General features: G+C 67.5%; 56 protein-coding genes, 4 tRNA genes, 1 pseudogene and 1 riboswitch (2 of these 62 cut by a window edge). Of the genes and pseudogenes, 31 read left to right on the forward strand and 30 right to left on the reverse strand.

Annotated features, from left to right (window positions below; genetic code table 11):
- Together purF and purM are read left to right on the forward strand one after the other, a co-directional pair.
- Positions 1-1,533: the 3' portion of an amidophosphoribosyltransferase gene (purF, locus tag FND50_RS06990; protein ID WP_144285252.1), read on the forward strand. Its footprint begins 51 nt before the window's first position; the window shows 1,533 of its 1,584 coding nt (coding positions 52-1,584); the start codon falls outside the window, past its left edge; the stop codon is at positions 1,531-1,533.
- A 120-nt stretch (positions 1,534-1,653) separates the two neighbouring features.
- Positions 1,654-2,733, forward strand: coding sequence for a phosphoribosylformylglycinamidine cyclo-ligase (purM, locus tag FND50_RS06995; protein WP_005244377.1), 1,080 nt, complete (start codon positions 1,654-1,656; stop codon positions 2,731-2,733).
- Positions 2,734-2,844: 111 nt separating this feature from the next.
- Here purM and FND50_RS07000 read toward each other — a convergent pair whose 3' ends face one another.
- The 4 genes from FND50_RS07000 to FND50_RS07015 form a co-directional block, all read right to left on the reverse strand.
- On the reverse strand, positions 2,845-3,045 hold the full coding sequence (locus FND50_RS07000; protein ID WP_005244376.1) for a DUF3073 domain-containing protein: 201 nt from the start codon (positions 3,043-3,045) through the stop codon (positions 2,845-2,847).
- Between the two features lie 181 nt (positions 3,046-3,226).
- The gene (locus tag FND50_RS07005; RefSeq protein WP_005561133.1) at positions 3,227-4,180 is read right to left on the reverse strand and encodes an asparaginase; all 954 of its coding nucleotides are present in this window, start codon (positions 4,178-4,180) and stop codon (positions 3,227-3,229) included.
- Entirely contained in the window at positions 4,177-4,845 is a 669-nt protein-coding gene (locus FND50_RS07010) for an MOSC domain-containing protein (RefSeq protein ID WP_144285253.1), read from the reverse strand. Before FND50_RS07010 ends, FND50_RS07005 begins: the two co-directional genes overlap by 4 nt.
- Positions 4,842-5,963: a folate-binding protein YgfZ gene (locus FND50_RS07015; protein WP_144285254.1), complete on the reverse strand. Its 1,122-nt coding sequence runs from the start codon at positions 5,961-5,963 to the stop codon at positions 4,842-4,844. The genes FND50_RS07010 and FND50_RS07015 overlap by 4 nt, the downstream gene beginning before the upstream one ends.
- A 62-nt stretch (positions 5,964-6,025) precedes the next feature.
- Here FND50_RS07015 and FND50_RS07020 point away from each other — a divergent pair, with 62 nt between their 5' ends.
- The 5 genes from FND50_RS07020 to cydC all read left to right on the forward strand — a co-directional run bounded on the left by FND50_RS07020 (position 6,026) and on the right by cydC (position 12,952).
- Positions 6,026-6,898 (forward strand): aminodeoxychorismate lyase, encoded by an 873-nt coding sequence (locus FND50_RS07020; RefSeq protein ID WP_144285255.1) that lies wholly within the window; start codon positions 6,026-6,028, stop codon positions 6,896-6,898.
- A gap of 133 nt (positions 6,899-7,031) precedes the next feature.
- Positions 7,032-8,528 (forward strand): cytochrome ubiquinol oxidase subunit I, encoded by a 1,497-nt coding sequence (locus FND50_RS07025; protein ID WP_144285256.1) that lies wholly within the window; start codon positions 7,032-7,034, stop codon positions 8,526-8,528.
- A gap of 11 nt (positions 8,529-8,539) precedes the next feature.
- Positions 8,540-9,577, forward strand: coding sequence for a cytochrome d ubiquinol oxidase subunit II (gene cydB, locus FND50_RS07030; protein WP_144285257.1), 1,038 nt, complete (start codon positions 8,540-8,542; stop codon positions 9,575-9,577).
- The gene (gene cydD, locus FND50_RS07035; protein WP_144285258.1) at positions 9,574-11,283 is read left to right on the forward strand and encodes a thiol reductant ABC exporter subunit CydD; all 1,710 of its coding nucleotides are present in this window, start codon (positions 9,574-9,576) and stop codon (positions 11,281-11,283) included. Before cydB ends, cydD begins: the two co-directional genes overlap by 4 nt.
- On the forward strand, positions 11,273-12,952 hold the full coding sequence (gene cydC, locus FND50_RS07040) for a thiol reductant ABC exporter subunit CydC (protein ID WP_144285259.1): 1,680 nt from the start codon (positions 11,273-11,275) through the stop codon (positions 12,950-12,952). Before cydD ends, cydC begins: the two co-directional genes overlap by 11 nt.
- A 242-nt stretch (positions 12,953-13,194) precedes the next feature.
- Here the strand turns inward: cydC and FND50_RS07045 are convergent, their stop codons facing one another.
- Both FND50_RS07045 and FND50_RS07050 read right to left on the reverse strand, forming a co-directional pair.
- Positions 13,195-14,304: a type IV toxin-antitoxin system AbiEi family antitoxin domain-containing protein gene (locus FND50_RS07045; protein WP_144285260.1), complete on the reverse strand. Its 1,110-nt coding sequence runs from the start codon at positions 14,302-14,304 to the stop codon at positions 13,195-13,197.
- Positions 14,305-14,390: 86 nt separating this feature from the next.
- Positions 14,391-15,032, reverse strand: a complete 642-nt coding sequence (locus tag FND50_RS07050) for an FABP family protein (RefSeq protein ID WP_005254810.1) — start codon at positions 15,030-15,032, stop codon at positions 14,391-14,393.
- Positions 15,033-15,355: 323 nt separating this feature from the next.
- On the opposite strand from FND50_RS07050, the gene FND50_RS07055 reads away from it, so the two are divergent.
- Entirely contained in the window at positions 15,356-16,663 is a 1,308-nt protein-coding gene (locus FND50_RS07055; protein WP_144285261.1) for a cutinase family protein, read from the forward strand.
- Between the two features lie 67 nt (positions 16,664-16,730).
- On the opposite strand, the gene FND50_RS07060 is transcribed toward FND50_RS07055, so the two are convergent.
- The 5 genes from FND50_RS07060 to FND50_RS07080 all read right to left on the reverse strand — a co-directional run bounded on the left by FND50_RS07060 (position 16,731) and on the right by FND50_RS07080 (position 19,886).
- Positions 16,731-17,036, reverse strand: a complete 306-nt coding sequence (locus tag FND50_RS07060) for a DUF1416 domain-containing protein (RefSeq protein WP_005244353.1) — start codon at positions 17,034-17,036, stop codon at positions 16,731-16,733.
- Positions 17,037-17,039: 3 nt separating this feature from the next.
- Positions 17,040-17,876, reverse strand: coding sequence for a sulfurtransferase (locus tag FND50_RS07065; RefSeq protein ID WP_005254807.1), 837 nt, complete (start codon positions 17,874-17,876; stop codon positions 17,040-17,042).
- A 67-nt stretch (positions 17,877-17,943) separates the two neighbouring features.
- Positions 17,944-18,396, reverse strand: coding sequence for a DUF4395 domain-containing protein (locus FND50_RS07070; RefSeq protein ID WP_144285262.1), 453 nt, complete (start codon positions 18,394-18,396; stop codon positions 17,944-17,946).
- Positions 18,397-18,633: 237 nt separating this feature from the next.
- On the reverse strand, positions 18,634-19,110 hold the full coding sequence (locus tag FND50_RS07075; protein WP_005254805.1) for a thioredoxin family protein: 477 nt from the start codon (positions 19,108-19,110) through the stop codon (positions 18,634-18,636).
- A complete protein-coding gene (locus FND50_RS07080; protein WP_144285263.1) occupies positions 19,107-19,886 on the reverse strand; it encodes an LmeA family phospholipid-binding protein in 780 nt (259 codons plus the stop codon). Before FND50_RS07080 ends, FND50_RS07075 begins: the two co-directional genes overlap by 4 nt.
- Positions 19,887-20,093: 207 nt before the next feature.
- Here FND50_RS07080 and FND50_RS07085 point away from each other — a divergent pair, with 207 nt between their 5' ends.
- From FND50_RS07085 to pstB, 6 genes are all read left to right on the forward strand, one after another.
- Entirely contained in the window at positions 20,094-20,852 is a 759-nt protein-coding gene (locus FND50_RS07085; RefSeq protein ID WP_005254803.1) for a response regulator transcription factor, read from the forward strand.
- Positions 20,849-21,766, forward strand: a complete 918-nt coding sequence (gene mshD / locus FND50_RS07090; protein WP_144285264.1) for a mycothiol synthase — start codon at positions 20,849-20,851, stop codon at positions 21,764-21,766. Before FND50_RS07085 ends, mshD begins: the two co-directional genes overlap by 4 nt.
- A 214-nt stretch (positions 21,767-21,980) precedes the next feature.
- On the forward strand, positions 21,981-23,099 hold the full coding sequence (gene pstS, locus FND50_RS07095) for a phosphate ABC transporter substrate-binding protein PstS (protein ID WP_007301057.1): 1,119 nt from the start codon (positions 21,981-21,983) through the stop codon (positions 23,097-23,099).
- Between the two features lie 67 nt (positions 23,100-23,166).
- Positions 23,167-24,240 carry a phosphate ABC transporter permease subunit PstC gene (pstC, locus tag FND50_RS07100; RefSeq protein WP_144285265.1) on the forward strand — a complete coding sequence of 358 codons (1,074 nt, stop codon included), beginning with the start codon at positions 23,167-23,169 and terminating at the stop codon, positions 24,238-24,240.
- Between the two features lie 3 nt (positions 24,241-24,243).
- Positions 24,244-25,152 carry a phosphate ABC transporter permease PstA gene (gene pstA / locus FND50_RS07105; RefSeq protein WP_144285266.1) on the forward strand — a complete coding sequence of 303 codons (909 nt, stop codon included), beginning with the start codon at positions 24,244-24,246 and terminating at the stop codon, positions 25,150-25,152.
- A 43-nt stretch (positions 25,153-25,195) separates the two neighbouring features.
- Entirely contained in the window at positions 25,196-25,972 is a 777-nt protein-coding gene (pstB, locus tag FND50_RS07110; RefSeq protein ID WP_005244341.1) for a phosphate ABC transporter ATP-binding protein PstB, read from the forward strand.
- A gap of 144 nt (positions 25,973-26,116) precedes the next feature.
- On the opposite strand, the gene phoU is transcribed toward pstB, so the two are convergent.
- From phoU to FND50_RS07130, 4 genes are all read right to left on the reverse strand, one after another.
- Positions 26,117-26,815 (reverse strand): phosphate signaling complex protein PhoU, encoded by a 699-nt coding sequence (gene phoU / locus FND50_RS07115; RefSeq protein ID WP_005254798.1) that lies wholly within the window; start codon positions 26,813-26,815, stop codon positions 26,117-26,119.
- A gap of 82 nt (positions 26,816-26,897) precedes the next feature.
- Positions 26,898-28,931 carry an LCP family protein gene (locus FND50_RS07120; protein WP_144285267.1) on the reverse strand — a complete coding sequence of 678 codons (2,034 nt, stop codon included), beginning with the start codon at positions 28,929-28,931 and terminating at the stop codon, positions 26,898-26,900.
- A 119-nt stretch (positions 28,932-29,050) separates the two neighbouring features.
- Positions 29,051-30,193: a tRNA dihydrouridine synthase DusB gene (gene dusB / locus FND50_RS07125; RefSeq protein WP_144285268.1), complete on the reverse strand. Its 1,143-nt coding sequence runs from the start codon at positions 30,191-30,193 to the stop codon at positions 29,051-29,053.
- Positions 30,194-30,273: 80 nt separating this feature from the next.
- Positions 30,274-31,230, reverse strand: a complete 957-nt coding sequence (locus FND50_RS07130) for an acyl-ACP desaturase (protein WP_007301063.1) — start codon at positions 31,228-31,230, stop codon at positions 30,274-30,276.
- Positions 31,231-31,724: 494 nt separating this feature from the next.
- Here FND50_RS07130 and FND50_RS07135 point away from each other — a divergent pair, with 494 nt between their 5' ends.
- Positions 31,725-32,165, forward strand: coding sequence for an MmcQ/YjbR family DNA-binding protein (locus tag FND50_RS07135; protein ID WP_144285269.1), 441 nt, complete (start codon positions 31,725-31,727; stop codon positions 32,163-32,165).
- Positions 32,162-32,764, forward strand: a complete 603-nt coding sequence (locus tag FND50_RS07140; protein ID WP_144285270.1) for a hypothetical protein — start codon at positions 32,162-32,164, stop codon at positions 32,762-32,764. Before FND50_RS07135 ends, FND50_RS07140 begins: the two co-directional genes overlap by 4 nt.
- A 6-nt stretch (positions 32,765-32,770) precedes the next feature.
- Here the strand turns inward: FND50_RS07140 and FND50_RS07145 are convergent.
- Both FND50_RS07145 and FND50_RS07150 read right to left on the reverse strand, forming a co-directional pair.
- A pseudogene (locus FND50_RS07145) lies at positions 32,771-33,858 on the reverse strand (NAD(P)-dependent alcohol dehydrogenase).
- A gap of 6 nt (positions 33,859-33,864) precedes the next feature.
- Positions 33,865-34,338, reverse strand: a complete 474-nt coding sequence (locus FND50_RS07150) for a DUF4334 domain-containing protein (protein ID WP_144285271.1) — start codon at positions 34,336-34,338, stop codon at positions 33,865-33,867.
- 111 nt (positions 34,339-34,449) lie between these two features.
- Between FND50_RS07150 and FND50_RS07155 the strand changes: the two genes are divergently transcribed.
- Positions 34,450-35,052 (forward strand): TetR/AcrR family transcriptional regulator, encoded by a 603-nt coding sequence (locus FND50_RS07155; protein WP_144285272.1) that lies wholly within the window; start codon positions 34,450-34,452, stop codon positions 35,050-35,052.
- A 44-nt stretch (positions 35,053-35,096) separates the two neighbouring features.
- On the opposite strand, the gene FND50_RS07160 is transcribed toward FND50_RS07155, so the two are convergent.
- Positions 35,097-35,169: transfer RNA gene (locus tag FND50_RS07160), tRNA-Lys, on the reverse strand.
- Positions 35,170-35,497: 328 nt separating this feature from the next.
- Here FND50_RS07160 and FND50_RS07165 point away from each other — a divergent pair.
- The 4 genes from FND50_RS07165 (at position 35,498) to FND50_RS07180 (ending at position 36,638) form a co-directional block, all read left to right on the forward strand.
- The gene (locus FND50_RS07165) at positions 35,498-36,154 is read left to right on the forward strand and encodes a TetR/AcrR family transcriptional regulator (protein WP_005254790.1); all 657 of its coding nucleotides are present in this window, start codon (positions 35,498-35,500) and stop codon (positions 36,152-36,154) included.
- A gap of 98 nt (positions 36,155-36,252) precedes the next feature.
- Positions 36,253-36,325 (forward strand) — tRNA-Glu (locus tag FND50_RS07170).
- Between the two features lie 96 nt (positions 36,326-36,421).
- Positions 36,422-36,495 (forward strand) — tRNA-Asp (locus tag FND50_RS07175).
- Between the two features lie 66 nt (positions 36,496-36,561).
- Positions 36,562-36,638 (forward strand) — tRNA-Phe (locus tag FND50_RS07180).
- Positions 36,639-36,700: 62 nt separating this feature from the next.
- On the opposite strand, the gene FND50_RS07185 is transcribed toward FND50_RS07180, so the two are convergent.
- Positions 36,701-37,036 carry a nuclear transport factor 2 family protein gene (locus tag FND50_RS07185; RefSeq protein ID WP_144285273.1) on the reverse strand — a complete coding sequence of 112 codons (336 nt, stop codon included), beginning with the start codon at positions 37,034-37,036 and terminating at the stop codon, positions 36,701-36,703.
- 83 nt (positions 37,037-37,119) lie between these two features.
- Here FND50_RS07185 and FND50_RS07190 point away from each other — a divergent pair, with 83 nt between their 5' ends.
- Complete coding sequence (locus tag FND50_RS07190) at positions 37,120-37,833, forward strand: TetR/AcrR family transcriptional regulator (RefSeq protein WP_260850930.1); 714 nt, start codon at positions 37,120-37,122, stop codon at positions 37,831-37,833.
- On the opposite strand, the gene FND50_RS07195 is transcribed toward FND50_RS07190, so the two are convergent.
- The gene (locus FND50_RS07195) at positions 37,830-38,681 is read right to left on the reverse strand and encodes an alpha/beta fold hydrolase (protein WP_144288994.1); all 852 of its coding nucleotides are present in this window, start codon (positions 38,679-38,681) and stop codon (positions 37,830-37,832) included. The genes FND50_RS07190 and FND50_RS07195 overlap by 4 nt on opposite strands.
- 156 nt (positions 38,682-38,837) lie before the next feature.
- On the opposite strand from FND50_RS07195, the gene FND50_RS07200 reads away from it, so the two are divergent.
- Positions 38,838-39,491 carry a TetR family transcriptional regulator gene (locus tag FND50_RS07200; RefSeq protein ID WP_005244320.1) on the forward strand — a complete coding sequence of 218 codons (654 nt, stop codon included), beginning with the start codon at positions 38,838-38,840 and terminating at the stop codon, positions 39,489-39,491.
- Between the two features lie 9 nt (positions 39,492-39,500).
- Here the strand turns inward: FND50_RS07200 and FND50_RS07205 are convergent, their stop codons facing one another.
- The 3 genes from FND50_RS07205 to FND50_RS07215 form a co-directional block, all read right to left on the reverse strand.
- Complete coding sequence (locus tag FND50_RS07205; protein WP_144285274.1) at positions 39,501-40,325, reverse strand: SDR family oxidoreductase; 825 nt, start codon at positions 40,323-40,325, stop codon at positions 39,501-39,503.
- 62 nt (positions 40,326-40,387) lie between these two features.
- The gene (locus tag FND50_RS07210) at positions 40,388-41,449 is read right to left on the reverse strand and encodes a YbhN family protein (RefSeq protein WP_144285275.1); all 1,062 of its coding nucleotides are present in this window, start codon (positions 41,447-41,449) and stop codon (positions 40,388-40,390) included.
- A 26-nt stretch (positions 41,450-41,475) separates the two neighbouring features.
- Positions 41,476-42,258, reverse strand: a complete 783-nt coding sequence (locus FND50_RS07215) for an SDR family NAD(P)-dependent oxidoreductase (protein WP_144285276.1) — start codon at positions 42,256-42,258, stop codon at positions 41,476-41,478.
- A 140-nt stretch (positions 42,259-42,398) separates the two neighbouring features.
- On the opposite strand from FND50_RS07215, the gene FND50_RS07220 reads away from it, so the two are divergent.
- Positions 42,399-43,136: a VIT family protein gene (locus FND50_RS07220; protein ID WP_005255143.1), complete on the forward strand. Its 738-nt coding sequence runs from the start codon at positions 42,399-42,401 to the stop codon at positions 43,134-43,136.
- A gap of 13 nt (positions 43,137-43,149) precedes the next feature.
- On the opposite strand, the gene FND50_RS07225 is transcribed toward FND50_RS07220, so the two are convergent.
- The 3 genes from FND50_RS07225 to FND50_RS07235 are packed head-to-tail and all read right to left on the reverse strand — an operon-like array spanning position 43,150 to position 46,619.
- Positions 43,150-44,034, reverse strand: a complete 885-nt coding sequence (locus FND50_RS07225) for a universal stress protein (protein WP_007301076.1) — start codon at positions 44,032-44,034, stop codon at positions 43,150-43,152.
- A 47-nt stretch (positions 44,035-44,081) separates the two neighbouring features.
- Positions 44,082-45,617, reverse strand: coding sequence for a CYTH and CHAD domain-containing protein (locus FND50_RS07230; protein ID WP_144285277.1), 1,536 nt, complete (start codon positions 45,615-45,617; stop codon positions 44,082-44,084).
- A 45-nt stretch (positions 45,618-45,662) separates the two neighbouring features.
- A complete protein-coding gene (locus FND50_RS07235) occupies positions 45,663-46,619 on the reverse strand; it encodes a pseudouridine synthase (RefSeq protein WP_144285278.1) in 957 nt (318 codons plus the stop codon).
- Positions 46,620-46,703: 84 nt separating this feature from the next.
- Here FND50_RS07235 and FND50_RS07240 point away from each other — a divergent pair, with 84 nt between their 5' ends.
- Together FND50_RS07240 and FND50_RS07245 are read left to right on the forward strand one after the other, a co-directional pair.
- Complete coding sequence (locus FND50_RS07240; RefSeq protein ID WP_186301320.1) at positions 46,704-48,746, forward strand: CocE/NonD family hydrolase; 2,043 nt, start codon at positions 46,704-46,706, stop codon at positions 48,744-48,746.
- A 40-nt stretch (positions 48,747-48,786) separates the two neighbouring features.
- Positions 48,787-49,665: an oxidoreductase gene (locus FND50_RS07245; protein ID WP_144285280.1), complete on the forward strand. Its 879-nt coding sequence runs from the start codon at positions 48,787-48,789 to the stop codon at positions 49,663-49,665.
- A gap of 21 nt (positions 49,666-49,686) precedes the next feature.
- Here FND50_RS07245 and FND50_RS07250 read toward each other — a convergent pair whose 3' ends face one another.
- A complete protein-coding gene (locus tag FND50_RS07250) occupies positions 49,687-50,109 on the reverse strand; it encodes an organic hydroperoxide resistance protein (RefSeq protein ID WP_144285281.1) in 423 nt (140 codons plus the stop codon).
- A 2-nt stretch (positions 50,110-50,111) separates the two neighbouring features.
- Positions 50,112-50,564 (reverse strand): MarR family winged helix-turn-helix transcriptional regulator, encoded by a 453-nt coding sequence (locus FND50_RS07255; protein WP_144285282.1) that lies wholly within the window; start codon positions 50,562-50,564, stop codon positions 50,112-50,114.
- A 72-nt stretch (positions 50,565-50,636) separates the two neighbouring features.
- Positions 50,637-50,741, forward strand: a riboswitch (TPP riboswitch).
- A 48-nt stretch (positions 50,742-50,789) separates the two neighbouring features.
- On the opposite strand from FND50_RS07255, the gene FND50_RS07260 reads away from it, so the two are divergent.
- From FND50_RS07260 to FND50_RS07270, 3 genes are all read left to right on the forward strand, one after another.
- Positions 50,790-51,554 (forward strand): 3-oxoacyl-ACP reductase, encoded by a 765-nt coding sequence (locus tag FND50_RS07260; protein WP_144285283.1) that lies wholly within the window; start codon positions 50,790-50,792, stop codon positions 51,552-51,554.
- Position 51,555: 1 nt separating this feature from the next.
- The gene (locus FND50_RS07265; RefSeq protein WP_144285284.1) at positions 51,556-52,851 is read left to right on the forward strand and encodes an LLM class flavin-dependent oxidoreductase; all 1,296 of its coding nucleotides are present in this window, start codon (positions 51,556-51,558) and stop codon (positions 52,849-52,851) included.
- 120 nt (positions 52,852-52,971) lie between these two features.
- Positions 52,972-54,387 (forward strand): CitMHS family transporter, encoded by a 1,416-nt coding sequence (locus FND50_RS07270; RefSeq protein ID WP_065489320.1) that lies wholly within the window; start codon positions 52,972-52,974, stop codon positions 54,385-54,387.
- 1 nt (position 54,388) lies between these two features.
- Here FND50_RS07270 and FND50_RS07275 read toward each other — a convergent pair whose 3' ends face one another.
- Positions 54,389-54,586 (reverse strand): hypothetical protein, encoded by a 198-nt coding sequence (locus FND50_RS07275; RefSeq protein ID WP_144285285.1) that lies wholly within the window; start codon positions 54,584-54,586, stop codon positions 54,389-54,391.
- Positions 54,587-54,726: 140 nt separating this feature from the next.
- On the opposite strand from FND50_RS07275, the gene FND50_RS07280 reads away from it, so the two are divergent.
- Positions 54,727-55,068 carry an Lsr2 family protein gene (locus FND50_RS07280; RefSeq protein ID WP_005255167.1) on the forward strand — a complete coding sequence of 114 codons (342 nt, stop codon included), beginning with the start codon at positions 54,727-54,729 and terminating at the stop codon, positions 55,066-55,068.
- A 70-nt stretch (positions 55,069-55,138) separates the two neighbouring features.
- Here the strand turns inward: FND50_RS07280 and FND50_RS07285 are convergent, their stop codons facing one another.
- A complete protein-coding gene (locus tag FND50_RS07285; protein ID WP_144285286.1) occupies positions 55,139-55,543 on the reverse strand; it encodes a C40 family peptidase in 405 nt (134 codons plus the stop codon).
- Between the two features lie 281 nt (positions 55,544-55,824).
- Between FND50_RS07285 and FND50_RS07290 the strand changes: the two genes are divergently transcribed.
- Positions 55,825-55,826, forward strand: partial view of a hypothetical protein gene (locus tag FND50_RS07290; RefSeq protein WP_144285287.1) — a 2-nt sliver only. Its footprint extends 220 nt past the window's final position; just 2 of its 222 coding nucleotides fall inside the window; the start codon is cut by the window's right edge — 2 of its three bases fall inside, at positions 55,825-55,826; its stop codon lies off the right edge, out of view.

The following is a 55,826-nucleotide window of genomic DNA, read 5'->3' on the forward strand; positions in this document are numbered from 1 at the left end:
CCGTCCGACGAGGACGAGAACGAGCCCCGCGAGGAATGCGGAGTCTTCGGCGTCTGGGCGCCGGGAGAGGATGTGGCGAAACTCACCTACTACGGACTTTATGCTCTGCAACACCGTGGGCAGGAAGCGGCGGGCATCGCCGTCGCCGACGGTTCGCAGGTGCTGGTCTTCAAGGATCTCGGGTTGGTCAGCCAGGTGTTCGACGAGCAGACCCTGGCAGCGATGCCGGGCCACGTCGCCGTCGGCCACTGTCGCTACTCCACCACGGGATCGACCACGTGGGAGAACGCGCAGCCGATCTTCCGGACCACCGCCGCGGGCAGCGGCATCGCCCTCGGGCACAACGGCAACCTCGTCAACACGGCGGAGCTGGCGCAGCGCGCCCGTGAAGCCGGACTGGTCAACGACAAGCGCCCCGGCGGCGCCACGTCCGACTCGGACGTCGTCGGCGCCCTCCTCGCGCACGCCGCCGCCGACAGCACCATCGAGCAGGCGGCCATGAAGCTCCTGCCGACATTGCGCGGCGCGTTCTGCCTCACCTTCATGGACGAGCACACGCTCTACGCGGCCCGCGACCCGCACGGGATCCGCCCGCTGTGCCTCGGACGCCTGGACCGCGGCTGGGTCGTCGCCAGCGAGACGGCCGCACTCGACATCGTCGGCGCGTCCTTCGTCCGCGACATCGAGCCCGGCGAACTGCTCGCCATCGACGCCGACGGCGTCCGCTCCTCCCGCTTCGCGAACCCCGAGCCCAAGGGCTGCGTGTTCGAGTACGTGTACCTGGCTCGTCCGGACAGTGTCATCGCCGGACGTTCGGTGCACTCCACCCGGGTCGAGATCGGCCGCCGCCTCGCCAGCGAGCACCCCGCCGAGGGCGACCTCGTCATCCCGGTCCCCGAATCGGGCACTCCGGCCGCGGTCGGTTACGCGCAGGGGTCGGGCATTCCGTACGGCCAGGGTCTGATGAAGAACGCCTACGTGGGCCGCACCTTCATCCAGCCGTCGCAGACGATCCGCCAGCTCGGTATCCGCCTCAAGCTCAACCCGCTCAAGGAAGTCATCCGCGGCAAGCGCCTCGTGGTGGTGGACGATTCGATCGTCCGCGGCAACACCCAGCGCGCGCTCATCCGGATGCTCCGCGAGGCCGGCGCACTGGAGATCCATGTCCGCATCGCGTCGCCGCCGGTCAAGTGGCCCTGCTTCTACGGCATCGACTTCGCCTCGCCGGCCGAGCTGATCGCCAACGGCGCGGGCGGCGGTGGTGAGCCCGGCAGCTTCGACGAGATGCTCGAAGGGGTGCGCCGTTCCATCGGCGCCGACACCCTCGGCTACATCTCCACCGAAGGCATGATCGCCGCCACCGAGCAGCCTGCGACGCGACTGTGCGCGGCCTGCTTCGACGGCACGTACCCCATCGCGCTCCCCACGGAGACGTCGATCGGAAAGAACGTTCTCGAGGGAATGCTCGAGAGCGCGGCAGGCGGTCCCGCGACGCGGGAGAACGACAACGCGAACGCCCTCAGTCGGCCGTAGGCCGGTACATCGGGATCCGGCCGGAGAACGTACTCCGGTACCGTAAGGACGCAATCACAGCACTCGATTGCCCGACCGACACGATTTTGACGAGCAACAGAAGGCTGGAGTAACAACCACATGACCGAGGATCCGACAAGTCGCCCTGGCGCGTCCTACGCCGCCGCAGGAGTGGACATCGCCGCAGGCGATCGGGCGGTGGAACTCTTCGCTCCCTTGGCCAAGCGCGCCAGCCGTCCCGAGGTTCTCGGTGGTCTCGGTGGATTCGCGGGTCTGTTCTCGCTCAAGGGTGACTACAAGGAACCGCTGCTCGCGGCGTCCACGGACGGTGTGGGCACCAAGCTCGCCGTCGCTCAGGCACTCGACAAGCACGACACCGTGGGCCTCGACCTGGTCGCGATGGTCGTCGACGACCTCGTCGTCTGCGGTGCCGAGCCACTGTTCCTGCAGGACTACATCGCCGTCGGGCGTGTCGTCCCGGAGCGTGTCGCCGAACTCGTCAGCGGTATCGCCGAAGGTTGCATCCAGGCCGGGTGCGCGCTGCTCGGTGGCGAGACGGCGGAGCATCCCGGTGTGATGGCGGACGGCGACTACGACTTGTCCGCGACCGGCGTCGGTGTGGTCGAAGCCGACCAGGTGCTGGGGCCCGACCGGGTCCGTCCCGGCGACGTCGTGATCGCCATGGGTTCGTCCGGACTGCATTCCAACGGTTACTCGCTGGCCCGCAAGGTTCTGCTCGAGATCGACCACATGAGCCTGACAGCGCACGTCGACGAGTTCGGCCGCACCCTGGGCGAGGAGATGCTCGAGCCCACGAAGATCTACGCGAAGGACTGCCTGGCCCTCGCCGCCGAGACGGACGTGCGCACGTTCTGCCACGTCACCGGCGGTGGACTGGCCAACAACCTCGCCCGGGTCATGCCGAAGGGCCTGGTCGCCGAACTCGACCGCGGCACCTGGAGCCCGGCTCCGATCTTCGCGATGATCGCGCAGCGCGGACGCGTGGAGCGGGCCGAGATGGAGCAGACGTTCAACATGGGCGTCGGCATGGTCGCGATCGTGGCGCCCGAGGACGTCGATCGTGCCCTGGCCGTCCTGACGGCGCGCCACATCGACTGCTGGACGCTGGGCAGTATCAAGAAGTCGCACGACGTGTCGGCCGAGCGCGCAATTCTCGCCGGCGATCACCCGAGGTTCTAGGGTCGGTCGCCGTCTGTCGGAACGGGGCGAGCTAGTGGCCCCGACCGGCTGAAGATGTGGAAATGAGGGGGAGCCGGTGTCGGCTCCCCCTCATTTCGTTGTCTTCAGATCTCAGCGCCGCCAGTCGTCGTCGTCCTCCCGGGAGTGACCCTCCCTGTCGGCACGCTGGTCAGCGAAGACCTCGTCCCGATGCGAGTTGGACGACCCACCTGAGAGCTCTCGTTGCAGGCTGTCAAAATCCGTGGTCGGTACGCTGTACTTCAGCTCGCGTGCAACCTTGGTCTGCTTTGCCTTAGCCCGGCCGCGGCCCATGGCTGACCCCCTCGCGCTTTCGCGGGGCGGCCTGGGGAATTTGGCGGCCCCGTTTGAGTGTGTAAGTTCCTGCCCCACACTCTAGCGTGGAAAAGTCCCTCGCGCTTCCATCCACACCCCGAAGCGGTGTCGGTTTAGTCTCACCGGGCTCGCGAGCTGCCCCGATGCCGGTATTTCGCCTTCAGAAGACTCCCGGAATTGCCCGGACCGTCCCCACTCGGACGCCACCGCCGAGCACGGGCTGCGATGCGAGGGCCGCCAGATCCTCGGTCCACTCGGCGCCCATCCTGTGGAGAAGTGCTGCGGCGAGGGGTAACCGGGCCCGTTCGTGGCCGTCGTCGATCTTCAGTGCGAACGCCGAGCCGTCGGGAAGCGCGCCGGCGTAGACACCGTCGGCTCCGGCCTTCGTCATCAGCCCGGGCACGACCGGCATCAGGCGCGCGTCGTCCTTGCCGGTGCCCGAGACGAGGTAGGGGTGCTCGCGGACGGCGTCGGCGACGGCGAGCTCGGGGGAGTCGGGCTCGGCGGTGACGAGCCGGGCGAACGCCCGAGCCAGATGCGTCAGCGACAACGGGACGATCGGCAGCCCGCATCCGTCGATGCCGAGCTCGGCGTCGACGTCGCCGCTGATCGACCCGAGCGTCTCGACGACCGCGAGTTGCAGCGGATGCGTCGGCTCGAGGTAACTGTCCAACGGCCAGTCGTTGGCCAGGCACGTGGCGAGCATCGCGGCGTGCTTGCCGGAGCAGTTCATGTACACCGGGCGGGGGAGCTCACCGGCGGCCAGCAGTTCGGCCCGGGCGAGTTCGTTGGAGGGCAGATCGGCGGGACAGCGGAGCTGGTCCTCGTCGAGGCCGTACCGGGCGAGCAGCCGCTCGACGAGTTCGATGTGGTCCGACTCGCCCTCGTGGGAAGCGGTCGCGATCGCGAGCTCTTCGGAACTGGACGGTTCGAAGCCGTTCCGCAGCATCGTCACGGCCTGCCACGGCTTGTTCGACGACCTCGGGTAGATCGGCGTGTGCACCTCACCGAGGGTGAGCGCGATCTCGCCGTCCGCGCGGAGGATCACCGCGGAACCGCGGTGGACGCATTCGCGGAATCCGGAACGTACGACCTCGACCAGTTCGATGCTCAATACGTGACCTGCACTTCCAGTCCGGCGATCCGTCGGCGGGCCTTGTCCGCGACGGTCGGAGAGAGGTTCTCTTGCTGTTCGAGCAGCGCCACGAACCGTTCCGGGTCGCGGCCGGTGAACAGATCGCGCACGGTGACGCCGTGGCCGGGCACGTGGATGCGCCGGACGGTGTCGCCGGCGGTGACCGACCCCTCCGTCACCACCCGCAAGTACGCGCCCGTGTCGGCGCGTTCGGAGAACCGCTTGACCCACCGGGGCTCGGCGGCCCAGACGCCGAACGTGCCGCACGGCGTCCGCGGGCTGGTCACCTCCAGTTCGGTGGTGCCGATCCGCCACCGCTCGCCGATCACGGCGTCGGTCGCGGCGATCCCGTCGAGACGGAGGTTCTCGCCGAACCATCCCGGGGGCAGTTCGCGGCCGAGCTCCGACGCCCAGCGCTGCGCCTCGTCCTCCTGGTAGGCGTAGACGGCCTTGAACGGGCCGCCGTGGTACGCGGTGTCGCAGACGTGGTCGCCGACCAGTCCGGCGGTCGTGACGCGCACGGGGCCGTCGACCGGCCGCTTGTCGATCGCCGTCCGGGTGACCCGCCGGGTGCCGCTGTCCCGCTCGGTGTGCAGCACGCAGACGGCCAGCACCTCGCCTGCCGTCGCGGTCGCCTCGCTCATCGGCCCCGGAGCCGGTCGACGGCGGCGCGGCCCGCCTGGACCGTGTCGTCCGCGGGCACGGAGTCGGGGTCGATCGACGCGGCGCACGAGCCGACCACCAATTCGGTGTCGGTGGGGATGGACCGTTTGACGAGGGCCAGCGCGATGGGTCCGAGCTCATGATGGTCGATCACGGTGCCGATCCGTCCGACCGCACGGCCTCCCGCCGTCACCGGGTCGCCCGGTTCGGGCCTGCCCTCGGCGCTGCCGTCGAGGTGCAGCAGGACGAGGTGACGGGGCGGTTTGCCAAGATTGTGGACGCGGGCCACCGTCTCCTGGCCGCGGTAGCAGCCCTTCTCCAGGTGGACGGCGCCGTGCTCGGCGGGACCGCCGATCCAGCGGACCTCGTGCGGGATGGTGCGGTCGTCGGTGTCGAGTCCGATCCGGGGCCGTGCGGCGGCCACCCGGAGTGCCTCGAACGCCCACGTTCCCGCGGGAGCGGCGCCGGCGGCGGTGAGCCGGCCCCACCACGTCGCGAGTCCTTCCCGCGGGATCAGCAGGTCGAAGGACTTGGCGGTCGGCCACGGCATGCGGCGGACGAACCCGCCCCCGGGCACCGCGGTGGCGGCATAGGGCTCGGTGGGTGCCACGACACCGGCTGCGTCGAGGACCGTCACGGCGTCGGGGCCGATCACGCTGAGGACCGCGAGCTCGTTGCCCTCGCGGGGCTCGGCCTTGGACCAGAACACCATCTTGGTGAGGAACGACAGGAGGTCGGGTCCGCGGTCGGCTTCGGTGTCGATCCAGGTGACGCCGTCCAGATCGGTCTGGACGAAGTGGTGCTCGACGCGGCCGTTGACGTCGAGGCTGAGGTTCTCGGCGCTCGCGCCGTCGGGGAGTGCGGCGACGTGCTGGCTCGAGATGGTGTGCAGCCAGGTGAGTCGTTCGGGTCCGCTGATCGCGATGACGAACCGGTGGGAACGGTCGACGACCACCGCGGAACGTTCGGCATTGCGTTGTTCGCCGAGTGGATCGCCGTGATGCCAGGCGACGCCGGCGTCGGGAGAGCCTTCGGGCGCAGGAACCGCGCCCGGGGCCGTGAGGAGTGGACTGGGTGAGACGGGCAGTTTGTCGACCACGAACCCAGTCTAGGGACCATGAACCACAGGTGGCGGTCAGCAGGGTCGATAGGCTGGGTGTCATGTCTGATCGAGTGCTGGTGACACTGGACCACGAGGTGCGGGACGCGGACGCCCCGCTGCTGCACGCGGACGATCTGGCGGTGGTGCGCGGCGACGGTGTCTTCGAGACCCTGTTGGTGCGCGGCGGTCGCGCCCTGAAGGTCGAGCCCCACCTCGCCCGTCTCGTCGCGTCGGCGCGCGCCCTCGGATTGCCCATCCAGGACCTGGACGAGTGGCGCCTGGCCCTCGAGCTGGCCGTCGAGGAGTGGGGGGCCGAGCGGGAGGGCGCGATGCGACTCGTGCTCAGCCGCGGCCGGGAGTCCGGTGGCGACGCGACCGCCTTCGTCACCGTTGGGCCGGTGTCCGAGCGGATTCGGCAGGCACGACGCGACGGGGTGTCGGTACTCACACTGGCCCGCGGCTATTCGGTGGATCTGTCGGCGAGTGCGCCGTGGCAGCTGCTCGGGGCGAAGACCTTGTCGTATGCGACGAACATGGCGGCGCTGCGGTATGCGGCGACACTCGGCGCCGACGATGTGATCTTCGTCAGCAGTGAGGGCAATGTGTTGGAAGGGCCACGTTCCACGGTGGTCATCGCCCGCGACAGGCACCTCCTCACGCCGCCGCCGGAGCACGGAATCCTGCCCGGAACGACGCAGCAGGCGCTGTACGAGGTGGCGTCCGGCAAGGGGTTCCGCTGCGAGTACGCGGCGCTGCGTCCGGCGGATCTCATTACGGCGGAAGGTGTTTGGCTCATCTCCAGCGTCACCATGGCTGCGCGCGTGCGCAAGATCGACGGCCTTGCCCTGCCCGACGCACCGCTCGCCGACGAGATCGTGGAGCTGGTCGACCTCGCGGTCGAGACGGCGGGTGCCGAGTCCGCGGAGGCTTGACAGGTCTACTACATTTCGTAGTAACAAAGTCCTGCGGGGGAAACGACCTCGCAGTACGTTGTTTTCAAGGGTCGGGCGGAAGCCCACGCTCCGGCCCTGAAGCCTGTCCTACGGGCCCAGTTTCGGAGTAGCCATGGATGCCTTGGATGTCTCCCGGTGGCAGTTCGGCATAACCACCGTCTATCACTTCATCCTCGTTCCGCTGACGATCGGGCTCGCCCCGCTGATCGCCGTCATGCAGACGATGTGGGTGGTCACCGGAAAGGACCACTGGTACCGGCTCACCAAGTTCTTCGGGAAGCTCTTCCTGATCAACTTCGCGCTCGGCGTCGCCACCGGCATCGTGCAGGAATTCCAGTTCGGGATGAACTGGAGCGAGTACTCACGCTTCGTCGGTGACGTGTTCGGCGCACCCCTCGCCCTCGAGGGACTGGTCGCCTTCTTCCTCGAGTCGACGTTCCTGGGTCTCTGGATCTTCGGCTGGGGACGGCTGCCCAAGCTCGTCCACCTCGCCACCATCTGGCTCGTCGCGATCGGTGTGAACGCGTCCGCGTACTTCATCATCACGGCCAACTCGTTCATGCAGCACCCGGTCGGGGCCGTGTACAACCCCGAGACCGGGCGCGCGGAACTCACGAGCATCTGGGAACTGCTCACCAACAACACAGCACTGGCGGCCTTCCCACACGTCGTGGCCGGAGCGTTCCTCACGGCAGGCACGTTCGTGGCCGGCGTCGGCGGCTGGTGGATGGTGCGCAGCATGCGCAAGTCGAAGGAAGCCACCGAACCCGAAGTGGCGAAGAAGCACGAGGAGACCGCCGGGACGATGTTCCGTCCGGTCACCATCCTCGCCCTGTGGGTGATGGTCGCCTCGGGCATCGGACTCGCGATCACCGGCGACATCCAGGGCAAGCTGATGTTCGAACAGCAACCCATGAAGATGGCATCGGCCGAATCGCTGTGCCACACCGAAACCGGTGCCGACTTCTCGATCCTCACCGTCGGCACCCAGAACAACTGCGAGAGCATCACCCAGCTCATCAAGATCCCCGGGCTCACCTCGTTCCTGGCGGACGGCACGTTCGACTCCACCATCGAGGGCGTCACCGAGATCCAGGCCCGCTACGAGGAGATGTACGGGCCCGGAAACTACAAGCCCAACCTGTTCGTCACCTACTGGACGTTCCGCGCGATGATCGGCTGGGCCGCCGGGTCGGCGCTGCTCGCCGTGGTCGGTCTGTGGATGACCCGCGGCGGCCGTGTCCCGGACAAGAAGTGGTTCGGCTGGTTGTCGATCGCCGTCATCCCGACACCGTTCCTCGGGAACAGCGCGGGCTGGGTCTTCACCGAGATGGGCCGCCAACCGTGGGTCGTGGCACCCAACCCGACCGGTGTCGACATGATCAGACTGACTGTCGACCAGGGCGTCTCGAATCACTCCCCGTGGACCGTCTGGGTCTCGCTCATCACGTTCACGGTGGTCTACGGGGCGCTGGCCGTCGTGTGGTTCACGCTGATCCGCCGCTACACGGTCGAGGGACCACTCGAACACGACGCGCATCCACCGGGTGACGACCACGACGAGCCCGAAGAACCGGGCAAGCCCGAGCAACTCTCGTTCGCGTACTAGGGGAGACGGTCATGGGACTTCAAGAAGTGTGGTTCATCCTGATCGCGGTGCTCTTCATCGGGTACTTCGTCCTCGAGGGATTCGATTTCGGTGTCGGCATGCTGATGCCGGTGCTGGGCAGGCGCAAGGACCCGAACGGGGACACGCGGCGGCGGGTGGTGCTCAACACCATCGGGCCCGTGTGGGACGGCAACGAGGTATGGCTCATCACCGGTGGCGGCGCGTTGTTCGCCGCGTTCCCGGAGTGGTACGCCACCTTGTTCTCCGGCTTCTACCTGCCGCTGCTGATCATTCTCGTCGCGCTCATCGTCCGGATCTGCGCCATCGAGTACCGGGGCAAGATCGACGACGACACCTGGCGCAGGCGGTGCGACTGGGGCATCGTCTTCGGGTCCTGGGTGCCCGCCGTGCTGTGGGGTGTCGCGTTCGCGAACATCGTGCGGGGCGTCGACATCGACGCCGACAAGCAGGTCACCTCGAGCCTCTTCGATCTGCTCAATCCCTATGCGTTGCTGGGTGGTCTGACGACCGCACTCGTGTTCGCCCTGCACGGCGCGGTGTTCCTCGCCCTGAAGACGGCCGACGAAGTACGCACGGATGCCGTCGAACTGGCGTCCAGGCTGGCGATCCCGGCCGTCCCGGTGGCAGGGGCATTCGTGTTGTGGACGCAGCTGGCGCACGGCAAGGGCTGGACGTGGATCCTCGTCGTGATCGCCGCCGCCGCACTCCTCGGTGTGGTCGCGTTCACCCGCGCCGAGCGTGAGGGCTGGGCGTTCCTGCTCACGTCGATCGCGGTCGTCGCCACCGTGGCCCTGCTGTTCGGCTCGCTGTTCCCCAACGTCATGCCGTCCACGCTGGACGCCGCGTACAACCTGACCATCGACAACGCGTCGTCGAGTCCGTACACGCTGAAGGTGATGACGTGGGCCGCCGCGTTCCTCACCCCGGTGGTGCTGATCTACCAGGGCTGGACGTACTGGGTGTTCCGCCAACGGATCTCGACCAAGCACATCCCGCCGTCGATCGGTCTCCCGCTCGAGCGCAGATGAGCACAGCGGTAGGCGACGCACCCCGCCCGGCCGACGAACGCCCGGGCGGGGCGCGAGGTTCCCGGCGCCCCGTCGATCCCCGCCTGTGGCGCTACTCCGCGGCGGCGCGCGGGTATCTCGTCCTCACGGTCGGGCTGTCGATCGTCAACGTCGCGATGGTCATCGTGTCGGCGCTCATGATCGGCCGCGTGCTCGGTGGAATCATCGTCGACGACGCCACCGACCTCGGGCGGTGGTCCACCGAACTGGTGGTGCTCGCCGGTGCGGTGGGGGTGCGAGTGCTCGGCACCTGGCTGCAGTCCCGGTTCGCGCACCGGTCCGCCACCCGGGTGGTGGCGGAGCTGAAGGGGGAGGTCCTCGGTGTCGCCACCCGCCTGCGACCGCGCGAGCTCGATCCGCGGCGGGACGAGATCGCGACCGTGCTCACCCGCGGAGTCGACGGTCTCGTGCCGTATCTCACCGGGTATCTACCGGCGCTGGTCCTCGCGGCGACGCTCACACCGGCGACGCTGGCGGTCATCACGTTTCAGGATCTGACGTCGGCGGCGATCATCTTCGTCACGCTGCCGCTCATCCCGGTCTTCATGATCCTCATCGGCCTGCTCACCAGGGGCAAGGCCGCCAAGACGCTGACCGCGATGACCACGCTGTCGTCCCAGCTGCTCGACCTCCTGGCCGGCTTGCCCACACTCCGCGCGCTGGGTCGCGAACAGGGACCGGCGACGCGGGTGCGTGAACTCGGCGACGCCCACCGCCGCACCACGATGTCGGCGTTGCGGGTGGCGTTCCTGTCGTCGATGGTGCTGGAACTGCTGGCCACGCTCTGCGTCGCACTCGTCGCCGTGAGCATCGGACTGCGGCTGGTGTACGGGGGGATGGAACTCGAGGCGGGAATCGTGGCGCTGATCCTCGCGCCCGAGGTGTACCTTCCGCTGCGGATGGTCGGAACCCAGTTCCACGCCGCCGAGGACGGAATGGCCGCGGCGAGCCGCGCCTTCGCCGTCATCGATACCGATCGTCCCGACGACGACGCCGCTGACGGTGCGGTCGGTGTCGACGCGGCCGGGGCGCGGATCGAATTCGACGGACTCGACGTCCGGTCCCGGCGCGGCCTGGCACCGCACGGACTGACTGGGACCCTCGAACCCGGTGCGGTGACCGTGCTGACCGGACCCAACGGTTCCGGGAAGTCGACTGCGGTGCAGGCGCTTCTCGGCCTCGTCGAACCCGAGCACGGCGAGGTGCGGGTGGCGGGCACCGCCGTGAGTGCGCTCGACCGGTCTGCATGGTGGGCGCAGGTGGCGTGGCTTCCGCAGCACCCCGTCCTCGTTCCCGGCACCCTGAACGAGAACCTTCGGCTCATCGGCGAGGTCGTCGACCTCGAACAGGCCTGTGCGGCGACGGGTTTCGACGAGGTTCTCGCCGAACTCCCGGACGGCTGGACCACGCGCGTCGGATCCGGCGGAACGGGACTGTCGCTCGGCCAGCGGCAGCGGCTCGCACTCACTCGCGTGCTGGCCACCCGGCGTCCCGTCCTGGTACTCGACGAACCCACCGCGCACCTCGACGACGCGTCGGAGCGGACCGTGCTCGATTCGCTGCGGAGCCTGGCCGCCGCCGGCCGCACCGTCGTGGTGGTGGGGCACCGGCCGACCGTGCTCGCGGCCGCCGACCGGGTGATCGAGGTGAGCGCCGATGTCGCGTGACCCGCTGATCCGGGCATTGCCGCTCCTCGACCTGCAACCGGGACGGGTAGTGCGGGCCGTCACCGCCGGCGTCGCCACGCTGGGCAGTGCGCTCGCACTCGCGGCGCTGTCGGCGTGGTTGATCACGAGGGCGTGGCAGATGCCGCCCGTCCTGGACCTCAGCGTCGCCGTCGTGGCGGTGCGGGCGCTGGGCATCTCCCGCGGCGTCTTCCGCTACCTCGAGCGGCTGGCCACCCACGACACCGCGCTGCGCGGGACCACGTCCGCCCGCACCCAGCTGTACCAGCGGCTGGCCGACGGCGACCCCGCGGCCGCTGCAGGCCTGCGCCGCGGCGAACTGCTCACCCGCACCGGTGCCGACGTCGACACCCTCGGTGACGTCGTCGTCCGCGCGCTCGTCCCCATCGCCGTGTCCGTCGTCCTGGCCGTGGCCGCCGTCGGCATCCTCGCGGTGATCTCGCCCGCCTCGGCACTCGTGCTCGCGGTGGCGCTCGCGGTGTCGGGGGTCGCGGCGCCCTGGTTGTCCGCGCGGGCCGCCCGCCTGGCCGAGACGTCCGGCGCCGACGCGCGTGCCCGGTTCAGCGAGGACGCCGTCACGGCACTCGATCACGCCGCGGAACTCCGCGTCGCGGGTCGCCTCGACCGGACCGTGTCGCGGGCGGTCCGCTCCGAACACGCCGCGGTCGCGGCCACCGACCGCGCCGCCGCACCCAGCGCGTTCGCGGACGCCGCCACACCACTCGCGGTGGGCGTGAGTGTGATCGCGTCACTGCTCATCGGGATGGGCCTGTACTCGTCGGGGACCATGAGCCCGATGGCGCTCGGCATCCTCGTGCTCCTGCCGCTGTCCGCGTTCGAGGCCACGGTCGCGCTGCCCGCCGCGGCCGTCGCGCTGACCCGGGCCCGGATCGCGTCGCGCCGCATACTCACCGTGCTCGACGCCGCCGTCGCGGATCCGCACCCCGGCGACCGGGAACTGGACGGGCCCGCCGAGGTCGTCGCGAAGGACCTGCGGTGTGGCTGGCCCGGAGGGCAGGTCACCGCCCCGCTCGACCTCGACCTGCGGCCCGGCTTCCGGGTCGCGATCGTCGGCGGCAGCGGGTCCGGGAAGACGACCACCCTGATGACCCTGGCCGGGTTGCTCCCGCCGGTATCGGGGTCGGTGCGGGTCGACGGACTCGACCTGCACAGCATCAGGTCCGAGGCTCTCCGCCGGAACGTCGGATTCTTCGCGGAGGACGCACACCTCTTCGACACGTCCGTCCTCGAGAATCTGCGGGTGGCGCGCGGCGACCTCCAGGACGCGGAGGCGCTGACCGTCCTGGAGTCCGTCGGGCTCGGCGGATGGGTGTCGGGGCTGCCGGAGGGCGTGCACACGACCCTCGCCGGCGGTGCCAGGGCGGTGTCCGGTGGGCAGCGTCGCCGGCTGCTCCTCGCCCGGGCGCTGCTCTCGCCCGCGCGGGTGCTGTTGCTGGACGAACCGACCGAACACCTCGACGCCGACGCGGGCGCCGACCTGCTCCGGCGACTGCTCGCGCGCGACGGCGGACTGGTGTCTGCGCAGCGCACCGTCGTGGTGGTCACTCACCAGCTTCCGGAGGATACCAGCGCTGACCTGGTGATACGGGTGGAGAAAGCTGAGAGCGAAAATGCGTTGCCGACTCCGTGAGTGCGGCGTACTTTCTTCAGTACACGAGGAAGGAGGTGGTCTGAAATTGAATGACAGACGGACACGTGAGGTGGCTGCCAGCTAGCCGCTACCGCTGACGGAATTCACTGACCGCGCGAGCGGCGAGCGAATCCCAGGCAGCTACCCGGCCCCCGAGCCCCCGGTCTGGTCCAGATCGGACCCGGTGCACACGCACCGGAAGGCTCGGGGGCCGTTGTGCGCTCCGCGCCCGTGAGTACTTATCAACCGCCCGACGTTAACAAGTACTCACGGCAGCGCGGGCACGGGTTCGGCCCACTCCAACCGCCCCGCTCGAGCACCGTCCGCACCTCGGCCGCGACCTCGCACGAGCGCCGCGTCACCTCGTCCCAGCCGTAGACCAGCGTCGCCTTGCCAGCGAGTTCCGCCGCGTTGCCGCGACGACGGTCGCGCAGCGCCACCGACCGCGACGAGTGGTACCGCAGTCCGTCCAGCCGCACGAAGAGCGGAACGCCGCTGTCCGAGTAGTCCACGTCCTCGTAGAGGGTTCTTCCGTCGACGAAGACAGGCGACTGTCGTCGGGCGGCCGGTAGTCCGTGCGCGAGTTCGACGTCGACCGCGTACCGGTGCTCCAGAATCGACTGGACCCCGCCGGAGACGAACGTCAGCGCATCGGTGAGAGCCTTGCGGTATCTGCGCGGTGGACGCTGCTCGATCCGTCGGAGCAACTCGTGGACCGGAATGTCGCTGCCGGTGACCGCTGACACCAGGACCCGTGCGGCCGCCACCGCCGACGGCTCCGCGACGGCGAGATCGACAACGGTGTCGGCCCGGGACGTTCGAGGCGGAAGCGTCGGGACGAGGATGTGGGCGTGCGCCCGGGACCGGTGCACCACGACCCCGGGGTGGAGGAGATCGCCCTCGCGGGGAACGGGACGGTCGGATCGCCGGCCGACCTTCCGATACGTCGGTTCCTGCGGCTCCGCAGACAATCCGTAGGGCACGGTGACGTGAATCGGCCCGTCAGGGTCGACGGGCATCAGCCCCCACTCCTCGGCCGCAGTCCGATGACTGAGGATCGCTCGGGGACCGCCGAACAGCAGCGCCGCCCACAGCCTCATCGGCCGGTCGAGCGGACCGTTCGTGACGGCGTAGACGCCGTGCAGAACCGCCGACCACTGGCCGGACTCCACCATGTGCTGAATCTGCCGGGCCGAGATACCCAGTCCGCGAAGTTGCCGGGCCGTGACGAGGCCGTGCTGATAGTCGAGGACACGTTGGAATTCGGGCCGGAAGTCGATCGTCGCAGTCGTCATGGACGCGACGGTGCGGAAGCCGACTGACAGGATTCGGCCGAAACAGGCCGATCTCAACTGCCCTGTGGATGAACCTCAGGTTGTGGATAACCCGAGCCGTGAGTACTTGTTAACCGCCCGTGGTTAGTAAGTACTCACGGGCGCTAGCCAACGTAGCGGGACAACCGCGCGGAGAGGTGGGGACGCAGCTCACCGTCGGCGATGATGCGTTCCTCGACGTAGGCGAGGTCGCCGCCCTCGACGATGCCGTAGAGGCGCTTGGCGCCACCGACGAGAACACCGGAGGTGCTGCGGATCACGACGTCGGTCGCGAGTTCCCACGATGACTGGGTGAGGGCCTGGCCGTAGAACAGTTCGACGATGCCGGAGCTGTGGGCGAGGAGGAGTTCGACGACTTCCTCGTCGGTGCTGCCGGGAATGCCGTCTCCGCTGATCCGCCAGAAGCCGGTCTCGTGGAGGTCGGGGCGCACGTATTCGCCGTCGGCGTCGAGAACCCAGGTCTGGGATTCCCACTTGAGGTAGTTGCCACCGTTGTGGGAGACGATGATCTGCTGCCCGAAGGGATAGTCGCCTGTGTCGGGGTCGTGGCCTTCCCCTTCACCGCGCCACACACCCACGAGGGGCAGTACTGCGAGGAGTTCGTTGTTCAGATCCGGGCCGAGCCGCAGATTTGCGGTGTCCTCGGGCAGCGGAAGGTCCGGAAGCTGCGGGATGTTCCGCGACGCCGTCGTCTTGGAACGCTCGATGGCGTCCGCGACAGCTGCGTCACCGCTACCACGACGCACGGTGGGGGTGTCCCCAGCGGGCGCGCTCGTAGTCGGGTGCTCGGAAGGCGGATCTGCGCCTGCGTCCGGGTTCTGACTCACGACTCGTCGGTGACCAGGCGGTAGATCGTGTAGAGCGAGAACCACGTGATCAACACGGCGGCAAGGACAAGAAGTACCTCGAAGAAGATAACCACGGGGACATCCTAAACCGAACCCGTCGAACGGTCGAAACGGGAGGCGGCTTACCGTCACTGCGGCTACGGTTTCTCGAAGGCGACCACCCGGTCGGTTCCGAACATTCTCATGCGGTCGTCTCGTCTCCCGTCCCTCCCGGAGGTCCCATGCTTCGATCGAGTACTGCCGTCACCGGTCCGGTGCGGGCCGCGCTCGCGGCGACGGTGCTGCTGCTGACCGCCACCGCGTTCGGTGCTCCCGGCTTTGCCGTCGCCGCGCCCGACACCGGGAGCGCGGGCTCGGGAAGTGCCGATTCGGGGAGTGCCGACACGGACCGTGTCGATCCGAACAACTACGCCGCCGACTGCCCCGACGCGATGATCGTCGCCGTGTCCGGCGCCACCGACTCGACGGAGGACCGCAACCCTCTGGCAGACGAGAACCGTCAGCTCTGGTCGAACTGGGTGGGCAACGTGACGGTGCCGACCGGCGAGGCCAACAAGGACGATCCGGGGACGGTGGGGTGGATGTACGTGCCCTACCCGTCCACGTATGGCCTGGGTCTGCTGCAACCCGTTCCGACATACCAGGATTCGATGGCGGCGGGTGTCGCGTCGACGAACAGGATCCTCGACGAGAACAAGGCGAAGTGCGGCGACGCCACCAAGTACGTGCTGCTCGGATACAGCGTCGGCGCCGAGGTGGTCGAAAGGGTGTCGCGCGAACTCGGCCACCGCGACAGCAATGCTCTGGTTACCGCCGACGACATCGCCGGCGTCGCGTTGATCGGCGACCCGTACCGTCCCGCGGGCACCCCCTCGATGGGCGAACCCGGCCCGCCCGGAGGCGGATTCATGTCGTCGGAGCCGGCCGATTACGGCGCTCTCGACGGCAAGATCACCTACGCCTGCCGCCCTTACGACATCGCGTGCGACGCGCCGCAGGAGATCGCCGTCCTCGAACTGGCGCTCGGGGTGCTGGGACAGATGCACTTCACCCTGCTGAACCCGGGCCAGACGGTCTCCGACTTCGCGAATGCGGTGACGAACATGGCGGCGCGGTCGATCGTGCACATCGTCACCCACGAAGACTGGTTTGCCTCCGACGAGTCCTTCCTGGACGTTCTCCGCAAGGTCGCCGACCGGACCTACGACCCCGACGGCCCGGACCGGAACATGCAGGTGTCTCAGGAGCAGATCGTCGAGGCGCTCAACTGGGCGATGGGTCCCGGTTCGGAGGTCGTGAAGGCGAAGCTCGCGGACGAGGGCCCGGGGTTCGTCGAGGACAACAGGGACGTGTTCGAACTGGTGATCAAGCCGTACATCTTCCTGGGCTTCATCCAGCACCTGTTCTACTGGAACAACAATCCGAACGACCCCTGGTACTGGGAGAGTGAGAAGGTCGTCGACTGGATCACCGCGCTCGCGCAGTCGGAGAAGGACGGCGAGACCATTCCAGCCGCGCCGGGCAAGTAGATCCGGCACGACGAAAGGGCCCCGCTCCGGATCGGAGCGGGGCCCTTCTGGTGTCGTCGGCTGGTGACTACTCGCCGACCGTGACGTCGACGTTGTGCACGCCTGCGCTCGACGGGCTCACCGTCGAGGTGCCGTTGCCGGAGCTGGACAGTGCACGCACGGTCCACTCGCCGGGAGCGGCGAAGAAGCGGAAGTCTCCGGTGCCCGAGGCGACGACCTCGGCGGTGAATTCGCCGCCGCCGTCGAGGAGACGCACGAACGCTCCACCGATCGGCTGTCCGTCAGCGGCGAGAACGCGGCCGGTGATGACCGTTTCCTTCTCGACGTCGACGCCCGCGGGCAGGGTCTGGGTCTGTACAGGTGCTCCACACATGGCTCAGTGAACCTCCAACTCGATGGGTGCGCCGACGAGTGAGCCGTATTCGACCCAGCTGCCGTCGTAGTTCTTGACGTCGGACTTGCCGAGGATCTCCTTGAGCACGAACCAGGTGTGGCTGGAGCGCTCGCCGATTCGGCAGTACGCGATGGTGGGCTTGGACTCGTCGTAGCCCTTCTCCGAGTACAGCTTCTCCAGGTCGTCGTCCGACTTGAACGTGCCGTCCTCGTTTGCGGTGGTGCTCCACGGGATGTTGATGGCCGTGGGGACGTGTCCACGCTGCTGCGCCTGCTCCTGCGGCAGGTGAGCGGGAGCGAGGATCTTGCCGGAGAACTCGTCGGGCGAACGCACGTCGACGAGGTTCTTGCTGCCGATGGCGTCGATGACCTCGTCGCGGAACGCGCGGATCGACAGGTCGGGGGCCTCGGCCTTGTACTGGGTGGCCTCGCGGGTGACGGTCTCCTTGGAGAGGGGACGCCCGTCGAGCTCCCACTTCTTGCGGCCGCCGTCGATCAGCTTGACGTCCTGGTGGCCGTAGAGCTTGAAGTACCAGTACGCGTACGCCGCGAACCAGTTGTTGTTGCCGCCGTAGAGAACGATGGTGTCGTCATTGGCGACGCCCTTGGCGGACAGAAGATCGGAGAACTGCTGCTGGTTCAGGAAGTCACGACGGACGCCGTCCTGCAGGTCCTTGCGCCAGTCGAGGCGGATGGCGCCTTCGATGTGGCCGCCGTCGTATGCGCTGGTGTCCTCATCCACCTCGACGAAAACGGTCTTGGGGGCGTTGAGGTTCTGCTCAGCCCAGTCGGCGGAGACTAGGACATCGGAGCGAGCCATGGTGTTCCTTTCGGTGTGTACTTACTTGTGTCGGGTGGATCGTGCAGTGGTTCTCGGTGTGAATTTTTCAGGCCGCGGTGCGGAAGCGTACGACGAGTGGATAGATCTGGCAGCCGAGGCAGATTCCGAACGCAGCGTTGAGAAACGCCGCGAACAGGGCGAATGCGGTGGCCACGGCCCCGATGACGCCGGAGCCGGCGAAGAAGCCGACGGTGCCGACGGCGGCGAAGACGAAGCCGACGAGCTGCGCGAAGCGGAGCGGTGCGACCGGTTCGCGTTCACTCCCCGGAGCGAGTCGCGGCGCGACGAGGGTGCCGAAGATCTGGCCGTACGGGCTGCGTCGCGGTCCGGTGGCTGCGCCTGCCGCGAAGACGGCCGCTTGCAGCGCCAGCAGAATTCCTGCTGCGACCAGCGAGAACGTCGACACGACGAGTACGGCGACGAGGACTGCGGTGGTGACCCAGGCGGCGAACCGGGGGCCACGAACGTCGACCTGCTCGAGCTCGAGTGTTGTGGACATGAGAAGTGCTCCTGCGTTGAGTCCTGAATGCTTGCCTGGCGCCGAACGGCGACGGTAGACGTCGTCATCGGGGGTTCGATCACGTGCGCGGAATCCGCGGTGTCAGCAGAAAGCGACAGCCCTGGTGATCAGCAACAGGTACAGCAACAAGCCCCGAGGCGGCACAGGTCTACTGTGCGGCGACGGGTGAGCATGAGCTCGTGGCTGGATTGCACGACGACGAGTTTACCCGGTTCTTCAGGAATTTGAAGCCGGGGGCCGGGTGAGGGGTCCCAGCGCGGCCCGCAGGTCGGTCGCGGCGGGCACTCCGGACACCCGGAAGCGTTGCTGCAGGTCGGCGTCGAGAATGAAGGTCGTCGGCAGCGACAGAACGCCGAGTTCCTTGGCGAGAGAGGGATACTCGTCGATGTCGACCTCCACTTCGACGGGCGGTTCCGGCTCGCCGGCAAGGTCCTCGACGACCTGTCCCACCACCCTGCGCACGGCAGCGCAGGGTCCGCACCAGTCGGCGGAGAAGTGGAGAACGGTGGCCCGTCGAGGATGCTCCGGCGACCCCGGCCCGACACCCGCCGCCTCGAGAAGCAGCCGTCGTTGGTCGGTCACGACCGCGGACGCCTCGCCGGTGCTCCGGACCGTCCCCTGGCGGCGTTGCCAGACGAGCCCGAACACGACGGCGGCGAACAGTGCGATCAGTAACAGTGTGATTCCGGTCATCGGCTCTGTAGTTCGTTCAGGTCGATCGTGACGTTGTTGCCGACGCCCTCGATGACGATCTGCGAGCCTTCCGCGTAGACCTCCGTCGGCTGGACGCCGAACGGGAGTTCCCGGGGGTCGATCGTCCGGGTGAAGAGGCCGAGGATCGCGGGGGCGAGGGGCTCGGGGATGGTGAAGTCGGCGTGGCCTTCGGGCCCGAAGTAGAAGTCGCTGGCGACGATCTTCACCTGACCGCCGTCGAGTACCAGGTCGGCCTGCACGCTGACGGTGGTCTCGATGGGCCCGACGGGGACGGTGCCGGTGAGGACGACGCCGCCCGCGGTCGGCATCCCCGAGCCGCCGGAGCCGCCGGTGCCGTCCGACTTGCTGGCGGGCGGGGCCGAAACCTGCAGGTCGGGGATGTCGAGGAAGCGACCCAGGTCGGTGGCGTCGATGAGCATGCGGCCGGAGAGGTGATCGACCGGGAGGGTCATCACGGAGCCGTCGACGAGGTCGGACAACGGCGCGGAGACGCCCAGGAGGGTGGACTCGATCGTCACCTCGCCCACGACGTCACTCTGTACTCCCTGGGCGCGGATCTCGATGTTCTCGTACTTTCCGTCCCACGCCTGGGTGAGGAACGGAAAACCGTGAACCGTCACCTCGGGATCCGCTGTGAGCGACGCGCCTGCCCGCAGTTCCCGCGACACCCGGTACTCCGCGTAGGCCGCCGAACCGAAGTCGACGACGAGACCGAGAGCCACGAGGACGACGATTCCGATGATGAGTTTCCGCACGGCCCCATTGTGACGGACGCCGGTCGGGGGAGTGTCGGTGCGACCTCCGCGCCCGTTGCCGGGGGGTTCGGTGCAACGAACGCCGACGACGGCGCGCTACTCTGTCACCGACAAAAGTGTCGATACCTTCAGTGTCGATCTACCTGGACCGGCGGATGAACCATCCGTCGGCCGGCCGGGTACGACGGCGACGAGATGGGAGGCTGTGTGGAGCTACTGCTTCTTACCTCCGACCCCAACCCCGAGGCAGTGCTGCCTGCCCTCGCCCTGCTGGCGCATTCGGTGCGGCCTGCCCCGACGGAGGTGTCCTCTCTCCTGGAAGCGAGCTCCGCCGACATCGCCCTGGTGGATGCGCGCACCGATCTCGCGGCGGCTCGCGGCCTCTGCCGGCTGCTGGGCAGCACGGGTTCCGCGGTTCCCGTGGTGGCGGTCCTCACCGAGGGCGGCCTGGTGGCGGTCAATTCCGACTGGGGCCTCGACGACATCCTGCTCCCGGGCACCGGCCCGGCCGAGGTGGACGCCCGTCTCCGACTGCTGGTCGGACGCTCCGGCGGGGTCGCCAGTCCGGAGGCCTCCGGCAAGATCACGCTGGGCGAACTGGTCATCGACGAGGGCACGTACACGGCGCGTCTGCGCGGACGCCCACTCGACCTCACCTACAAGGAGTTCGAACTCCTCAAATACCTGGCACAGCACGCGGGTCGCGTCTTCACCCGCGCGCAGTTGCTGCAGGAGGTCTGGGGATACGACTTCTTCGGTGGTACCCGCACCGTCGACGTTCACGTGCGTCGTCTGCGCGCCAAGCTGGGCAGCGAGTACGAATCCTTGATCGGTACAGTCCGCAATGTCGGCTACAAGGCCGTCCGTCCCACCCGCAGCAAGTCGGGTGCGCCGGTGCCGCCCGTCGACGACCTCGACGCCGACGATGCGGACTTCGAATCCGCGGAAGGGCCGGCGATCCAGTGAGTGTTCCGGTGCAGTCCTGGACTGATCGACTCGACGGCAAGCAGGCCGCGGACGTGTCCGCTCTGCTCGAACGCGCGGCGGCAGCGGACGGAACCGCGCCGGTGTCGGAGCAGGGCGTGCACGCCGTGTCCGGCGCCGGTAGTGCCGGTGTCCGTCATCTGGTGGAGACCGATGCCGATCGGATCGTCGGGTACGCGCAGTTGCAGCCGGGGCACGGGGATCATCCCGCGATGGCCGAACTCGCCGTCGACCCCGAGGCGCGTGGCCGGGGGATCGGTGGCCGGCTGGTCACCGAGGTCCTGTCCGAGGGTGGTCCGGACGCCCGGGTGTGGGCGCACGGCAACCTGCCTGCGGCGCAGGCGGTAGCGCAGCGCCTCGGGTTGACCGGGGCGCGCGAACTCCTGCAGCTCCGGCGTCCGCTCGCCGATGTGGAACTCCCAGAACTTGTTGTGCCGGAAGATATTTCACTCCGCGAGTACCAGGGCGTCGAGGACGATCCCGAGCTGCTGCGGGTCAATGCCGCTGCCTTCGCCTGGCATCCCGAGCAAGGGTCGTGGACCGAACGTGAATTGGCCGAACGTCGTGCGGAGGCCTGGTTCGATCCGTCCGGACTTTTCATGGCGTTCGCCGCTTCGGACGAGCAGAGACTGCTCGGATTCCATTGGACCAAGGTGCACCCGAAGCAGGGCGACGAGCCGGCCATCGGTGAGGTCTACGTGGTGGCGATCGGCCCCGACGCCCAGGGGCGTGGTCTCGGCCGGTTGCTGACGCTCGCCGGACTGCACTATCTGCGTGACCGCGGGCTCGGTGCGGTGCTGCTCTACGTCGAGGGCGACAACGCGTCGGCGCTGCACACCTACGATCGGCTCGGGTTCGAGCGGTTTCACACCGACGTCGCGTATGCACGCGCCTGAGGTGCTCCTCTACTTCCGCACCGGTTGTTCGTCTCGGAAATGTGGACAAATGCTCGGTCTGTTCACCTTCCGTTCACCGATCGTGGTCCAACTGGACATTAGCTACCCCTAGGTTTCTCCGTGGGCAGCGCCGTGTTGCCTGGTGCAGATTTCAACGAAGCGCACCTCATGTCGCCGCCCGATCGCGGGCGAGACGGTATTTCCGGAGGACTAGGTGAATCTCAAGCGCAGTGGCGCCCTGCTCGGTGCAGTGGCCCTGGGTGCCATGACCTTGGCCGCGTGTGGCAGCGACAACAACGCGGCGTCGAGCGGCGTCGACGCATCGTCGTCCAACGCGACGTGCGAGGGCAAGGCCAACCTCTCCGCGGCCGGTTCCTCGGCCCAGAAGAACGCCATGGACCAGTTCGTCTCCACCTACATCTCCGTCTGCCAGGAAAAGGGTAAGACCGTCAACCTGGCGTACAACCCCAGCGGTTCCGGCGACGGACGGACCCAGTTCATCGCGGGCCAGATCGACTTCGCCGGCTCCGACTCGGCGATCAAGGCCGAGCAGGCCGAGCAGGCCAAGGCTCGGTGCGTCGGCGGCGAGGCCTGGAACCTGCCGCTGGTCTTCGGACCCGTTGCGATCGCCTACAACCTCGACGGCGTCGAGGACCTGGTGCTGAACGGCGAGGTGACCGCCAAGATCTTCAACGGCACCATCAAGAAGTGGAACGACCCGGCCATCGCCGCGCTCAACCCCGGCGCCACTCTCCCGGACCAGGACGTCACCGCCATCATCCGCTCGGATTCGTCGGGAACCACCGACAACTTCCAGCAGTACCTGACGGCGTCCTCCAACGGCGCCTGGACCACCGGTGCCGGTTCCGACTTCACCGGCGGAATCGGTGAGGGCGCCAAGGGTTCGGCCGGTGTCGCTCAGGCAGTGGCCTCCGCCCCGGGCTCGATCACCTACGTCGAGAAGTCCTACGCCGACCAGAACAAGCTTGCTAGCGCACAGATCGACACCGGCTCCGGCCCCGTCGCGCTGTCCGACGAGTCGGCATCGAAGGCCATCGAGGGTGCGCAGTTCAAGGGTCAGGGTGTGGGCGATCTGACCCTCGACCTCGGCTCGATCTTCGGTACCAAGGAAGCGGGCGCGTACCCGTTGGTGCTCGCCACCTACGAGATCGTGTGCTCGAAGGGTTACGACGCCGACACGTCGGCCGCGGTCAAGTCGTTCCTGACCAGCGCTGCCAACGAGGGGCAGGGCAACCTGGCCGAGCAGGGTTACGTGCCGCTGCCCGACTCCATGAAGGAGAAGCTGAACGCATCGGTAGCCGCAATCGGCTGATAGCACCATTAATCGTTCGGACCCGCCCATGACTCGATATTCTGACCAGGAAAGATTGCGAGCGCAGATGAGTGAAGCGCACATCGAATCAGCACCTCGCGCCTCCGGCTCCGCTTCCGGCGGAGTCGGGGTGGGCGGTCCGAACGGCACCCCGGAGGCCGAGTTGAGTACCACCAAGGCCGAAATCCCGACTCCGACAGGTGCACCCCGCGGCAAGGCCGCCGCCAGGCCGGGGGACCGGATCTTCAAGTCGCTCGCGACCATCTCCGCCATCTTCATCTCCATCCTGATCGCCGCGATCGGCATCTTCCTGATCTGGCGCGCAGTTCCCGCACTGAGCCGGAATCAGGTCAACTTCCTCACCAGCCGCGAGTGGGTCACCCAGAACATCAACGCCATGGCGTTCGGTGTCCTCGACCTCTTCCAGGTGACCGTCCTCGTCTCGCTGTTCGCTCTGATCCTCGCGATGCCCGTCGCCCTCGGCATCGCGATCTTCCTCACCGAGTACTCGCCGAACTGGCTCAAACGGCCACTGGCGTACGTGATCGACCTGCTGGCCGCCGTGCCGTCGATCGTCTACGGCCTCTGGGGTCTGCTCGTGTTCGCTCCCGCGATCAAGCCACTCGCCGTGTGGCTCAACGAAAAACTCGGCTGGTTCCCACTGTTCGCGACCGGAAGCGGTTCCATCACCGGCGGTGGCACCATCTTCACCGCAGGCATCGTCCTCGCCGTCATGATCCTTCCCGTCATCACCGCGGTCACCCGCGAGGTGTTCGTGCAGACACCGACGTCCCACATCGAGGCTGCGCTCGCACTGGGCGCCACCCGGTGGGAAGTGGTGCGAACCACGATCATTCCGTTCGGCAAGTCCGGTTACATCAGCGGATCAATGCTCGGCCTGGGTCGCGCCCTCGGCGAGACCATGGCGCTCTACCTGATCCTGCGCACCACGTCGCAGCCCTTCGGGTGGTCGCTGTTCGACGGCGGCGCCACCATCGCCTCGAAGATCGCTCTCGGCTACGCGGAGTTCAACAACAACATTCAGGCCGGCGCCTACATCGCCGCAGGTCTGGTGCTCTTCGTTCTCACCTTCGTCGTGAACGCCGCGGCCCGCGCCGTGATCGCAGGAAAGAAGGACTGACCCATGACCGCGACACTCGACAAGCCGGTCAAGGCCGCCACTTTCCAGGGGGTCGGTGTCCGCCGACGCATCGTCGACCTGACCGCCACCGTCCTCGTGACGCTGGCAGTGCTCGTGGCGCTGGTCCCGCTGGTGTGGGTCCTGATCACCGTCGTCATCAAGGGAATCCCTGCCCTGACGTCGGCCACCTGGTTCACCCACTCGCTCAGCGGACTGACGTCCTCGGCGGCGGGCGGCGGTATCTATCACGCGCTGATCGGCACGATTCTGCAGGGACTCGTCTGCGCGGTGCTGTCCATTCCTCTCGGACTGTTCGTCGCGATCTATCTCGTCGAGTACGCCGACCGGAAGTCGCGGCTGGCGAAGCTGACAACGTTCATGGTCGACATCCTCAGCGGTGTCCCGTCGATCGTGGCCGCCCTGTTCATCTACGCCCTGTGGATCGCGACGTTCGGTTTCCCCAAGTCCGGCTTCGCGGTAGCACTCGCCCTGGTGCTGCTGATGGTCCCCGTCGTCGTCCGCAGCACGGAGGAGATGCTCCGCATCGTTCCGCAGGACCTGCGGGAGGCGTCGTACGCGCTGGGCGTTCCGAAGTGGAAGACGATCGCCAAGATCGTGCTGCCCACCGCACTGCCCGGCATCATCACGGGCGTCATGCTGGCGCTGGCCCGGGTGATGGGTGAGACTGCGCCGCTGCTGATCCTCGTGGGGTACGCACCCTTCATCAACTTCAACCTGTTCGGTGGCGAGATGGGCACGCTGCCCGGCGTCATGGTCGCCGAGATGAACAACCCGACCGATGCCGGTACCAACCGCATCTGGGGTGCGGCGCTGACGTTGATTCTCCTCATCGCCATCCTCAACATCCTGGCCAAGGTCATCGGCCACTTCTCGCAGGTCCGCAGCAAGTGACACATACACTCGATTTCGAACACCAATCAGTAGGGAGCCGGTAATGGCCAAGCGTCTGGATCTCAAGGACGTCAACATCTACTACGGCAAATTCCACGCCGTCGCCGATGTCGGGCTGTCCGTCCCCCCGCGGAACGTGACCGCTTTCATCGGTCCCTCCGGCTGCGGCAAGTCGACGGTGCTGCGTTCGCTGAACCGCATGCACGAGGTGACTCCCGGTGCGCGCGTGGAGGGTTCGATCCTGCTCGACGGTGAGGACATCTACGGTTCCGGTATCGACCCGGTCGGCGTCCGCAAGACGATCGGCATGGTGTTCCAGCGTCCCAACCCGTTCCCGACGATGTCCATCAAGGACAACGTGGTGGCCGGGCTGAAGCTGCAGGGCGAGCGCAACAAGAAGCGTCTCGACGAGGTGGCCGAGCGGTCGCTGCGCGGCGCCAACCTGTGGACCGAGGTCAAGGATCGGCTGGACAAGCCGGGCGGCGGACTGTCCGGCGGTCAGCAGCAGCGTCTGTGCATCGCCCGGGCCATCGCGGTCTCGCCCGACGTCCTGCTGATGGACGAGCCCTGCTCGGCGCTCGACCCCATCTCGACCCTCGCGATCGAGGACCTGATCACGGAGCTGAAGAAGGACTTCACGATCGTGATCGTCACCCACAACATGCAGCAGGCGGCGCGTGTGAGTGACCAGACCGCGTTCTTCAACCTCGAGGCCACCGGCAAGCCGGGGCGCCTCGTCGAGATCGACGACACCGAGAAGATCTTCTCCAATCCGACGCAGAAGGCCACCGAGGACTACATCTCGGGCCGCTTCGGATAGGCCGCGCACACGAGAACGCCCCGGCCGGATCTCCGGTCGGGGCGTTCTCGTGTCCGGGGACCGCGGCATCGGACGAACGAACGGGACGCTCGTACGGTCAGACCGTACGAGCGTCCCGTTCGCGCGAAAAGTGTTGGCGGAGTTCTACAGTTCCGGGTACGAGGTGAGGCTGTCGGCGTCGGCTACGGCGGTCTCGGTGTCGTCGGGCAGCTTGCCGGTGACGAGGAAGATCACCCGGCGGCCCACCTCGACTGCGTGGTCGGCGAAACGCTCGTAGAAGCGGCCGAGCAGGGTGACGTCGACCGCGGCGGCCACGCCGTGCTTCCACTCGCGGTCCATGAGCACGGTGAACAGGTGACGGTGGAGGTCGTCCATCGCCTCGTCCTCTTCACGCAAGCGGGCGGCCCGCTCGGGGTCACGGGTCTCGAGAACCTCGCGGGCAGCGGCGCCGATGGAGACGGCGATGCGTCCCATCTCGGCGAAGTAACCGTTGACCTCTTCGGGAAGCACGTGGTTGGGATGTCGGCGGCGCGCGATCTTGGCGACGTGGAGAGCCAACGCACCCATGCGGTCGATGTCGGCGACGATCTGGATCCCGCTGACGACCGAGCGGAGGTCGCCGGCGACCGGTGCCTGCAGGGCGAGGAGGGCGAACGCCCGCTCCTCGCAGATGGTGCTGAGCTCGGTGATCTTGTCGTGCTCGCCGATCACCTGCTCGGCGAGGGAAAGATCTGCCTGGAGCAGCGACTGGGTGGCGCGCTCCATGGCGACCCCCGCAAGCCCCGCCATCTCACCGAGCAAGTCGGCAAGCTCGGTCATCTGTTCGTTGTAAGCCACGCGCATGAGGTCACAGCCTACGGTGCACGGGAAACCAAGTCACGATCACACGGTGAACGCGGGGTGAACGACGCGACCCGGCGGGCGCTCATTCGCAGGACGTGTCGCCTGCGTTCACAACCGCAAGGTCCGCGGGGATTTCCACGTCCTCGGGCTGGCCGATTCGCACGTCCGACATACTGAGCGGTGTGTCGATCGGGCTCGGTGTCTGGACGGTCCCGGAGAAGTTCGAACCGAGCGCGACCTCGACGACCGTCCCCAGTCCGGTGGTCGACTCGAGCACCGCACCCGGGAACGACGACGCCAGGGTCGCCGCCTCGGCTTCGTGGCCCGGCGAGAACCGGACGACGGTCTCGCCGCTGGTTCCCGTGTAGTTGCCGACGTTGTAGATCTGGAACCCCTCGGCGGCCAGCGAGTCGGCCACGGTCGCGGCCAGTCCCGACTCACCCGAAGCGTTCGACACCTGCACGGTCACGCTGGACGGGTCGACGGCCTGGACCGACAGCGGCGCCGGCGCGGCCTGCGGTTCGGGGGCGGAGGGCAGGGGTTCCGCACGCTTCTCGCCGGGCAGCGCCTCGTCGTCGATGATGGCGCGGAAGATGGCCTTGATGTCGTCGGTGCGGGGAATCTCGTTACCCCACTCGGTGGTGCCTGCGGTGGGCACCGTCAGGAACGTGACCGCGCCCGCATCGACGTTCTGCAGTGAGCGTCCGAGCGTGACCAGCGACTTCGTGTCGATGTTCTCGACGAACGTGTCGCGGGTGAACGCGTTGATGAAGCCGTTCAGTTTGCCGGGATTGAGCAGCACCTGACTGGACAGGGCGCCCCGCAGCAGGGCGGACAGGAATCTCTGCTGACGGTTGATGCGGCCGTAGTCGCCGTTGCCCTCCGCCTCGACATGTCTGGCGCGGACGAAGTTCAGTGCGGTCTTGCCGTCGAGCATCTGAGTGCCCGCCTCCGGCAGAACGGTGCCGAGGACGCCGTCCTCGAGCGGCTGGGTGGTACAGACCTTGACCCCACCGATCTCGTTGACCATCGACTCGAAGCCGGCGAAGTCCATGCCGACGAAGTGGCCGATCTTCAGACCCGACATCTTCTGGATCACCTTCACCAGGCACTTCGGTCCGCCGAGCGCGTAGGTGGCGTTGAGTTTGTCGCCGTCGGCGGCGGGGAAGGTCTCCTCGGTGTAGGTGCCGCTGGCGTTGTCCCAGCCCTGGCAGACGGGCCGCTCGACGTCGAGGTCGCGGGGGAACGACACCGCGACCACCCGGCTTCGGTCGGCGGGGATGTTGACGAGCATCACCGTGTCGGCGCGGGATCCCTCGGCGTCGTCGATGGTTCCCGCACCCACTTCGCCGCTCGCGCCGGCGCGGGTGTCGCTGCCGACGATGAGATAGGTCTCGTCACCGGTCTGCCCGACGGCGTCGACGATGTCGGTCGACTCCGTGTCGAGTGCCGCGATCTGGTCGAACTTGCCTTCGGTGGAGCGGAGGTAACCCCAGACGATGCCGGTTCCGGCGAGTGCGACCACCGCCACGAGCGCGACGACGGCCCGTCCTGCTGCACGCAGACGCTTGCGTTTACGGGTCTTGTTGAGGGCCAGGCGGGTGGTGCCCGGGTTGCCGACCACCTGCGGTACCGCAGTGGTCTCGGCGGAATCCGCGACCCACTCGGGCTCGGGCGTGCTCTGCGGGGGCTCCGGCTCCGGCGGTGGAGGAGCGGCAGGGGTCTCCCGCGGCGGAATCCCGGGAGGCGGCGGCTGCTGCTCGTCGATCGGGGGAATTATCTCCGTCTTGTCCGGATCGTCCGGCTCGCTCGGTTCCTCCCCGGAAACCTTCTTCACCAGGTCTGCGACGGAGAGCGCTTCGGTGGGTCCACCCGCGGCCCGGCGGCCGATCCGGCCACTGTCGTGGCGGGACGGTTCGGTGCGTTCTACCTGCGCTCGGCGCTCGGGTGGCGCGGTCCGTTCGGGTGGCGCGGTCCGCTCGGGCGGTGGCTGCCGCGGCGGGAGTCGCCGCGGCCGTCCCGACTGGGCTTCTCGGTAGCTGGGATCCGCGAGAGGACGCTCCCAGGGGGCGCGGGATTCGGGAGTCGGTGAGTCCGAGCTGTGATCATCACCCACCGATGCAACCTGACCTCTCCGCCCACTCCGACCTCCGTCGGCCTCGACGGATTCCAGCCATAGTACTTATCGAACGTCGGGGCTCCACACATGTAGCGAGGTGACGCGCGTTCGTCCTGCTAACCACCAGAATGCATGAGGTCGGCGCCGGCGGGTACGAGGCAGTCGTCGGGGTCGTCGAGCCATCCCGCGGGGAGCGCGACCGTCCCGGGTGACCCCTGACGTCCCCGTGGTCCCTCGGCGTCCTTGGGGAACGGGATGGTCGGATCGAGCTGAACCAAGAGGTCGTCGAGTTCGGTGAGGGTGCTCACGAGGGCCATCGCGACCCGCAGTTCGGACCCGGCGGGGAAACCCCGCAGGTACCAGGACACGTGCTTGCGCAGTTCACGGAGGCCCTTGTCCTCGCCGTGGTGATCGGCAAGGAGCTCCGCGTGCCGGCGGATGATCGTGGCCACCTCGCCGAGATTGGGCGGAATGGGCTGCGGGTTTCCGTTCAGTGCGGCGCTCAGCTCCGCGAACAGCCATGGGCGCCCGAGGCATCCCCGTCCGACGACGACGCCGTCGCACCCTGTCTGTTCCATCATGCGGGCCGCGTCCTCGGCGGCGAAGATGTCGCCGTTCCCGAGGACGGGCACGTCCGTGACGTGTTCCTTGAGCCGGGCGATCTCGTTCCAATCGGCCGTGCCGGAGTACCGCTGCGAGGCGGTACGCGCGTGCAGTGCGACCGCGGCGGCGCCTTCGCCGGCGGCGATCCGGCCGGCGTCGAGATGCGTGTGGTGCTCGGCGTCGATGCCGACGCGGAACTTGACGGTCACCGGGACGTCGGTCCCCTCGGTCGCCTTCACGGCCGCCGCGACGATCCGGCCGAACAGGGTGCGCTTGTACGGCAGCGCCGCGCCACCACCCTTGCGGGTCACCTTGGGAACCGGGCAGCCGAAGTTCATGTCGATGTGGTCGGCCATGTTCTCGTCCACGATCATCTTGGCCGCGGCGTACGTGGTGTCGGGGTCGACGGTGTACAGCTGCAGCGACCGCGGGGTCTCGGTCGGGCCGAACGTCGTCATGTGCAGGGTCGCGGGCTGCCGTTCCACCAGCGCACGCGCGGTCACCATCTCACAGACGTACAGGCCGGACGTGCTGCCCGCGCGCTCCGTCTCGAGCTCACGACACAGCGTGCGGAACGCGACGTTGGTGATCCCGGCCATGGGGGCCAGAACCACCGGACTGCGCAGCTCGAGCGATCCGATACGAAGGGATGACATTGACGACCTCTGGGAAAGTGCTGGAACAAAAACTGTGCCCGGTACCGAATCCGGTACCGGGCACAGGATAGCTGTTTACGTCACGAAGCCTTCTGCTCGCGCTTCTTGGCCTCGCGGGCCAGCATGCGGTCGCGCTGCTCCTCGAACTTGGTGGCCTGGCCCTCGAGGTTCTCGAGGAACTTGCCGAGGCTCTCGCGGACCTCTTCGCCGCGGGCGGTGAAATCGGTCCGCTCGAAGATGTTCCACTTGCGCAGGACGGGCATCACGACCTCTTCGAGGTGCTGACGCAGGTCGTAGATGCCGTGCTTGGCCATGAGCACACCGTTGCGCCGGAAGTTCGGCATGCCGGCGCCCGGCATCTGGAAGTTCTGGACGATCATGTTGATGGCCTCGAGCGCCTGATCGGGCGCGAGGTCGAGGGCAGCACCGCACATGTTGCGGTAGAAGATCATGTGCAGGTTCTCGTCGGCGGCGATGCGCTGCAGCATCTTGTCGGCGATCGGGTCCTTGCACGCCTTACCGGTGTTGCGGTGGCTGACGCGGGTGGCGAGTTCCTGGAACGTCACGTACGCGACGGAGTGGAGGAAGCCGGCGTCGACGTCGGCGGGGGAGGCGAAGCCGTTCGTCATGTGCTCCATGCGGAAACGCTCGAGCTGGACGGGGTCGACGGCGCGGGTCACGACGAGGTAATCGCGCATCACGATGCCGTGACGGTTCTCCTCGGCGGTCCAGCGACCGACCCACGTTCCCCACGCGCCGTCCTGCGAGAAGTTCTCGGCGATCTCGCGGTGGTACGACGGCAGGTTGTCCTCGGTGAGGAGGTTCGTGATCATCGCAGCCTTGGCGACCTCGTCGAGCTGCGACTGCTCGGGATCCCAGTCGATGCCGCCCATCGCGGCGAAGTTGCGTCCTTCGTCCCACGGAACGTAGTCGTGGGGATGCCATTCCTTGGCCATGGAGATGTGGCGGTTGACGTTCTCTTCTGCAACCGGCGACAACTCCTGCAGCAGTTCGAGTTGGGTCAGATCCCTCGCCATGTGTAATGCCTCCAGTAGCTCAATTTGACTTTGTTCAGCCTACGGCACCGTAAGTAGGTTGGTAAACGCCGTCGGCGGCCCGGGAACCGTCCAAGTTACCGATCCGTAATGGATCTTCCGGGATGTGTCGCCGCCACGCGGCGAACCGTTACATGACAGTGTACTGATGAGCGTGCGTGTGCGGTGACCAGCGTAATCATCGCAGGGAGAGATCATCACAGCGACGCGCGGACAGTTGTGGACGATCACAGATTTGTCGGTCTCCACAGATTCCCTGCCGCAACTCGAGCCGTGTCGGCGGTTGCGCGGAAACCCGTTCGTCCGGGCTGTCGGTCTCCTGGGAATTCGATCCACCCCAGGTGTGAATATCGCCACCCGGGCCCAGTCCGCCGCCCCACCCTTTCCGAGCAGGCCACCCAGGACCCCGTCGAGCCCGCAGAGGAGCGTCGGCAACGCCGACTTCACCTCGGTCTCGGCGGCGGGAAATCCCGCGTATGTCCGTTATGCCGGTTGCGGTCGGTCTGGGCGCTGCCGACAATCGTCACATGGGCAACAACATCAGCCGCCTGGAACAGATCGTCGCCGAGTTGCCCGAAGCCGTGCGCGTGGACGTCGCCCAATGGGACGGACACCCGACGTTCCGGGTGCGGGGGAAGAACTTCGTGTTCAGTGACGTGGAGGCCACCCGGTTGACGGTGAAGCTCACCATCGACGAGGCCGAAGCGGTCGTCGCAACGGAACCACGGGCCGAGCCCGCGGGATACGGTCTCGGTAGACACGGCTGGATCGCACTGGACGTCGCGGACGCGGACGAGCCTCGGTGGGAACAGCTGCGTGAGTGGATCAGGACGTCGTACACGCTCGTCGCCCCGAAGCGACTGGCCGAGCAGGTGCTGGACGAAGAACCGTTGCCGATGCAGGGAGACCAGTCATGACGACCGAGGACAGCGCATCCACTTCCACACCGGCGAAATCGGGCCTGCCTGCGTGGGCCAAGAAGGCCATCGGCATCGCAGTCCTCCTGGTGGTACTGGTCATCGCCTACTTTATCCTCGCGGCCTACCTCCCGCGGGCGTGGGCCCAGAACGTGGGTGGACTGGCGAACGGCAGCTTCGGCGGCGGCATCCTGTGGGGACTGTTGTTCGGCACCCTGTGCACCCTCCTGCCGCTGCTGCTGGTCCGCGGAGCGTGGCGGCTGTTCCGCCGGCGCCGGTTCAAGCCGGTGCAGATCGTGTTGCTGATCCTCGGTGTCCTGGTGGTGCTGCCCAACCTGCTGACGCTCAGTGTGGTGCTCGGCGGCAACAGCGCAGCGCACGCGGGCGAACGGATCATGGACGTCGACGCGCCCGGATTCCGCGGCGCGTCGCTCGCCGGCGCCATCATCGGAGTGGTGCTGTTCCTCGGCGTCGCCGGAGTCAGCTTCACGTACCGCAAGCGGGGCGAGGATCTCGCCGAGATGCGAAGAGAAACGAAAGCGAAGGACGGACAGGTGGGCGACGGGCCGCCGGCCGGACCGTCACCTGCCACGCCCTGAGCGAATTCACCACACGAGCACGGGCTTGATCACCGTGCCCGCGGCCTGATCGGCGACGGCGCGGTTGATGTCGTCGAATCGATACTCGGTGACGAGACGGTCGAACGGGAATTTCCCGTCCGCGTGCAGCGCCAGCAACTGCGGAATGAACTGCTGTACCGAAGAATCGCCCTCGACGCAGCCGCGGAGGGTCTTGCCGCTCAGCATCAGATCCTGAATGTTCACCACCACTTCGGGTGCGCCGAGGCCGACGACCACCGCGCTGCCCCGCGCGCGCAGGCACGACAATGCCTGGCCGATGACGGCGGGGATCCCCGTCGTGTCCAGGGCGTGGGTGGCGCCGCCGCCCGTCGCCGAACGGATCGATGCGACCGCGTCCTGTGACCCGGGATCGAGCGCGACCGCGCCGAACTCCTCCGCGAGCGCACGTCGCGCGGGTACCGGATCGACGGCGAGAAGCGTTGCGACGCCGGCTGATCGGGCCGCGAGCAGCGCGGCGAACCCGACACTGCCCCGCCGAAGACGACCACACTCGAATCGCGGCCCGGCCGGAGCACGTTCAGTACCGCGCCGGCACCCGTCTGAAACCCGCAGCCGAGCGGCGCCGCGGCGGCCAGGTCGACGGACTTGTCGACGACGACGACGTTGTCGGCGGTTGCGAGGACGTGCTCGGCGAAACTGGACTGGCCGAAGAACGCGGCGCGCACGGACTCGCCGTTCTGGGTGACGGTGGCCGAACCGTCCGCGCGTCGGCCTGAACTGTTCAGCCGGTGCGCGTCGACGCAGTACGCCGGACCCGCGCTTCGGCACTGGTCGCAATCGCCGCAGTGGCGGTAACTGAGAATCACGTGATCACCGGGCGCCACCCCGCTCACGCGTGACCCGACGTCGACGACGATCCCGGCACCTTCGTGCCCGAGGACGGCGGGGCCGGCGGCGCGGGGGAGGGCCGCCTTGGTGAAGAGGTCCGTGTGGCACAGGCCGGTGGCGACGATGCGCACCAGTACCTCGTCCGCGCGGGGCTCGTCGAGTTCGACCGTCTCCAGCGTGAACGGAGAATCGGGTCCGTGTGAGACCGCTGCTGTGACCTGCATTGGAGCTCAGTCTCTTTCGAGTAGGAAGTAGTAGTGCCGACCGTCGTCGAGCACCAGTGCGGACTTGCCGTTCATGATGCCCATGAGGGTGGAGTCGTCCACCTTCTTGAAGTGGTCGAAGATGGGTGCGCCGTCGTACACCATGGTCGCGGTGACCTCACCCCGGAACTCGATGTTCCACAGGCTGGCTTCGCCGTTGCCGCCCTTGATGTCGGAATAGAGGTTGCCGTCCACGTCCCGGCAGATCAACGGCTTCGCGTCCTCGAGGGAGTGGAACGTCTTTCCGTGCCAGCGGCTCGCGAACAGCTTCTCGTGGAGGCGGTGTCCGGTGGCGAAGTCGTCGCCCTTCCAGCTGCCGAGGATGTCTTCGGCCCTGACGGTGTCGAGCGCCGCCCACACGGCGTCGAGTTCGTCGGGGGAGACGCCGCTCTCGCGCTCCCGGAGCTCGTGGAACGTGCTGCGGGCCTGATCGATGTCCATGAAAACGGTCCTTGGGGTGAGGGGCGCGAGGTTTACGAACCAAACTGTTCGTCAACTGCGCACGCTACGCCGAACCAGATGGTTCGGCAACGGGCAATTTAGGATGTCGGAATGCGAACAGCGGGAGAAGCCACGCGAGAACGGATCCTCGCCGCGGCCAAGGCGGAGTTCGCCCGCCACGGAGTCGCCGGAGCCCGGATCAACCGCATCGCGGAGGCGGCCCGGGCAAGCAAGGACCGTCTGTACGCGTACTTCGACAGCAAGGAAACGCTGTTCGACGCCGTCATCACGCAATGGATCGCCGAGACGACGGAACAGACGGCGTTGCGGGGCGACGATCTGCCGGGCTACGCGGGCCGGTTGTTCGACGACTACGTGGCGCACCCCGAGAACGCGAGGCTGCAGAAGTGGGCCGACCTGGAGGTGCGCGAGCAGATCGCCGACGATGCGCGGATCCTCACGCTGCGTCCCAAGATCGCCGAGATTCGGCGTGGGCAGCAGGAGGGGTTCGTCGATCCGTCGTGGAACGCGGGCGAGCTGCTGCTCGTGATCACCGACATCGCCTTGTCGCTGGCCACCGCCCGCGGCGACCGCAAGCAGGCGGGGGCAAAGTCGTGGGAGCGCACGGTGGCGCAGCGGCGGCAGGCCACTGTCGAGGCGGTTCGTCGTCTGATCGGGACGCCTGCGGCGGCGGAAGCGCCGGGCCGCGAATGAGTGCTCGTGCCCCTTACCCGGCATGGTGCCGAGTAAGGGGAGAGTGCCCCCAGTAGGGCTCGAACCTACGACCTGCGGATTAAAAGTCCGTAGCTCTACCAACTGAGCTATAGGGGCGCGGGGCCAGAGTCTAGTGCGCAGACAGTGACCGAGAAAACAGGACCCCCGGCACGGCGCGCCGCGCGGGGGGTGAAAAGGGTCGGCTCGGGTGCGCACCCCCTGCAGCGCACCCGAGCCGACCCGAATTATACCACTTGGTGTGTTTTCGGCAGCAGTCCGGTTTCAGCTCCATAAAGGTCTTTGGGTTGGTTTCTGGGAAGTTTCCATGATCTACAGACTGCTCTGTCGGTTTTTTCAAAACGGGGATACTGTTATGTATGGCTCCAGGCTCGTCCCAGTAGGGCGGAAAGAGGGGCTACTGCATCTCGGAGAGGGATTTACCGTCATGGCACGTCAACAGGAACGTGCGCGACGTACTCGCGCTGCGCTGGTGGAGTCGGCCGCCATCGAGTTCGCCAAGCGCGGCTATGCGGCGGCGTCCGTCAACACGATCCTCGAGGGCTCGAACGCCACCAAGGGGGCGATGTACTTTCACTTTCAGTCGAAGGAAGAACTTGCCCGTGCCGTTCTTCAGTCCGGAGTCGAGCAATTCACCGCGCTGACCGACAGGTGGACGAGTCGCACAGACATCGGGCCGTTCGAAGCCCTCCACGGTTTCGTGATCGATCTGGCGAAGCTGTTCCATTCGAGCGTCATCGTGCGGGCCGAGTTCCGGTTGATCGTCGAACCCGAGTTCTACCCGGACGTACAGTCCGGCGGCTCGCAGGTGTGGGGGCGCGCCGCGCACGAGTTCGCGATCCGCGCTCAGCGCGACGGACTGCTGCGCGCCGACGCCGATCCCGAGAAGTTCACCAGGGTCCTGGCGGCGTCACTCGCCGGCCAGCGGTACATGTCCGACATGACGGCGCTGGAGGGTGACCTCGGCGAGCGGTTCGCGGAATCGCTCGAAGTGATCCTCGAAGCGATGGCTTCACCCGAATGGTTGGAGAAGTTTGCGCGGGAAGGCTGGCCGGATTCCGGTTCGGAACTGCCCGATTCGTAGTCTGACCTGGCGATTTGGGAAATTCTCGATCCGTGTCCTAAGCTATCCAAGCTCCCAACGGAACGCCGTTGAGGTACTGGTTCGGAGAAATCCGGCGGGCCCCCTTCGTCTAGCGGCCTAGGACGCCGCCCTTTCAAGGCGGTAGCGCGGGTTCGAATCCCGTAGGGGGTACGTTTGACCGGTGTCGAGCATGCGGTATGGTTCGACGGCAGTAAAAGTGACACGCAGTAACGCTTTACACTGGTAAAGCAACAGCAGGACAAGCAAGGCCCTGTGGCGCAGTTGGTTAGCGCGCCGCCCTGTCACGGCGGAGGTCGCGGGTTCGAGTCCCGTCAGGGTCGCAAGTGTGTTGCCGATACCGAGTATCGGCAACACAATGCGATAGGCATTCGGTTCGGGTGCCGTCCGGCCAGGTAGCTCAGTTGGTACGAGCGTCCGCCTGAAAAGCGGAAGGTCGCCGGTTCGATCCCGGCCCTGGCCACCACGATTCACCGAAGCTCCGTTGTCGAGAACGTCGACAGCGGAGTTTTTTCGTTGTCCGTGTCGCTAGGGTGCGATCCGCAGTGTGTCGACGAGGCCGTCGCTGAGAACGAACTCGTACTTCAGTTCCACCGGGCTCCCGGGGAAATTTCCTTTCACCGTGGTGGTGATCACGTAAGTGTCGTCGGCGGCCATTTCCGTTCCGGTCACCTCGACCGTGTAGATGTATTTCGATTCGAGGTCCCTGCGCCATTGCCGGATGCCGTCGCGCCCGCGGACGGTCCGGCCTTCGTCGGTCACGGCCGCGTTGTCGGTGAAGCATGCTGTGAGTGCATCGAGGTCTCCTGCGTCGGCTGCCCGAAAGTAGCGCGTGACGATCTCGGGTGTCGTGGTGGTGCTCATGGTGATCTCCCTGTCCCTGTGCGTTGTCCCTGCCGGCCCGGCAGTCCGTCCGTATACCAACGCTATAGAAGTAGCATAGCGGTGTGACAAAGAAGAGTGTGGCGGGTGACGCCCGCGACCGTCTGCTGAAGGCGGCGGCCCAACTACTCGACGAGGCCAAGGGCAAGCCCGTGTCCACCCGCGCCGTCTGCGACCTCGCCGGCGTGCAGGCCCCGACGCTGTACCACCACTTCGGCAGCAAGCAGGGCCTGTTCGACGCGGTCGTGGAGTACGGTTTCGGCCAGTACGTCCGGGCCACGAATCGGCGCGGGGACGACCCGGTCGACGACCTGCGGCACGGCTGGGACGATCACGTCCGCTACGGGCTCGACAATCCCTCGTTCTACGTCCTGCTGTACGGGCAGGTCGCTCCGGGCAAGCCGTGTGCGGTGACCTCCGTCGCCGAAACGAGGCTCCTCCAGTTGCTGACCGACATCGCGCAGCAGGGACGCCTGCGCGTGACGCCTGCGGCCGCCGCCGGGCAATTCGTGGCGGCGAACGTCGGCATGACTCTGCACCTCATCGCGCAGCCGGAGGGCCGCGTCGACCTCTCCCTGTCACGGGAACTGCGCGACAACGTGATCGCCGGGCTGATCCGGCCGGCGCCCACTGTGCGGTCGGAGACCTCGAGGGAGGTGGTCGAGAAGGCGGACGCGCTCGCGCGCGCCCTCGACGCCGACGCGGGGCGGGCCGGGTTGAGTGCCGGCGAACTCCTCGTGATGCGGGAGTGGCTCGACAAACTATCGGCAGCGACCTAGGACTCCGAGCGCCGCCGCAGGGTGTCGAAGATCTCGCGGTAGTGCAGGTGAGCCATGAAATGACCACCGGTGCGGATGTTCAGCGTGGCGCCGGGAATCCGGCGGGCGAGCTCGGGCGGCCAGGTCGTGGGCACGAGTTCGTCCTCGGTTCCACCCCAGACGTCGACCGGCACGGTCAGATCCTCCGGCGCGAACCCCCACGGCCGCATCCACGCGCGGTAGTCCTCCACCATCCCGGGCGCTGTCCGGAGAGCCTCACCGGACATGAGCGAGAAGTTCCGGACAGGTTCGGAGCGGAGAACGGCTGCGTCCGCGGCGCCGAGGTCGCGGGCGCCGAGTCGCCGGAACAGGCGCGGAGCACGCAGTGCGACGGCGCCCATGACGCGAAAGCAGATCCGCGCCACCAGCGGGGCGTGCTGGGACAGCCGGGTGAACACGCGGTCCCCGGCGGGAAGCTGGGCGAACACCCCGGGTTCGGTGAGGGGCAGGGCCCCGGCGATCACCGCGACACTTGTCACGCGCGACGCCACGCCGGAGCCCACCGCGAGCGCGTACTGCCCGCCCATCGACCACCCCAGGACACCGAAACGGCCGACGCCGAGGTGCTTCACGAGGTCTTCGACGTCCCGGGCCCAGTCGAGGACCGTCCGGCCCGGCTGCGGATCCGACAGTCCGATCCCCGGACGGTCGGGGGACAGGAGCCGGATGCCCGCGTCGCGAGCACTCCGGTCGGCGGCCGCGACGTCGAGGCGGCCGGCGAGCCCGCCGTGGGCGTTCACGACGGTGAATCCGCGGGGGTCGCCGTACTCCGCGAAACCCATCAGGCGTCCGTCGCGCAGCCGGATCACACGATCCTCGGGTCCGACATGAACTCTGGGCACGGGAACCTCCGGCGGTCGAGGCGAGTCTATCCGGGGGAGGCCCACGCAATCCGGACATCGTGACGACCGGAACCGGTGCCGTCGCCGGACGGCACCGAGGTGACGGTCGCTAGGCTGACGTCCATGAGCAGTGCTGAAGAGCCGCTGACGGCGGGCCGCGACGGGCTACTGTCGTTGCTTCGCAACGGGCAGCTGCCCTCGCGCGGGGCCAAAGCCCCCCAGCGGGAGCGTTACCAGCGGATCGTCGCCGCAGCGATGGAACTCGCCTCGGAGGGCGGGTACGACGCCGTGCAGATGCGGGCCATCGCCGATCGGGCGGGCGTCGCGCTGGGCACCGTGTACCGCTACTTCCCGTCGAAGAACCACATGCTGGTGATGGGCCTGTTGATGGTGTTCGAGGGAATGCGGTCCCGGTTCGAGGACGTCGCGATACCGGGGGACACGCCGTCGGAGCGGATCCTGTTCGTCCTCCGGAAGAACACGGAAGTCCTCGAGAAGGACCGGCCGCGCTACGAGGCCCTGGTGCGCGCGTTCATGTTCGCGGACGCGTCGGCCTCGGCCGAACTGGATGCGTTCGGCGCGCTGATGACCGAAATGTTCGCCAAGACCATCGGTGTCGAGCACATCTCCGACGACCAGTTGAACGCCATCCGCGTGATCGGCGACGTCTGGATGTCGAGCCTGGTGTCCTGGGTGGCCGGCCGCATCTCGGTGGACGAGGTGATGGCTCACCTCGGGCTCGCGGTCCGTCTCGTGTTCCGGCGCCTCGGCGGCTAGTTCGCGAGCTCAGCGAAACGACTGCCGGATCACCGGTTCTCGCCGCTCGAGGATGGTGGCGGTGTGCTGGCGCACCATGCTGTCGAGGTGCTCACCCTGCGGTGCGAGCCAGAAGTCGCCCCGGTCGATGCCTGCGAAGACCAATTCCGCGAACGTGTCTGCGTCGAGACCGTCGGTGCCGAGCAGGTCGCGCATCTGCGCGACCATCCGGTCGACGGCCGGATGGGAGACCGCCCCGAACGGGTTGTCGAAGACGGACGTGACGACGGGCCCCGGCGCGAGGACGCTCGCGGACACCGGGGCGCCCACCATGGTCAACTCCATCTGCAGGCACTCGGTGATCGCGACGACCGCGAACTTCGATGCGCTGTACGGCGACATCATCGGACCGGGCGCGAATCCACCGACCGAGGCCGTGTTGACGACGCGTCCGCCGCCCTGGTCGATCATGCGCGGAACGAACGCCCGGATCCCGTTGACGACACCCGTGACGTTGACACCGAGGGTGGCGTCCCAGTCGGATTCGCCGAGTTGCCAGAGGAATCCGGCCCGCATGATTCCGGCGTTGTTGAAGAGCAGGTCCACCCGGCCGAACGAGTCGTACGCGAGATCGGCGAGGGCGTGGACGGACCCGGAGTCCGCGACATCGGTTGCGCACGTGAGGGCGGCTCCGCCCAGATCTGCGGCCAGACGATCCAGTGCGGCCGTATCGATGTCGGCGAGGAGCACGGCCATACCGCGGGCGTGCGCGTGCCGGGCTATCCCCGCGCCGATTCCCGAGGCCGCGCCGGTGACGACGACAACCTGCTTTTCCTGTGTTTCCGGTTCCGTCACGGCTCGACCGTAGGCCCGTCGCCCGCCGCCTCGGCCCGGGTTTCTCTCTCAGCGGGACATATTCACGTACCGGGACGCCACAGTGGTGCGAGGTCCGGGCCCTCCTCGCCCTGCTGCTGCGCACCTCGGAAGCGTGCCGCGAAGACGATCCAGCCGATGGCGGCCATGAGCAGGAAGCTGACCAGGCGGTAGACGACGATCGCGGACACCGCCTCGGCGCCGGTCATTCCGCTGGCGGTCAGTGCGGGGACGAGCACGGCATCCATGACACCGAGCCCTGCGGGCAGGAGTGGGATGGCCGAACGGGCGGCGTTGCCCGCCGCGTACGCGACGGCGAGTCCGGCGAATCCGGGATGTGCGCCGACCGCGTAGCACGCGAACGCGAGACATGCGGCGTCGGCGATCCAGTTGAACAGCGACCACCCGAACGCGCGGGCGGTGTCGCGGCGATCCATCCGGACGGCGCTCATCTGGTTCACGATGTGCTTCCATCGGCGAACACCGGTCAGCGGAGGCTTTTTTCGAAGCGCGTTGAATCCACGCAGCGCGGTGATGCCGACACCTTCGAGGGCGTCGGGCCGCGAGGCGGCGTACTGAGCCACCACCAGGAAGGCACACAGGCCGCCGAACGTGAAGATCAGCGAGAACGGGTTGGTCTCGGCCCCGACGAGCAGTGCGCCCGCCAGTCCGACGAGCGCCAGGCCGATGGCCTGGAGGGCGCCGGCCATCACCAGTTGCCACGTCGCGACCACCGGTGAGGCACCCCAGCGGCGTGTCTGCCGGTACCTGAACGTCGTTGCCAGAACCGGGCCGCCCGGCAGCGTCACGCTCATCGAATTGGAGGCGAACGTCACCGCGAGGGACTGCCGCTGTCTGATGTGCACGTCCGCGACCCCCAGCAGGCAGCGCTGGACCCGGGCGAAACACGACATCGACGCCAGCGACGCCACGACGGCCGCGGCCACCCATCCCCATTGGAGGTCGCCGAGGTTCTGGACGCTCTCGGAGAGGTCCGACCAGATGAGGACGATTTCCACCGCGAGCACGACGACGAGCAGGCCGCCGATCACCCATTCGACTCGACGCCTGCGGGGCGTCGGGCGGGTGTCTTGGGCGTCAGTCATACGCGTCCATTACACATGGCCGGTGATCACACCGTGTATCCGCCGTCGACGTCGAGTTTCTGTCCGGTGACGAAACCCGCCCGGTCGCTCGCGAGGAAGCAGACTGCCTCGGCGACGTCGGCGGCGGTGCCGAACCGGCGTAGCGGTATCCGGCTCATGGCGGCGTCGAGTGCACGCTGATCGAGTTCTTCGGAGTTGATCAGCCGCTCGGCCATGCCGTCGGTGAGCATTCCCGGGCCCACCGAATTGAAGCGGACGCCGTAGCGGCCCTCCTCGGCGGCGAATCCCTTGACCAGCTGTTCGATCGCACCCTTGGTGCCCGGCGACAGTCCGTCGCGCACCGGATATCGGCTGGTGGCCGCGGTCGTGACCGCGACGACGGAACCGGACGCTTCCCGCAGCGCGGGGAGGGCGGCCTTCACGACGGTGAAGAAGGCGACCGCTTCCTGTTCGAGGTGCTCGGCGTAGTCCCGGGGAGCGATCTCGGACAGGTGGATCATCGGAATGTGCGGTCCCGCGGCGTGAACGAGGACGCCGAGGCCGCCGAAGTGTTCGATGGTCTGTTTCACGACACTCGCGACGCGGGGCTGGTCGGAGAGGTCGGCGGAGAACGCCTGCGCTCCGACGCCGCGGCTTTCCAGTTCGCCGACGAGGTCCGCGGCGACGTCGGCGTTGGATTGGTAGGTGATGGCCACGTCGTGGCCGAGGGTCGCGAGTTGCCGTGCGATGGCCGAGCCGATGCCGCCGGTGCCGCCCGTGACCAGTGCGGCGCAGCGACGTCGGGGGGTGCTGGTGGCGGGTGTCGCCATGAGGAACTCCAAGCGTGTGAGGAACGAGCGCCCCTAACCTAGCAACTGCTTGGTTTCGGTGTGTAGGGAACAGTTCACCCCGGGCCCAGCGCAGCCTAGCCTGGCTATCCGACCAGGCCTTTTCGTCTTAGCCTGAACGCATGTCAGCAGAGAACGCCGAGCGGGCCGAGCCCTCGCGACATCCCGACGAGCCGCACGCACCGAGTCTGGCGAGCCGCCTCAACTGGTTGCGGGCCGGTGTTCTCGGCGCCAACGACGGCATCGTGTCGACCGCCGGCCTGGTGGTCGGGGTGGCCGCGGCCACCACCGAACGATCGGCGATCTTCACCGCCGGATTCGCGGGTCTCGCGGCCGGGGCGGTGTCGATGGCCCTGGGCGAGTACGTCTCGGTGAGCACCCAGCGCGACACCGAACGCGCTCTTTTGTCGAAGGAACGCCGTGAACTCACCGAAACCCCCGACGTCGAGTTCGAGGAACTCGTCGCGATGTACGAGGCCAAGGGGCTGAGTGGCGACACTGCCCGGACGGTCGCCCGCGAACTCACCGATCACGATGCGTTCGCCGCCCACGTGGACATCGAACTGGGCATCGACCCGGACGACCTGACCAACCCCTGGCAGGCTGCGGGATCCTCGGCGCTGTCCTTCACGCTCGGCGCCCTCGTCCCGCTGCTGGCGATCCTCGTACCGCCTGTGCACCTGCGCATTCCGGTGGCGTTCGTCGCCGTGCTGGTCGCGCTGGCCCTCACGGGCACCGTCAGCGCGGCTCTCGGCGGCGCACAGCGCACCCGGGCAGTGCTCCGCGTCGTGCTGGGCGGGGCACTCGCGATGATCGTCACGTACGGCATCGGCCAGCTGGTGGGAACGGGCATCGCCTAGCTTCGGGCGACAGTCACTCGCTCCGGCAGATCATGACCGGACATTTCGCGTGGTGGAGCAGATTCTGGCTCGTCGAGCCCATCAGCGCGCCGAGCAGCGGGCCTCGGCCGTGGCTGCCGACGACGATGAGCTGGGCGTCCCCTGCATGCCGCAGGATGACGTCGGCTGCGGCACCCTGCTCGGCCACCCTCGTCACGGACACGTCCGGGTATCGTTCCGACTCGCCCGCGAGGCCCTCGGACAGCAGCGCCTCCTCTTCCTGCTTCACGGCGTCCCAGTCGACGAGCATGCCGGTGCCGCCCGCGCCGAGCGTGGGGGAGCCCTGCCACGTGTGGACGGCGGTCAGCGGCGCCTCGAAGAACGACGCGAATTCGAATGCGTGGGCCACGGCGTCGCGGCTGAGGTCGCTTCCGTCGACCCCGACCACCACCGGACGCTGGTCGGGTGTGGTGACTTCACCCCGGAGAACGGTCACCGGGCAGGGTGCGCGGTTGACGACGTGCAGCGCCGTCGAGCCGAGCAGCACCGAACGGATCGCTCCCGTTCCCGTGGATCCGAGCACGATCAACCGCGCCCAGTCGGCGGCCTCGAGCAGTGCGGTGCCCGCGGGACCGGGACTGATGGTCGTCTCGATCTCCAGACCGGGGAACTTCGGTCCCAGTAGCCGCTTCGCCGTCCCGATAATGGCCTCGCCGTCCTCGCGCAGCTGACTGAGGAACTGCGACTCCAGCATGATCGCAGCGGGGCTGTACAGCGGGCCGTCCTGCGGCAGTGCGTGCACGAGCGACAGCGTGGCACCCCACTTCGACGCGACTGCGGCGCCCCACAGGGCGGCGGCGGTGGAGGCGTCGGATCCGTCCAGGCCGACGACGACGGAATGACTGGCGGGTGTGCTCACGTCTGGCTCCCTTCGCTCACGCTGTTGGGGTACTCCCCGACTGTGCCCTACTTCCAGACTTTTCGGGCCGCCTTCCTTGCGGTCTTCCACTCGGGTTTCACGAGCGGCGTCAGGGTATCGCCGCGATCGAGCTCACGCTGCAAGAGCATTCCGAGGCCCAGGCTCGACTCGGCGGAGTGCTGATCCTCCGCGACCATCGCGAGGATGTGGTCCCGTGCGACGACGGCGTCCTGGTACTCGCCGAGCACGTCCTGAAAGCCCTTGAATTTCGTCTGAGCGCGGTCGGACGCCTTCGGTGTCAGCGACCGCGTCGCCTCGATCGCATAACGCATTCGCTTGGCGCGCTTGCGCGCCCGGTGTGTCCGTGCGTCGCGCTCGGCCCGGGTGGTCGCGGACGCCGCCTTCCGCACGCGCTTGTGGACGGACTTCGACAAGGTGCGCAGGGATTTCGCCACGGCCTTCTTCGACGGGCCACCGTCCCCGGACGCCTCGACGGCGACCAGGAACGTATCGAGTCCGGCGAGCAGGTCGAGGTAGCGCCGGGAGTTCAGGGCGGCCAGTGCTGCGGGCCGGGCCGTCGCGGCGAGTCCCGAGAAGTACTCGTCGAGGCGCGCACGCACGACCTCGCGGTCGGGTATTTCCTCGGCGCCACCCAGCCGGTCCACGAGCCGGCTCCACTGCACCTCGGTGTCCCGCGCCGAGCCGAGGGCCTGACCGACCCAGCGGAGTTCGACGATCAAGTCGTCGACGGTTTCCTGATCGCGCAGGCTGGACCCGTACACCTGGAGGACACTCCGGATGCGCCGGGCCGAGACCCGGAGGTCGTGGACGGACTCCTCGAGGTCGCGCCGCACGCCGAGGTCGGCCGTCACGAGAGAATCTTTCTGCGCCGCCAGATACTCCAGCAGCAGTGCCCGGGGAGTGGACCCCTTCGTCCTGCGCACGGGGCGCGGGGTGCCGGTCACCGCGTCGCCGAGCGCCCGCCGCAACTTCGACGGCGCGTCCGACCGAGCTATCCCGGCGTCCGTCAGCCGGGAGTCGATGGCGTCGAACAGGTTTCGGTCTCCGGCCGCGAGCTCCACTTCGATCTCGCGCCACACCCGCTCGTCGGATCCGGTGCCCTTCTCGGGGACGGCGGCGATCACGACGTCCGAGACGACCTCGGCGAGCGTCGTCCCCGCCGCGTCCACGAGCCGCTGCCGTTCGCGATCGGTACTGATGAGCGCGACCGGGTTCAGGGCGGCGCCGCGGGTGACGGCAGTGAGCAGTTCCGCGAATTCCCGGGGCACTTCCGTCTCGGGGAGCTCGGCGTCGGGCGCCAACTGCAACTCGGTTCGCTCGTCCGCGCCTGCCGGGATCTTCAGATGCCAGCCGGCGTCGTCGCCGCCTTCCCGGCGGCGGAGGGTGATTCCGGCGCGCAGCAGCAGAAGTTCGCCCGTGTCGTAGTACAGGGCGGACAGCTGAACGGTGTCGCGCCGCGGTTCACCGTCCACACCGGGCAATCCCGAGAGGCTGGGTATCTGCTGCTCCGAACCGGCCTCGTACTTGCGTTCCACTTCGGAGACGGACGTCGCGGTACTCATGTCCCCATCCTTCCGTCTGACCGGCCCGGGGGAAAGAAGCCGAGGTCACTTCGGCCAGTCGAGGCTCCGGACGCTCGCGAAGCGTCGCGTGACGCCGGAGTAGGGGTCGACGAATTCGACGGACCGGGCCAGCAGCCGCAGCGGCGTCGAATAGTCGTCGGCGGCAACGTCGTAGAAGTCGGGATAGAAGTTGTCGCCGTGGATCGGGATGCCCAGCGAACTCATGTGCAGCCGCAACTGGTGCGTCTTGCCGGTGTGCGGCAGCAGCCGGTACCGGGCCGCGTCGCCGTGGACCTCGAGGAGTTCGATGCGGCTCTCGCTGTTGGCGGGACCGTCCACCTCGTACGCCTTAAGGACGCCTCGCTCCTTGACGATTCGACTGCGGACGGTGGCGGGCAGCGGGAGATCGGGGTCGTAACGCGCGACCGCCTCGTACTCCTTGACCACCCGGCGCTGGTCGAACAGCGACTGGTAGTCGCGCCGGACCTCACGCCGCACCGTGAAGATCAGCACCCCGGCGGTCAACCGGTCGAGCCGGTGCGCGGGTGTCAGTTCCGGGAGGTCGAGGTCTCTGCGCAACCGGACCAGCGCCGACTCGGCGATGTACGCGCCGCGTGGGGTGCTGGCCAGGAAGTGGGGTTTGTCCACGACGAGGAGGTTCTCGTCGCGGTGGAGGATCTCGATCTCGAACGGCACCCGTGTCTCGACTGGCGGATCCCGGTACAGGTACACGAATCTTCGGGGTGCGAACGGGGTGGAGTCGGTGATCGGCTGCCCGCGCTCGTCGACGACTTCCGCGGTGGCCACCTTCTCGCGGAGGCGCGTCTCGTCGTGCGGGAAACGCGCGACCAGGTACTCGAGCACGGTGGGCCACGGGCCGTCGTCCGGCATCCTCAGCCGCGTCGGGTTGAGGCCGTCGCGGACGGGAAGTGGGGCGTCGGGCACCCCGTCACGGTAGACGACAGGCTGCGGAAATCCGCCGTTGACCGCGGGGGGACTCATGGTTACTATCCGGTAAGTTTGTGACGCGGGCCACCCTGACTGGTCGCTGAGGCGCGTCATCGGAGGATTTCACGGGGGTTCGTGGTGATCGTGCGTCGATGGGCGTTTCGACCGGGTGTGGTGGCAGTCGCTCTGGCGGTGGGGGTGGGGCTCGCGGTGGTGCCCACGGTGACGGCGTCGGCGGATCCGACGGGCGGGGCGGCGGGGGCCGCGTGGAACGCCGCGGTCGACGCGCCGCCCGAGTACCCGGTGATCGCGATCGACTGGGACGTCCCCATCACCATGAGCGACGGAACGGTGCTGAAGGCCAACGTCTATCGCCCCGCGGACGCCTCCGGCAACCCGATCGACACCAGGATGCCGTCGGTCCTCAACGTCACGCCGTACACGAAGCTGGTCGGCAACCTCGTCGATTCCGTGTTCGCGGTGCCGGGGCTCGAGGACACCGTCGTCGACCTGGTGAACTCCTTCGATCTCGCCGGAACACCGTTCGACGGCGTCGGGGAAGCGGCCAAGGTGCTCACCGGTGGCGGCATGCGCGTCTTCGGCATCAACCGCGACCTCGTCCGGAACGGGTACACCCAGGTGGTCGTCGATGCGCGGGGCACCGGCTTCTCTCAAGGGGAATGGCAGGCACTCGGTCCGCTCGAGCAGCAGGACTCCGTCGAGATCATCGACTGGATGAGCAAGCAGGGATGGTCCGACGGCAAGGTCGGCATGGCGGGGGTGTCGTACTCGGGAATCAATTCGCTGCAGGCCGCGGGGCATCAGCCGCCGGCGTTGAAGGCGATCTTCCCGACCGAACCGGGCAACGATCTGCTCCGCGACATCGTCGGAACGGGCGGTGGTCTCGGCGTGGGATTCATGCCGCTGTGGCTGTCACTGGTCAACGGTCTCAAGTTCGTTCCCGACATCCAGGCCCTTGCGCAGGGGCGCTTCGACCAGCGGTGGCTGCAGGATCGGTTGCGGGATCCGCTGACGCTGTTCCCCGCACTGATCGAGGCCATGACCGCGCCGGACATCAACGGTCTCGACCCCGGCACGCTGCGGGTGGCGCAGGACGGCCAGTTCTACGAGGAGCGGAAGGCGCAGGCCGCGAACATCGAGGTGCCGACGATGCTCTACGGCGCGTGGCACGACATCTTCGCGAACAGCGAGCCGCGGGTTTACAACGACATTCCGCTGCCTGCCGGTGAGAAGCAGCTGATCATGAGCGACGCCTACCACATCTCGTTCGGTGGCGGCTTCGGCGAACAGGGTGCGCCGCCACGACTCGACGTCCTCGAACGCGCCTGGTTCGACAAGTGGCTGAAGGGCATCGACAACGGCATCGACGAGTACGGCCCGGTCACGCTTTACCAGCAGGGCAACGGCTGGACCACCACCGATCAGTTCCCGCGGGCCGGTGTCGACTACCAGCGGATGTACCTGTCGGATGCTCCCAGTGGCACCGCCGGGCACGCCGCCCACGACGGCAGCCTGGTGTCGGCGAAACCCGGCGACGCAGCACGACTCACCGTCGCACCCGGGCTCCGCGGGCTCTGTTCCCGCGACGGCGTACAGGGCACCGCAGGAGCGGCCGTCGTCTTCGGATCGGTGTGCAGCAAGGACTCCCGGTTCGCCGAGGCCGAGGGGCTGACGTTCACCAGCGCCCCCGTCACGCAGCCGACCGAGCTGTCGGGTCCGGTCAATCTGCACCTCGAAACCGTGCTCGACGCCCCGGACGGATTCTGGGCGGTGACACTGAACGACGTCGCACCGGACGGCACGTCGACCCCGCTCACCAATGGTGCGCTCACCGCTTCCATGCGGGCCGTGGACGATTCGAAGAGCACCAAGTCGGCGAACGGCGACTACACCGAACCGCACCACTATCTGACGGTGGACGCACGTCAGCCGCTGGTGCCGGGTGAAGTGACACCGGTGGACATCAACTTCGTGCCCACCGACGCCGTCCTCGCGCCGGGGCACCGGCTGCGCGTCGACGTGTACGCGGGCAGCGTCCCCCGGTACCTGCCGCTCGGACCGATTCTGGCCGACAGTCAACTGAAGCCGCAGCACGTCGCGTTGTCCCCCGATCGGCCGAGTTTCGTCAATCTGCCGCTGGTCGGAGCGCAGGCGTGGTGAAAGGTGCACGCCACGTCCCGAGATCCGTAGGGTTGACGCCATGACCAAGTGGACAGCTTCGGACATCGTCGATCAGAGCGGCCGCACGTTCGTCGTCACGGGCGCCAACAGTGGTCTGGGGGAGGTGGCTGCGCGGGCCCTGGGCAAGGCGGGGGCGCACGTCGTGCTGGCCTGCCGCAACACCCACAAGGGGGAGGTCGTCGCACGGTCGATCGGTGACAACGCCGAGGTGCGCCGCCTCGATCTGGCCGACCTCGCCTCGGTGCGCGAGTTCGCCGCCGGCGTCGAGTCCGTCGACGTTCTCGTGAACAACGCGGGCGTGATGGCGGTTCCGCAGCGCAAGACCGCCGACGGATTCGAAATGCAGATCGGCACAAATCATCTCGGGCACTTCGCATTGACCGGCCTGCTGCTCGACAAGATCACCGATCGGGTCGCCACGATGTCGAGTGCGGCACATCAGGCGGGAACGATTCACCTCGACGACCTCAACTGGGAACGCCGCAAGTACAACCGCTGGAGCGCGTACGGGCAGTCGAAACTCGCGAATCTGCTGTTCACATACGAGTTGCAGCGCAGGCTGTCGGCGGCAGGGTCACCCGTGAAAGCGGTGGCCGCGCACCCCGGTTACGCGTCGACCAATCTGCAGGCCCACACCGAGTCGGTGCAGGACAAGCTGATGGCCGTCGGCAACCGGATCTTCGCGCAGTCGGCGGAGATGGGGGCGCTGCCGATGCTGTACGCGGCAACGGCACCCGACGTGATCGGTGGCAGCTACATCGGGCCGGACGGCCTGTTCGAGCAGCGTGGCCATCCGAAGGTGGTGGGCTCCAACAAGAAGTCGCGGGACGAGCACACCGCGCGGGCGCTGTGGGCGCTGTCGGAGGACCTGACGGGCGTCGAGTTCACGTTCGGGTGACGCGACGCCCGTCAGGGTTGCTCAGTCTTCGGTGACCTCGAGGGTGACGTCGATGTTGCCGCGGGTGGCGTTGGAGTAGGGGCACACCTGGTGTGCCTTCTCGGTCAGCTCGAGCGCCTCGGCGCGCGGCAGGTGGGGCAGGGAAACCTCGAGGGTGACGGCGAGACCGAATCCGCCGCTGTCCGTCGGGCCGATGCCGACGCGGGCGCCGACGGCCGAGTCGGCGACGTTCGCCTTCGCCTGACGGCCGACCAGCTGGAGCGCGGAGTGGAAGCATGCCGCGTATCCGGCGGCGAACAGCTGCTCGGGGTTGGTGCCGTCGCCGGACCCGCCCATCTCGGTGGGGATCGCGAGGTTCAGGTCGAGCTTGCCGTCGGACGTGCGGGCGTGGCCGTTGCGGCCTTCTCCGGTCGCGAGGGCGTCGGCGGTGTAGACGATCTTCATGGTTACTTCTCTCCTGTAGGGGTGGTGAAGCTGTGGAGTGATTCGGTGAGACGCGACAGTGTGTCCCGGAGGGCGACGAGTTCGTCGATCTCCATTCCCGTCGAGTCGGCGAGTTCGGCGGGGATGCCCTCCGCGGCGGCGCGGAGGGCCGCACCCTTCTCGGTGAGGTGGATCCCGACCCGGCGCTCGTCGGCCGTGGAGCGCCGGCGTTCGACCAGGCCCAGGGTTTCGAGCCGCTTGAGCAGTGGCGACAGCGTGCCGGTGTCGAGGTCGAGGGCGTCGCAGATCTCACGTACTCCGCGGCCGTCCCGTTCCCAGAGCACCAACAGCACGAGGTACTGCGGGTAGGTCACTCCCAACGAGTCGAGCATCGACCGGTATCTCGCCGTCATGGCCCGGGAAGCCGAGTACAGGGCGAAGCACACCTGGCGGTCGAGGGTGAGGTTGTCGGTCACCCCTGAATAGTTGCACACAACTAGGTTGTGCACAACCAAGAACTGGAATCGGTGATTGCGCTTACACTGTTGGCCAGTGACACGGGGTGCTGCCCGGCGACGAGCCGGACGGCTGAGAACAGACCCGTCGAACCTGAACTGGGTAATGCCGGCGAAGGGATGTCGCGGAGACGGCCGTATGCGCTCATCCGATGTCTCGTCGCCGACCGAACGGAAGGTGGCAGCATGCAGCTCGACAAGCAGATCGTCCTGGTGACCGGCGGTGGGCGGGGCCTCGGCGCCGCCATCGTGCGGTCGTTCGCGGCGCAGAACGCACGGGTGATCGTGAACTACCGGAACAGCCGGGAGGCGGCCGAAGAACTCGCGACCTCCCTGGGTGCGGACCGTGCGGTCGCGCTCCGGGCCGACGTCACGGACGCCGGCCAGGTGGCTGCGCTGTTCTCCGCGGCGGAGGAACACTTCGGCTCACCGGTGACCACGGTGGTCAACAACGCGCTCGCCGACTTCTCCTTCAACGGCGACGCACGCGACAAGGCCGACGTCATCACGTGGGATGCCTTCGACTCGCAGCTGCGTGGCAGCGTGAAGGCGACCCTGCACACGACGCAGGCCGCGCTGCCGGGCATGCGTTCGCTCGGGTTCGGCCGGATCGTGAGCATCGGAACCAACCTGTTCCAGAACCCCGTCGTCCCGTACCACGACTACACGGCCGCCAAGGCCGCGGCGCTGTCGCTGACCCGCACGCTCGCGGCCGACCTCGGTCCCGACGGCATCACCGTCAACATGGTGTCGGGCGGGCTGCTCCGCACCACCGACGCGAGCGCCGCCACTCCCGACGAGGTGTTCGACCTCATCGCGGCGAGCACCCCGCTGCAGCGGGTCACCACGCCGGACGAGTTCGCCGACGCGGTGCTGTTCTTCGCGTCCCCTTGGTCGCGTGCGGTGACCGGCCAGAACCTCGTCGTCGACGGCGGACTGGTCAAGGACTGACATGAGCGAGGCCCGGCAACTGCACTTCAACGCGTTCCTCTACAGCTGCGGGCACCACGGCGCCGCGTGGCGGCACCCCTCGTCCCACGTGGAGCGACTCTGCGACATCGCCTACTACGAGGAGTTGGCGCAGACCGCGGAGCGCGGCTGCCTCGACGCGGTGTTCTTCGCGGACGGGCATTCGGTGCGCGACCCCGCATCCGGAGGCATGTGGTTCCTCGAACCGCTCACCGCGCTGTCCGCGATGGCGCGCGCGACGGAGCGGGTCGGACTCGTGACGACGGTGTCCACCACGTTCTACACACCGTTCCACGCCGCCCGGATGCTGGCGTCGCTCGACCACATCAGCGGCGGCCGTGTCGGCTGGAACGTGGTGACATCCATGTTCGACGCCGAAGCGCGCAACCACGGACTCGAGGAGATGCCGCCGCACGACGAGCGCTATTCGCGCGCCGCGGAATTCGTCGACGTGGCACTCGCCCTGTGGGATTCGTGGGAGCCCGACGCGCTCGTGCTCGACCGGGACGGCATCTTCGCGGACCCGGCCAAGGTGAAGCCGGTCGAGCATCGAGGAAAGTATTTTCTCGTGGACGGTCCGCTGAACGTGCCGCACTCGCCGCAGGGTCGTCCCGTGCTGTTCCAGGCCGGCGCGTCCGATCAGGGCCGCGACCTGGCCGCCCGGTGCGCCGAGGGCATCTACGCCGTCGCCTACGACCTCACGGCCGCGCAGAGCTACTACGGCGACGTGAAGCTGCGCATCCGTGCGGCGGGCCGCGACGCCGACGCGGTGGTCGTGATGCCCGGTCTCGTGACCTATGTCGGTTCGACCGGTGCGGAGGCCCGGCGGAAGAAGGCGGAACTCGACGCGCTCCTGCCCGTCGAACAGTCGCTGGCGCAGTTGTCGATGTTCGTCCAGCAGGACTGCAGTGCCTGGGAATTGGACGCACCGGTTCCCGCGCTGCCGCCGCTGTCGGAGTTCACCGGGCCGCAGGGCCGGTACGACACGATCCTGCGGATCATCGACAAGGACCGTCCCACCGTGCGGTCGCTGCTGGGCACGTTGGCGGCTGGCGGCGGCCACTGCACCATGATCGGAACCCCGGAATCGATCGCCGACGAGATCGAGGTGTGGTTCCGCCGCGGCGGGGCCGACGGCTTCAACCTGATGCCGCCGCTCTACCCGAACGGCCTCGCGGACTTCGTCGACGAGGTGATCCCCGTCCTGCAGAAGCGTGGACTGTTCCGCGCGGAGTATGAGACAGACACTCTGCGCGACCATCTCCGGGGGCGCCCGTAGTTGCCACCACAAAGAACACAACCTTCTCTAAGTACGCAACAGTGACTGTGAGCGTCCCTCCCCCCGACACTGGCTGTTATCGCGATCACACCACGACGCGAGTTCGGACGAGGAGTGGCAATGCTGGTAGCACTCGGCTTTCTGATGGTGGCCGTGTTCATGTTCTTGATCATGTCCAAACGGGCCACTCCCGTGGTCGGGTTGATCGCCGTCCCGGTCGCATTCGGGATCGCGGCCGGGGCCGGCCTCGGCATCGGCGACATGATCACCGACGGGATCAAGGCGCTGGCACCGACGGCCGCGTTGCTGTTCTTCGCGATCATCTTCTTCGGGATCATGATCGACGTCGGCCTGTTCGACCCGCTGGTGAAACTCATCCTCCGGCTCGTCCGCAACGACCCGATGCGGCTCGTCGTCGGCACCGCGGTGCTCGCGATGGTGGTGTCGCTGGACGGTGACGGATCCACGACGTTCATCATCGTGACGTCCGCACTGCTGCCGCTGTACATGAAGCTGAAGGTCAGCCCCGTGGTTCTGACGGTGGTCGCCGGCCTCGCGAACGGCGCGATGAACATCGTCCCGTGGGGTGGACCGACGGTCCGGGCAGCCGCGGCGCTGGGAATCTCACCGTCGGACGTGTTCGTGCCGATGATCCCGTCGCTGGTGGTCGGACTGCTCGTCGTGCTGCTGTTCGCCGTGCAGCTGGGCTACAGCGAACGCCGCCGCATCGGAACGCTCGAACTCACCGACGAGCGCCTCCTCGTCTCCGCAGGCTCCGGCCTCCGGCGGTCCGTGACCGGATCCGGATCCGGATCCGGGGGCAATGGTGACGCACCCCGAACGGGTGGCGGCTCCGGCGACGCCGGATCGGACGACGGCCAGGGCTTCGTCGACGGTCTCGACCCCCAGCGGCCCACGCTGCGGCCGAAGCTGCTGTGGTTCAACGCGCTCGTGACGGTGGCGCTCCTCGTCGTGCTCGTGATGGACGTACTGCCGATTCCGGTCCTGTTCATGGTGGCCGCATCGATCGCGCTGACGGTGAACTTCCCGCGGGTCAAGGAACAGCAGGAAGCGATCACCCGCCACTCGTCGAGCATCGTCTCCGTGGTCGCGATGGTGTTCGCCGCGGCCGTGCTCACCGGCGTATTCCAGGGCACCGGAATGGTCGAGGCCATGGCGCAGTGGCTGCTCGAAATCATCCCGGCCTCGCTCGGACCGCACCTGGCCGTCATCACGGGCATCCTGAGCCTGCCGTTCACGTTCTTCATGAGCAACGACGCCTTCTACTTCGGCATCATGCCCGTGCTCGCCGAGACGGCGGCCACGTACGGCATCGAGCCGGTCGAGATGGCCCGCGCATCCATCACCGGCCAGACGTTCCACATGCAGAGCCCCCTCGTCCCGGCCATCCTCCTGCTCGTGACCCTGGCGGGCGTCCCGCTGGCGGACCATCACAAGAAGGTGCTGTGGCGCGCGGCGCTGGTGTCGCTGTCGATGTTGGTGATCGGTGTGGTCCTCGGCCAGATCCCCTGGTGACCTAGTCCTCGGTGTCGGTGTCGGTGTCGGTGTCGGTGTCGGTGGCGGGGCCCTCAGGGGTCGCGCCACCTTCGCCGCTCCAGTCGGCGCCCGAACTCTTGTCGTCCTCGGCCGGATCGGACATCACGTCCTTGTCCGCGCCCGGGGCGCCGCTGTCGGTGGTCGTGGTCTTCGGTCCGGATGCGTCCTTCGGTGTCATGTCCGACGAATACCCCGACAACTGGGTTCTCCAATCAGACGGACCCGGGTCTGCAATTCGAAAACTCCGTCGGGGATTGGCAGGTGAACAATACTTCGACGTAGTGTTCCCCGGGTTATCGACGATGAAGGAGTGGAACTGTGGCGCGCAAAGTTGTTGTCGAACGCATCGACGACATCGACGGAACTCCGATCAAGAACGGTAAGGGGGAGACCATTCCGTTCTCTGTCGACGGCGTCGACTACGAGATCGATCTGAAGGTCAAGAACGCCAGGGAATTCCACAAGACTCTCGACTACTACATCGAGCATGCAACTCGGGTCGGTGGAAGAAAGCGTCGGTCGACTCCTGCAGTTGCACCGTCGCAGGGACGGAGCCAGGCCAAGGAAATTCGAGAATGGGCGACGTCGCAGGGGTATGAGTTGTCCACGCGTGGACGTATTCCTGCCGAGATCGAGGAGGCGTACAACGCCGCTCACTGAGTCAACGGTGTCGCGGGGGTCGGCGCCTCCAGCCGCCCTGTTCGGGTCGGCTGGAGGCTGTAATCGGTCGTCAGTATCGGCGCGCTGCGTGAAATGACATGGAGCTCATGGCTACTCGCGTGACCGGCCGTCCCGGAGCGGGTGCGTGAACGACCGTGTCGTTTCCTGCGTAGATCCCCGCGTGGCCGCCCCCGTAGAAGAGGACGACGTCACCGGGCTGCAGGTCGCTCTCGTCCACGGCGGTCCCGTGTCGGAGTTGCTCGTAGGTGGTGCGAGGAACGGCCACACCGGCCTGTTTGTAGGCCCATTGAACGAGACCGGAGCTGTCGAAGGCGCGGTGGTCGCCGGCGCCGAGGGTGCACGGGATTCCGATTCTGGATGCGGCGGCATGCAGTGCGTGGCGTCCCGGCCGCACCGGAGGCCGGCGGAACGTGTGAACCAGGTGATGTCCGTGATTCCCGGTGTGTGGGTTCATGCCGTCGTTGCTCCAGTGCGCTCGGTGTGGTGTCGCGTCGTCGGGACGTCCGATTACAGGGTGGTCCCGGGCCGATCGGGGCGCATCGGCTGAATTACCCGGATATGTGCCTGTCTTCTCTGCCTCCGTCGCCGGATTCGACGGCCGCCAGTGAACCATTCGATCTGGTCGGTTTGGTACTCGCGAGTAGTGCGGGCCCCTCGTAACGTCGAACGGGTAATTGTCAGGTCGAAGGGAGTGGTCCGCTACGTCCTGTGGACTGGGATGAAGGAAGGCGGACGAT

The organism is Rhodococcus sp. WB9, from assembly GCF_007558985.1.
GTDB classification, from domain to species: Bacteria; Actinomycetota; Actinomycetes; order Mycobacteriales; family Mycobacteriaceae; genus Rhodococcus_F; species Rhodococcus_F opacus.

Coding starts and splice junctions, on each gene's coding strand:
- purM (WP_005244377.1), top strand. CDS start 1,654: ATGACCGAGGATCCGACAAGTCGCCCTGGCGCGTCCTACGCCGCCGCA.
- FND50_RS07000 (WP_005244376.1), bottom strand. CDS start 3,045: ATGGGCCGCGGCCGGGCTAAGGCAAAGCAGACCAAGGTTGCACGCGAG.
- FND50_RS07010 (WP_144285253.1), bottom strand. CDS start 4,845: ATGAGCGAGGCGACCGCGACGGCAGGCGAGGTGCTGGCCGTCTGCGTG.
- FND50_RS07020 (WP_144285255.1), top strand. CDS start 6,026: ATGTCTGATCGAGTGCTGGTGACACTGGACCACGAGGTGCGGGACGCG.
- FND50_RS07025 (WP_144285256.1), top strand. CDS start 7,032: ATGGATGCCTTGGATGTCTCCCGGTGGCAGTTCGGCATAACCACCGTC.
- cydB (WP_144285257.1), top strand. CDS start 8,540: ATGGGACTTCAAGAAGTGTGGTTCATCCTGATCGCGGTGCTCTTCATC.
- cydD (WP_144285258.1), top strand. CDS start 9,574: ATGAGCACAGCGGTAGGCGACGCACCCCGCCCGGCCGACGAACGCCCG.
- cydC (WP_144285259.1), top strand. CDS start 11,273: ATGTCGCGTGACCCGCTGATCCGGGCATTGCCGCTCCTCGACCTGCAA.
- FND50_RS07055 (WP_144285261.1), top strand. CDS start 15,356: ATGCTTCGATCGAGTACTGCCGTCACCGGTCCGGTGCGGGCCGCGCTC.
- FND50_RS07060 (WP_005244353.1), bottom strand. CDS start 17,036: ATGTGTGGAGCACCTGTACAGACCCAGACCCTGCCCGCGGGCGTCGAC.
- FND50_RS07065 (WP_005254807.1), bottom strand. CDS start 17,876: ATGGCTCGCTCCGATGTCCTAGTCTCCGCCGACTGGGCTGAGCAGAAC.
- FND50_RS07070 (WP_144285262.1), bottom strand. CDS start 18,396: ATGTCCACAACACTCGAGCTCGAGCAGGTCGACGTTCGTGGCCCCCGG.
- FND50_RS07075 (WP_005254805.1), bottom strand. CDS start 19,110: ATGACCGGAATCACACTGTTACTGATCGCACTGTTCGCCGCCGTCGTG.
- pstC (WP_144285265.1), top strand. CDS start 23,167: ATGAGTGAAGCGCACATCGAATCAGCACCTCGCGCCTCCGGCTCCGCT.
- pstA (WP_144285266.1), top strand. CDS start 24,244: ATGACCGCGACACTCGACAAGCCGGTCAAGGCCGCCACTTTCCAGGGG.
- pstB (WP_005244341.1), top strand. CDS start 25,196: ATGGCCAAGCGTCTGGATCTCAAGGACGTCAACATCTACTACGGCAAA.
- phoU (WP_005254798.1), bottom strand. CDS start 26,815: ATGCGCGTGGCTTACAACGAACAGATGACCGAGCTTGCCGACTTGCTC.
- dusB (WP_144285268.1), bottom strand. CDS start 30,193: ATGTCATCCCTTCGTATCGGATCGCTCGAGCTGCGCAGTCCGGTGGTT.
- FND50_RS07130 (WP_007301063.1), bottom strand. CDS start 31,230: ATGGCGAGGGATCTGACCCAACTCGAACTGCTGCAGGAGTTGTCGCCG.
- FND50_RS07135 (WP_144285269.1), top strand. CDS start 31,725: ATGTCCGTTATGCCGGTTGCGGTCGGTCTGGGCGCTGCCGACAATCGT.
- FND50_RS07140 (WP_144285270.1), top strand. CDS start 32,162: ATGACGACCGAGGACAGCGCATCCACTTCCACACCGGCGAAATCGGGC.
- FND50_RS07150 (WP_144285271.1), bottom strand. CDS start 34,338: ATGGACATCGATCAGGCCCGCAGCACGTTCCACGAGCTCCGGGAGCGC.
- FND50_RS07155 (WP_144285272.1), top strand. CDS start 34,450: ATGCGAACAGCGGGAGAAGCCACGCGAGAACGGATCCTCGCCGCGGCC.
- FND50_RS07165 (WP_005254790.1), top strand. CDS start 35,498: ATGGCACGTCAACAGGAACGTGCGCGACGTACTCGCGCTGCGCTGGTG.
- FND50_RS07185 (WP_144285273.1), bottom strand. CDS start 37,036: ATGAGCACCACCACGACACCCGAGATCGTCACGCGCTACTTTCGGGCA.
- FND50_RS07200 (WP_005244320.1), top strand. CDS start 38,838: ATGAGCAGTGCTGAAGAGCCGCTGACGGCGGGCCGCGACGGGCTACTG.
- FND50_RS07210 (WP_144285275.1), bottom strand. CDS start 41,449: ATGACTGACGCCCAAGACACCCGCCCGACGCCCCGCAGGCGTCGAGTC.
- FND50_RS07215 (WP_144285276.1), bottom strand. CDS start 42,258: ATGGCGACACCCGCCACCAGCACCCCCCGACGTCGCTGCGCCGCACTG.
- FND50_RS07220 (WP_005255143.1), top strand. CDS start 42,399: ATGTCAGCAGAGAACGCCGAGCGGGCCGAGCCCTCGCGACATCCCGAC.
- FND50_RS07230 (WP_144285277.1), bottom strand. CDS start 45,617: ATGAGTACCGCGACGTCCGTCTCCGAAGTGGAACGCAAGTACGAGGCC.
- FND50_RS07235 (WP_144285278.1), bottom strand. CDS start 46,619: ATGAGTCCCCCCGCGGTCAACGGCGGATTTCCGCAGCCTGTCGTCTAC.
- FND50_RS07245 (WP_144285280.1), top strand. CDS start 48,787: ATGACCAAGTGGACAGCTTCGGACATCGTCGATCAGAGCGGCCGCACG.
- FND50_RS07250 (WP_144285281.1), bottom strand. CDS start 50,109: ATGAAGATCGTCTACACCGCCGACGCCCTCGCGACCGGAGAAGGCCGC.
- FND50_RS07260 (WP_144285283.1), top strand. CDS start 50,790: ATGCAGCTCGACAAGCAGATCGTCCTGGTGACCGGCGGTGGGCGGGGC.
- FND50_RS07265 (WP_144285284.1), top strand. CDS start 51,556: ATGAGCGAGGCCCGGCAACTGCACTTCAACGCGTTCCTCTACAGCTGC.
- FND50_RS07270 (WP_065489320.1), top strand. CDS start 52,972: ATGCTGGTAGCACTCGGCTTTCTGATGGTGGCCGTGTTCATGTTCTTG.
- FND50_RS07275 (WP_144285285.1), bottom strand. CDS start 54,586: ATGACACCGAAGGACGCATCCGGACCGAAGACCACGACCACCGACAGC.
- FND50_RS07285 (WP_144285286.1), bottom strand. CDS start 55,543: ATGAACCCACACACCGGGAATCACGGACATCACCTGGTTCACACGTTC.